Annotated in this window: 34 protein-coding genes; 21 read left to right on the forward strand and 13 right to left on the reverse strand. The window is 45.2% G+C overall.

Features of this window, described 5'->3' with window-relative positions; genetic code table 11:
* From GF401_17025 to bioD, 3 genes are all read right to left on the reverse strand, one after another.
* The coding region (locus GF401_17025; protein ID MBD3346761.1) for an aminotransferase class I/II-fold pyridoxal phosphate-dependent enzyme at positions 1 to 831 on the reverse strand (831 nt) is incomplete at its 3' end.
* Entirely contained in the window at positions 809 to 2,161 is a 1,353-nt protein-coding gene (gene bioA / locus GF401_17030; GenBank protein ID MBD3346762.1) for an adenosylmethionine--8-amino-7-oxononanoate transaminase, read from the reverse strand. The genes bioA and GF401_17025, both read right to left, overlap by 23 nt.
* Positions 2,145 to 2,891 carry a dethiobiotin synthase gene (bioD, locus tag GF401_17035; protein MBD3346763.1) on the reverse strand — a complete coding sequence of 249 codons (747 nt, stop codon included), beginning with the start codon at positions 2,889 to 2,891 and terminating at the stop codon, positions 2,145 to 2,147. The genes bioA and bioD overlap by 17 nt, the downstream gene beginning before the upstream one ends.
* A gap of 305 nt (positions 2,892 to 3,196) precedes the next feature.
* Here bioD and GF401_17040 point away from each other — a divergent pair, with 305 nt between their 5' ends.
* The 4 genes from GF401_17040 (at position 3,197) to GF401_17055 (ending at position 5,681) form a co-directional block, all read left to right on the forward strand.
* Positions 3,197 to 4,456, forward strand: a complete 1,260-nt coding sequence (locus tag GF401_17040; GenBank protein ID MBD3346764.1) for a hypothetical protein — start codon at positions 3,197 to 3,199, stop codon at positions 4,454 to 4,456.
* Between the two features lie 156 nt (positions 4,457 to 4,612).
* Positions 4,613 to 4,771, forward strand: coding sequence for a hypothetical protein (locus tag GF401_17045; GenBank protein MBD3346765.1), 159 nt, complete (start codon positions 4,613 to 4,615; stop codon positions 4,769 to 4,771).
* Between the two features lie 41 nt (positions 4,772 to 4,812).
* On the forward strand, positions 4,813 to 5,346 hold the full coding sequence (locus GF401_17050; GenBank protein MBD3346766.1) for a sigma-70 family RNA polymerase sigma factor: 534 nt from the start codon (positions 4,813 to 4,815) through the stop codon (positions 5,344 to 5,346).
* The gene (locus GF401_17055; protein MBD3346767.1) at positions 5,343 to 5,681 is read left to right on the forward strand and encodes a hypothetical protein; all 339 of its coding nucleotides are present in this window, start codon (positions 5,343 to 5,345) and stop codon (positions 5,679 to 5,681) included. Before GF401_17050 ends, GF401_17055 begins: the two co-directional genes overlap by 4 nt.
* A 25-nt stretch (positions 5,682 to 5,706) precedes the next feature.
* Here the strand turns inward: GF401_17055 and GF401_17060 are convergent, their stop codons facing one another.
* Positions 5,707 to 6,996, reverse strand: coding sequence for a citrate synthase (locus GF401_17060; protein ID MBD3346768.1), 1,290 nt, complete (start codon positions 6,994 to 6,996; stop codon positions 5,707 to 5,709).
* A 219-nt stretch (positions 6,997 to 7,215) separates the two neighbouring features.
* Between GF401_17060 and GF401_17065 the strand changes: the two genes are divergently transcribed.
* The 7 genes from GF401_17065 (at position 7,216) to GF401_17095 (ending at position 18,148) form a co-directional block, all read left to right on the forward strand.
* On the forward strand, positions 7,216 to 8,247 hold the full coding sequence (locus GF401_17065) for a hypothetical protein (GenBank protein MBD3346769.1): 1,032 nt from the start codon (positions 7,216 to 7,218) through the stop codon (positions 8,245 to 8,247).
* 21 nt (positions 8,248 to 8,268) lie between these two features.
* Positions 8,269 to 9,909 carry a hypothetical protein gene (locus tag GF401_17070; GenBank protein MBD3346770.1) on the forward strand — a complete coding sequence of 547 codons (1,641 nt, stop codon included), beginning with the start codon at positions 8,269 to 8,271 and terminating at the stop codon, positions 9,907 to 9,909.
* Between the two features lie 10 nt (positions 9,910 to 9,919).
* Positions 9,920 to 13,735 (forward strand): ATP-dependent RNA helicase HrpA, encoded by a 3,816-nt coding sequence (gene hrpA / locus GF401_17075; protein MBD3346771.1) that lies wholly within the window; start codon positions 9,920 to 9,922, stop codon positions 13,733 to 13,735.
* Positions 13,723 to 14,901: a glycosyltransferase gene (locus GF401_17080; protein MBD3346772.1), complete on the forward strand. Its 1,179-nt coding sequence runs from the start codon at positions 13,723 to 13,725 to the stop codon at positions 14,899 to 14,901. Before hrpA ends, GF401_17080 begins: the two co-directional genes overlap by 13 nt.
* Positions 14,902 to 14,912: 11 nt before the next feature.
* Entirely contained in the window at positions 14,913 to 15,974 is a 1,062-nt protein-coding gene (gene rlmN / locus GF401_17085; protein MBD3346773.1) for a 23S rRNA (adenine(2503)-C(2))-methyltransferase RlmN, read from the forward strand.
* A 178-nt stretch (positions 15,975 to 16,152) separates the two neighbouring features.
* Positions 16,153 to 17,004 carry a flagellin gene (locus GF401_17090; protein MBD3346774.1) on the forward strand — a complete coding sequence of 284 codons (852 nt, stop codon included), beginning with the start codon at positions 16,153 to 16,155 and terminating at the stop codon, positions 17,002 to 17,004.
* A gap of 280 nt (positions 17,005 to 17,284) precedes the next feature.
* The gene (locus GF401_17095) at positions 17,285 to 18,148 is read left to right on the forward strand and encodes a hypothetical protein (GenBank protein MBD3346775.1); all 864 of its coding nucleotides are present in this window, start codon (positions 17,285 to 17,287) and stop codon (positions 18,146 to 18,148) included.
* 41 nt (positions 18,149 to 18,189) lie between these two features.
* On the opposite strand, the gene GF401_17100 is transcribed toward GF401_17095, so the two are convergent.
* Positions 18,190 to 18,516 carry an anti-sigma factor antagonist gene (locus tag GF401_17100; protein MBD3346776.1) on the reverse strand — a complete coding sequence of 109 codons (327 nt, stop codon included), beginning with the start codon at positions 18,514 to 18,516 and terminating at the stop codon, positions 18,190 to 18,192.
* 34 nt (positions 18,517 to 18,550) lie between these two features.
* On the opposite strand from GF401_17100, the gene GF401_17105 reads away from it, so the two are divergent.
* The 4 genes from GF401_17105 (at position 18,551) to GF401_17120 (ending at position 24,101) form a co-directional block, all read left to right on the forward strand.
* The gene (locus tag GF401_17105; GenBank protein ID MBD3346777.1) at positions 18,551 to 20,098 is read left to right on the forward strand and encodes a hypothetical protein; all 1,548 of its coding nucleotides are present in this window, start codon (positions 18,551 to 18,553) and stop codon (positions 20,096 to 20,098) included.
* A gap of 293 nt (positions 20,099 to 20,391) precedes the next feature.
* Entirely contained in the window at positions 20,392 to 21,846 is a 1,455-nt protein-coding gene (locus GF401_17110; protein MBD3346778.1) for a hypothetical protein, read from the forward strand.
* Positions 21,847 to 21,877: 31 nt separating this feature from the next.
* A complete protein-coding gene (locus tag GF401_17115; GenBank protein MBD3346779.1) occupies positions 21,878 to 23,188 on the forward strand; it encodes a serpin family protein in 1,311 nt (436 codons plus the stop codon).
* A gap of 178 nt (positions 23,189 to 23,366) precedes the next feature.
* Positions 23,367 to 24,101, forward strand: a complete 735-nt coding sequence (locus GF401_17120; GenBank protein MBD3346780.1) for a hypothetical protein — start codon at positions 23,367 to 23,369, stop codon at positions 24,099 to 24,101.
* Positions 24,102 to 24,113: 12 nt separating this feature from the next.
* On the opposite strand, the gene GF401_17125 is transcribed toward GF401_17120, so the two are convergent.
* Positions 24,114 to 24,443, reverse strand: a complete 330-nt coding sequence (locus tag GF401_17125; protein ID MBD3346781.1) for a hypothetical protein — start codon at positions 24,441 to 24,443, stop codon at positions 24,114 to 24,116.
* A gap of 223 nt (positions 24,444 to 24,666) precedes the next feature.
* Between GF401_17125 and GF401_17130 the strand changes: the two genes are divergently transcribed.
* Positions 24,667 to 25,446 (forward strand): hypothetical protein, encoded by a 780-nt coding sequence (locus GF401_17130; protein ID MBD3346782.1) that lies wholly within the window; start codon positions 24,667 to 24,669, stop codon positions 25,444 to 25,446.
* 43 nt (positions 25,447 to 25,489) lie between these two features.
* On the opposite strand, the gene GF401_17135 is transcribed toward GF401_17130, so the two are convergent.
* Together GF401_17135 and GF401_17140 are read right to left on the reverse strand one after the other, a co-directional pair.
* Complete coding sequence (locus tag GF401_17135; protein MBD3346783.1) at positions 25,490 to 27,634, reverse strand: PAS domain S-box protein; 2,145 nt, start codon at positions 27,632 to 27,634, stop codon at positions 25,490 to 25,492.
* Positions 27,635 to 27,845: 211 nt separating this feature from the next.
* The gene (locus tag GF401_17140; GenBank protein MBD3346784.1) at positions 27,846 to 29,072 is read right to left on the reverse strand and encodes a penicillin-binding protein 4; all 1,227 of its coding nucleotides are present in this window, start codon (positions 29,070 to 29,072) and stop codon (positions 27,846 to 27,848) included.
* A gap of 400 nt (positions 29,073 to 29,472) precedes the next feature.
* Here GF401_17140 and GF401_17145 point away from each other — a divergent pair, with 400 nt between their 5' ends.
* Positions 29,473 to 29,958: a hypothetical protein gene (locus GF401_17145; protein ID MBD3346785.1), complete on the forward strand. Its 486-nt coding sequence runs from the start codon at positions 29,473 to 29,475 to the stop codon at positions 29,956 to 29,958.
* Between the two features lie 36 nt (positions 29,959 to 29,994).
* Positions 29,995 to 30,357 carry a phage holin family protein gene (locus GF401_17150; protein ID MBD3346786.1) on the forward strand — a complete coding sequence of 121 codons (363 nt, stop codon included), beginning with the start codon at positions 29,995 to 29,997 and terminating at the stop codon, positions 30,355 to 30,357.
* 56 nt (positions 30,358 to 30,413) lie between these two features.
* On the opposite strand, the gene GF401_17155 is transcribed toward GF401_17150, so the two are convergent.
* The 4 genes from GF401_17155 to GF401_17170 all read right to left on the reverse strand — a co-directional run bounded on the left by GF401_17155 (position 30,414) and on the right by GF401_17170 (position 34,418).
* Positions 30,414 to 31,409, reverse strand: a complete 996-nt coding sequence (locus GF401_17155) for a LacI family DNA-binding transcriptional regulator (GenBank protein MBD3346787.1) — start codon at positions 31,407 to 31,409, stop codon at positions 30,414 to 30,416.
* Positions 31,410 to 31,440: 31 nt separating this feature from the next.
* Positions 31,441 to 32,499, reverse strand: a complete 1,059-nt coding sequence (locus GF401_17160; protein ID MBD3346788.1) for a hypothetical protein — start codon at positions 32,497 to 32,499, stop codon at positions 31,441 to 31,443.
* Positions 32,500 to 32,717: 218 nt separating this feature from the next.
* On the reverse strand, positions 32,718 to 33,641 hold the full coding sequence (locus GF401_17165; GenBank protein MBD3346789.1) for a response regulator: 924 nt from the start codon (positions 33,639 to 33,641) through the stop codon (positions 32,718 to 32,720).
* A 168-nt stretch (positions 33,642 to 33,809) separates the two neighbouring features.
* Entirely contained in the window at positions 33,810 to 34,418 is a 609-nt protein-coding gene (locus GF401_17170; protein MBD3346790.1) for a hypothetical protein, read from the reverse strand.
* Positions 34,419 to 34,704: 286 nt separating this feature from the next.
* Between GF401_17170 and htpG the strand changes: the two genes are divergently transcribed.
* Entirely contained in the window at positions 34,705 to 36,606 is a 1,902-nt protein-coding gene (gene htpG / locus GF401_17175; GenBank protein ID MBD3346791.1) for a molecular chaperone HtpG, read from the forward strand.
* A gap of 21 nt (positions 36,607 to 36,627) precedes the next feature.
* A complete protein-coding gene (locus GF401_17180; GenBank protein MBD3346792.1) occupies positions 36,628 to 37,407 on the forward strand; it encodes a hypothetical protein in 780 nt (259 codons plus the stop codon).
* A 36-nt stretch (positions 37,408 to 37,443) separates the two neighbouring features.
* Here the strand turns inward: GF401_17180 and GF401_17185 are convergent, their stop codons facing one another.
* Complete coding sequence (locus GF401_17185) at positions 37,444 to 38,769, reverse strand: NCS2 family permease (GenBank protein ID MBD3346793.1); 1,326 nt, start codon at positions 38,767 to 38,769, stop codon at positions 37,444 to 37,446.
* Between the two features lie 230 nt (positions 38,770 to 38,999).
* Here GF401_17185 and GF401_17190 point away from each other — a divergent pair, with 230 nt between their 5' ends.
* Positions 39,000 to 40,031 carry a hypothetical protein gene (locus tag GF401_17190; GenBank protein MBD3346794.1) on the forward strand — a complete coding sequence of 344 codons (1,032 nt, stop codon included), beginning with the start codon at positions 39,000 to 39,002 and terminating at the stop codon, positions 40,029 to 40,031.
* Positions 40,032 to 41,753: the final 1,722 nt, after the last annotated feature.

The raw sequence follows: 41,753 nt of genomic DNA on the forward strand, positions 1-41,753 counted from the left end.
ATATCGTATGGCGGCAAGGTTGTGAGCCAGAATTGAGTGGGGAAGTGCCGTTGAATAAATCAGGCTCCGCGCATGATTTACAAAATAGTCTCGTAGAACCCGGGTGCCGGCAAAAAAACCTCCCAGACCGGCGACTGCTTTACTGAGCGTACCCATACGAATATCGACACCTTCATGTACACCGGTTTCTTCAACAAGCCCGCTGAGGGTTTTTCCAAACACGCCGGTGGCATGGGCTTCGTCCACCATGACTATCGCCGAATATTTCCGAGCAAGCTCGCATATTTGTTCGAGCGGCGCCCGGTCGCCATCCATACTGAATACGGTATCGGTAACAATGAGCTTTTCAGCACTGTCGGATTCTTTAAGTCTTCTGGTAAGGTCATCCATGTTGCAATGATGGTAGCGGTTAAGTTTTGCCCGGGAAAGAAGAATGCCGTCGATCAGTGATGCGTGATTAAGGCGGTCGCAGAAAACTTCCGTGTCGCGAGTGCAAAGGGCCTGGAGAATCCCCACATTGGCGGCATAGCCGGAATTAAAGACGAGTGCTGATTCCGTCTGTTTCCAGTCGGCGATCTCTTTTTCGAGTTCTTCATATAACACAGAACGGGTCGTTATAAGACGGGATGCGATATTACCGCTATAGCGATTGCTGCAGAGCAGTGATGCTTCTTTTGAAACTGTTGAATTCTCGTGCAGGTTAAGATAGCTGTTGGTTGATAAATCGATTAATGCCCTCTGACCGGGTGATGCAGTCATCCGGAAAAGTTCATTTTCCCGACGTCCTTTCAATGATGATTCGATACGTTTATAAAGAGGATTCATTCTCATTTAATACTGTTTTTATCGCTCTCTGAGCGCAATAGAACATATTATCGATTTCATCTTCATTAATGCAGTATGCCGGCATAAAATAGATTACATTTCCCAGGGGGCGAATCAATAGGCCGAATTCAAGAGCTTTTTTAGCGATACGAAAAGGAATTCGTTTTTCAGGATCAAGAGCTTCTTTTGTGTCACGGTTTTTTACAAGTTCCAGGGCGCCGATCATACCCAGAGACCTGATATCACCCACAATTTCAAATGTATCAAAATTCATCAATTGGTCGGAAAAATGCTCGATTTTTTTTCCGAGACTCCGGGGAATATCTTCTTCCCGAATAACTGTCAGCGCAGCACATGCGGCTGCAGCAGCAAGCGGGTTACCCGTAAAGGAGTGGCCATGATGAAATATTTTTCCGGAAAAGGCATCGCCACAGAATTCATCAAAAACACTTTCCTTTACAACGGTAGCCGAAAGGGGAAGGTAACCTCCGGTCAGCCCTTTTGCGAGGCACATAATATCAGGTACTTCCTTTACATGCTCACAGGCAAACAGCTTGCCGGTTCTTCCAAAACCAACCGCAACTTCATCGGCAATCGTAAGAACCGAATATTTTTTACACAGAGCGAAGATCTTTTTCAAAACCTTTACGGGATAGATTCGCATGCCCGCGGCGGCCTGGACCATGGGTTCGAAAATGCACGCCGCAGTGGTATCGGCTTTCTCCTTGAGAATGTCTTCTAAAGAATCCATGCATTCTGCTTTGCATGTTTCCTTTTCTTTTCCTAAGGGACAGCGGTAACAATAAGGCGAGAGTGCAAAGTCAGCGCGTTTATAGCGCTGGTGAAACAGTGAATGGTACTGGGGAATATTTCCAACAGACATGGCACCCAGGGTATCGCCGTGATATGCTCCGGAGAGGGCAATAAATCCGGTTTTCCGTTCTCCTTTGAGTGCCCAGTATTGAAGCGCTATTTTAAGTGCCGCTTCAACAGCAGTAGAACCGTCATCGGAATAAAATATCCGCGTTTTGCCTCCGGGAAGCAGCGATGAAAGCTTGTGTGACAACTCAGCAGCAGGACGGGAGATAAACCCGGCCATCAAAACATGCTCCAGCTTATCGACCTGTTCCTTGACCGCCTTTGAAATATCCGGATGATTATGGCCAAGTATATTTACCCACCATGATGAGATAGCGTCGACATATCCCTTCCCCTTTTCATCATAAAGATAAATTCCTCGTCCATGATCCATAACCACGGGGGGATAATCGATTGTATCCTGATAGCAGGTAAAGGGAAACCAGAGTTCGGGAAATGGATCATTTTTTGAGTTCATTGCATAGATCCTTGAGCTGTTGAGGAACATCGGTAGTGTAATCTATCTCCAGAAATGGCGCCGGTGCGATGCTTTTCTGAAGCGTTTCCAGATTGTTTTTATAAATGAAATCTTTTTCACGGTTGTGAGCATTGTTGAAGACGAGTGCTGCCAGTGAAAGACCATTTTGTTTTAACATCTCAAGGCTCATGAGCGTATGGTTGAGCGTGCCGAGTTTGGGTGATGTGACAAGCACAACCGGCAATGCAAGATGTTTCATGATATCGAGCATTGTCTGGTAATCATTCACCGGGACCAGTATCCCACCTGCACCTTCAACCAGCACAAAGGTAGTATCACGGGCGAGGTTTGCATAACTTTTTTGAATTTTTTGTATCGAAATCTCCTCTCCTGCCATTTTTGCGGCACAATGGGGCGAACATGCAGGCCGGAAACGATAGGGGACATGAGCTGCATAATCGACATGGCGAATCGTAAGAAAACCTTTCAGATACTCAAAATCGGGTGCCCATAGCTTTCCATTTTCATCGACTGTACATCCGGTTTGCACCGGTTTGAGGTAGGTGACCGGCATAATCCCGGCACATGCCCTTGCAAACAGACCTGCAACATAGGTCTTGCCGATTTCCGTATCGGTTCCTGTTATAAAAAGACCCTGGGAAATGCTCACTTGAATATCGCTCCTTATTAAAAGAAATAAAAATAGTCTTTCCCCATAAAAACCTTCAATCGCTTCCTGCGGGCTTCCTGGTAATCAGGTGGTTCCGGCTAAAAAATAAATGGACCAATCGTGCTCTTCAGATAATTTCTTTTGCTTTTAGATTGCATCAAAATGTCGCAAGAGCGATTTTTTTAATTGAAACGCTGTTTCCGGGACTGAATGGTAAAAAGGCGAAAACTAATCTAGATGGATATCGGTAACGACCGGAAACCCCGACGGTCACGACTTTTGCAGAATGAGAGTGCAGTGCGGTTTACCTGCCGCTTTCATGTTGCTGCGTGCTGTTCCCGGCCTGCTTAAAAGAAAGGATTATTATGAAAAGTCCTCTTATCCTCGTGTTTACAGTACTATCCTCCCTGGTACTGGCGAGATCCGAAAAAGTAGAAACCTATCATGATAACGGAAAAACCCGGGAATGCTACACTGTCAGAACCTCGCGCGAGAACCGATATGTTCGTCATGGAAAATATACCGTCTGGCACAGGAACGGACAAAAAGCGCAGGAAGGCGAATATAAGAAAGGAGAAAAAGAGGGGGGCTGGATAGAATGGCATGAGAACGGCAATAAAAAAGCGGAAGGCGAATACAGGAACGGCAAAAAAAACGGCCCCTGGACATATTGGGATGAGAATGGACAAAAAGATAAAATTGAAACGTATAAGGATGAAATACGAAATGGAGAAATGATTACTTTTCACGACAACGGAAAAATGAACATGAAAATGTTTTTTACCGATGATCTTCGAATAGGGCAGTGGACAACGTGGGATAAGAGTGGTACTATGCGTGAGGAAGGTGTCTATGTTGACGGAAGAAAAGACAGCCTGTGGACAACGTGGCATGATAATGGTCAAAAAGCGGTTGAAGGAACCTATAGGACCGGTAAAGAAGAAGGTGTATGGAACTGGTGGAACCGAAACGGCGGTAAATTTATCCAGGGTAATTTTGAAAAGGGCAAAGAGCACGGCAAATGGACCTACTGGTATGAGAGTGGAAAGAAGGAAAAAGAAGGCGTCTATAAAGATGGTGAGAAAAACGGGCGCTGGATTTTTTATTATCCCCGGGGAACCAGAAAACGTGAAGGTGATTATGTTAATGGTAAAGAAGACGGAATGTGGGTTGAGTATTATGAGAACGGAAAAGTGATGAGGGAAGATGAGTTTATTATGGGCATGATCAAAATGGAAGATCACTACCGGAATGGCCGTTTGCGTGAAGTTTACTATATACATAAGGATAGGAGAGGCAATAAAGAAAGGTCGGGTAAATATTCATTATGGCATGAAAACGGTGCGCAGGCTACCCGGGGTTCATATGAACATGATATGAAACAGGGGCGGTGGACAACGTGGTATCCCAATAAACAGCGCAGGGAAGAAGGTGAATATCGTAATGATAAACGTACCGGGTGGTGGCGATTCTGGTATGAAAATGGAAACCGGTCCGAACATGGTGAGTATAAGGATGACCGTAAATCCGGCGAATGGATTTTGTATGATAAAGAGGGCAACGAGATCAAAAAGATAATTTACAAAAGTGGTGCTATGGTCAAAGAAACCCCTCTGAATGGGTAATATTAAATAACATTTTCATTCTCAACCTCCCCCCTTAGCCTTAGTCCCCATTTTACAATTTTTGTAACATATTCCATTCTTGGTCCGTTTATTATTTGGAGTCTCTTCAAAAACCGGCCTGCGCAGGCTATAATGATAACCAAAAAGGAGGAAGCGATGACTTGGCGATTATCAGAAGACGCCTGCGCAGGCGGTTATTTTAATGAGAGTGACATTGATGAACTTCCGGGGCGACACCTGACGGATGTGCAGTATACCGCGGCATTGAATCGACTGTTAACGATTGCGGTTGTTCCCTTTGCGTTCACAATGTGATGGGAGTGGGATTATTTATTTTTTAGGTTCAAAAGGAAGAGATCGGTAACGTATCCGGGGCAAGTCCCCGGAGTTTTTCCTGTGGATATGTTTTGAACGAGACTGAATTTAAAAAAATTTATCATGACCTTTCGGGGAAGCTGTATAATTACCTTCTCTGGATGACCCGTAACAAGGACGCCAGTGATGATATACTTCAGACTGTCTTTGTAAAGGTGTGGAAAAATACGACCGTTCCGGAAAAATTTAATGAGATTGAACCATGGCTTTTCAGGGTTGCCCGGAATGCCTGTATGGATTATTTCAGGGCGCGGAGGCGGGTAACAAAGTTACGTATGCGTTATGCCGGCGAACATACACCTTCAGTTTACAATACCGCAGAGAAAAAATCTACCTGGGAACTCCTGGGGATGCTCTCCAAAGAAGAAAGAAGTATTATTTACTTGCACCTGAAAATGGGATATAATTATAAAGAAATTGCAGATATATTGCGAATAAAAGAAAATGCAGTAAGAGTAAAAGCATTCAGGGCATTGAAGCGGCTGAGGAAAAGATACATAAAGGAATTGTTATGAACAGTGCGTCGATGCAACATCCACCGGATAAAGTGCTGACCGAATATGCTCTCGGTGAAAAGCAGGAAACGACCAGGCTCCATATTCAAAAATGTCCGTCCTGTGCTCGATTTGTCAAAGAGATAGTAATGGTCAGAGAGAGGGTGGCAACTATCGAGGATGAAGAAATTCCCCCGACAGTGCAACACAAAATCCTTTCGATCCCTAAAAAAAAGTATTTCGTTTCCGCCTGTTGGCATTCTCTCTCTTCACATAAGTCGATTCCCTTTCTTATTGGAATCGGCGTTACTCTGGCGGTAATATTCTTTTACATATTTTTTGTTTTTGTGCTCTGATATTCCTGAAGAAAACGGATTCCGGCTACATCCTGTCATTTGTAGCGATAAACTCCATTTTTTCAGGACCGATATAGATCTGCCGTGGGCGAAATATTTTTCCGCATTTATTTTCATATGTTTCCTGCCAGTGGGCGATCCATCCGGGAAGACGGCCGATGGCAAACATAACGGTCAACATGGTGGTAGGGATACCGATTGCCCGGTAGATAATTCCAGTATAAAAATCGACATTGGGATAGAGGCTTCGTGATACAAAATAGTCGTCGGTAAGCGCCCGTTCTTCCAATGTCAGGGCGATATCCAGCAGCGGATCGGTATGACCGGTCTTTTTGAAGAGTTCATCACAGATTTGTTTGGCGATTCTGGCGCGGGGATCATAGGTTTTATAAACCGCATGCCCGAAACCCATCAGCCGGAATGGATCGTTTTTGTCCTTTGCCATATCGATATATTTTTGAAGGTTATTATTATCCTGATGGATTTTTTCCAGCATTTCGATAACTGCCTGGTTGGCTCCGCCATGAAGAGAGCCCCAGAGGGCATTAATTCCCGCAGATATCGCTGCGTACAAATTTCCCCGCGCGCTGGCAACGCTTCGAACCACAAGGGTTGAGCAGTTCTGTTCGTGATCCGCATGAAGGATTAGAAGTTTGTTGAGTGCACTGACAATAAGCGGGTCCACATGACATCGTTTGATAGGCGAATCAAACATCATGTTCAGAAAATTTGCACAATAGGGAAGGTCTTCCTGGGGGTAGACATAAGGTTCTCCCCTCGATTTTTTATATGAAAACGCCGCAATAGTGCGTACTTTGGATATTAGACGGGCCGCAGTTTCATCAAAATTGGGGTCGCCTTCCATAATATGAGGATAAAAACTCGAAAGGGAGTTTACCATTGCCGAAAGTATCGACATGGGGTGAGAGCTGGGGGGAAGTCCGGTAAAAAAAAGCTGCATGTCTTCATGAATCATAGAATGCAAATTGAGATAGATGCTGAATTCGTGCTGTTCACGGGCAGTGGGAAGTTTACCATGAACAAGCAGGTAAGCGACTTCGGTAAAGAGGCACTGTTCGGCAAGATCTTCTATGGAATAGCCCCGGTACCGGAGGATACCATTTTCACCGTCAATAAAGGTAATCGCACTCTGACACGCTGCAGTATTGGAAAAGCCGTTATCGAAATTATAATAGCCCGACAGGGCTCGAATCTTGGAAATGTCGATGCCGTGATATCCTGCCGTTGCCGACAAGAGTGGAAAAGTATACTCGTTATCCCCGTTTTTAAGTACTATTGATGTCTGATCATTCATAGTTTCCTCCAATGATGTTTAATCGTGAAACAAACCAGTATCGGAAAACCAGTTAATTTTTCTGCAGGACAACAATGATCGGTGGAAAGCAGTAATTACCTGAGAATGAGAGAATAGTAGAAATGAAAACGGTCCGTTTAATTATATTTCAATATATATTACTGCTGAAAATATCGCTGGTGAGGCCCGGAAACGGGCCGGGTAGATCTCTGGGTTGAAATGAAGACTGCACTTGTATACTCCCTTGTTTTTATTTGCCTGATTAATCTATGGGCTTACGAGCCCGGGGATGATGAACGTCTTGAAGCGGCGATAGATAAGATCACTTCCCAGAATTACAAAGAAGCGGATTCGTTGCTTCGGGCGATTGTACAGAAGGATTCTTCCAGAATCGATGCACTCTATCTCCGCCTGGCCAATCATCAGACCCGCATCCTCGATTATGAATCCTATGCTCTGGAAGAAAATTTCTTTATCAGTCTCTGCGACAGTATCCAAAGTGTGCTTTTCAAAATGCTCGAGGATAAACAGGGGAAGGACTCTCTGTGGTGTCTTTTTTATATCGGAAGTGCAAAGGGTGGAAAAAGCGTTATCTGGGGTAAAAACGGGAAATGGCTTATCGCTGCCAGGGAAGCGGTTACTTCAACCAGGATATTTGAAACTATAATCGAGCTGGATTCTTCCTTTTATGCCGCTTATCTTGGAACCGGTATTTTTAAATATTATCTCAGCCAGAGTTTCAAGTGGCTTCCTTTCGTGGGGACCGGCAAAGCGACGGAGGGGATCAATGAGATTGAACTGGCAACGAAAGCGCCACCACCTTACGATCTTGCTGCAAAAAATTCGCTCTGCTGGATATTGATTGAAAGAGGAAAGTTTAAGCAGGCCGAACGAATGGTTGATGCTATATTGAAAAGGATGCCAAACAACACAATATTCCTTCGGATTAAGGCGAATATTGCATATAACCGCAAAGAATGGATAGATCTGAACCGGGCAGCCGAAAAACTGATAGAGCTTTCCGAAAAACGGTCACCGGTCAACTGGTCGGATCTTGTACTCGGGTACGAATATCTTATCTATTATTACGATCACCATAAGAGACGCAGAAGGGTACTTTCTTTGTCCAGAAGGGCACTGAGTCTTGCAATTCCCGACACATCGCGCCAAATAATTTATGTCAAGGAGCACCTGAAGAAAATTGAGCAGGTTCGCCTTCGATATATCCGGGAAGGGAATGGTGAAGAGTGAAAAAAAGGCAGATATTACTTCATGAAAAGAATATTTCTATTACTGATTGCCTGTTATATTCCTGTTATTTGTGCATATGACGGCTATGCTCCCAATATCCGGTTAAATTCGGAGCTGGATGCTTTTCTTCTCCGGCTTTCATCGCGATATGACGTCTCCTTGCCGGCATCCTGGTTTTGCCGGCCCATACATACGGCCGACCTCTTTAGTTTTTTGTCGTCAATCGACTCGCTCGACTCCGCAGGAACGTTGTCGCCCCGGGAGTCTTTCAGGCTTAAGCGGGTGAAACAGCGATTTGGCCTGCAAAGCGGAATTTATCGCTGGAAGAATGAAGAAAAGGAGACTGCGACACTCATTCATCTATCGCTTACCGGGGATATACAACCCCGTTACAGTGACGGGAAAGGGGCCGCGGTTCTCAAAGGTATTATTAATCCGTCCTTTACCGGCTCAATCGGCAAACTCTCTTTCTTTTCCGGTGTCGATGTCTGGACAGTCTACTCATCTGACACTCTTTACAGGAAGTCAAGCTATCAACCCTACAATGGTATTCCCTATAATCTTTTCGGACGGGACACAAGGAAAAGCAAAACGCGGGCCTCGGATATTCTCCGGGGAGGGATCGGTTACCGATGGGACCGGATAGAAGTCCAGACCGCGGTCGATTATATCCGCCAGGGACCGGCGATTTTCTATCCTCTTACCTTTTCGGGATATACTCCGCCTCTTACCTATCTTCGGGCCCGTCTGGATTTATGGAAAGCCGATTATTTCCATACTTTCGGCCTGCTGAAAAGTCAGAAAGATAAGCGCAAATATTTTTATACCCACCGTCTTCAGATACCCCTTTTCCGAAACCGGCTGATTGCAGGTATTAACGAAACAGTCATTAACGGGAGCACGACCGATGAAGAGAACGATTCGTTGCAGCTCAATTATTATGGCGAGGAACGGGGTTTTGAATGGGTGTATATGATCCCCTTTATCCCCTATGCATTTGCCGAACATTATAACGGCGACCGGGACAATGCAACTATGTCATTCGATCTTTGTCTGAACTATCCTCGAAATTTCAGATGGTACGGAGAATTTTTTATTGATGATATTTCAGCACCCTGGACCCTTTTCAGTGATGATTTCGGCAATAAATGGGGGCTTACCGCCGGAGCGCAAATGTTTACAGTCCTCTTTCAAAAGGATATTACCGCTACGGTGGAATACTCACGAATCGAACCCTGGGTATACACTCATTTTTATGGCGGAAGTCATCGATATACTCATTTCGGCCAAAGTCTGGGTTCGCCTCTGGGGCCAAATTCGGCGGCACTGGTTGTGCAGATTGAATCGGAGATATCACCGCTGAATACTGTAGGAATCCGGTTTCGTAACAGAAGAAAAAACAGTAGCGCACGAGGCGGATCAATCAAGCATATTTTTCAGGATTCATCGTATACATTTAATGATACGACTCTATATCCGTCTCAACCGGATTCTGAAAGAAAAGAATTTTTGGGGTCCCAGACCGTCTCATCCAACCGGCTCGGTCTTGTCTGGAAATTTTCTCCCTTCGGCATATTTCATGTCAGCGCCGTGGTGGAGTATGATTTTTCCAGCCACAATGAAGGAGTATTTGCACACATAGACGGTGGATTTGTTTTTTGAATTTTTGCATATGCCGCAGAATAACTCAACTACTATCAGGCGCAAAGCGCTTTCACATAAGCCGGAACAGCCCTTCGTAAATAATTCCGTCCGGCTTCCCATATATGAAAAGCGGGATGAAATACTCGATGCTCTCGCAAAGAATCGGGTTATTATTGTCGCCGGTGAGACCGGTTCAGGCAAAACAACCCAGCTTCCCCTCATGTGCAGAGAAGCCGGACGGGGTCGGAGCGGGAAAATCGGTATCACTCAGCCCCGTCGTATCGCTGCCCTCTCTATCGCTCGTCATGTAGCATCATGCCTGAATACCCCGGTAGGAGAAACGGTCGGTTATAAAGTACGCTTTCATGAGCAGGTAAGTAAGAACACTGCTATACAATTCATGACCGATGGTATGCTTCTGGCCGAAATTGCCGAAAGTCCCGATTTAAAGCAGTATGATACTCTCATCATTGATGAAGCTCATGAGCGGAGCTGCAACATCGATTTTATTCTTGGATATCTCCGGATGTTGCTTCAACGGCGAGATGATCTGCAGGTGATAATATCATCGGCGACAATGGATACACAACTCTTTTCCCGTGCCTTCAACCATGCGCCGATAATAACCGTTTCGGGAAGACTTTATCCGGTGTCGATTACCTATAAACCGGCAATTGAAATGTGGGATGGCGAAGGGATGCGGACGTATGCCGATGTGGTTGTTTCGGCAATACGCGAGATAATCGACAGAAAAGAGGACGGTGATATACTTGCCTTTCTTCCCACGGCGCGGGACATCCTCGAGACGATTTCGGGATTGAAAGGTCCTGCGGCGGACGATAATGCTGCTGTGTTGCCCCTGTACAGTCGGTTGAGTCTTGCGCGGCAGAAGAAAATATTCCAGCCTCTGGGAAAGAGGAAAATAGTCGTGGCGACCAATATTGCGGAGACATCACTGACCGTTCCCGGAATCCGTTTCGTTGTCGATACCGGACTCGCCCGGAAACTCCGTTATGAACCCCACGCAGGTGCAAGCCGGATGCCGGTAGAACGGGTATCAAAAGCCTCTGCCGATCAGCGTACCGGACGATGTGGGAGGGTACGGGATGGTGAGTGTATCAGGCTCTATTCTTTTCATGATTATGATACCCGTCCAAAATACACCACACCGGAGATACGCCGTGCCAATCTCGCTTCGGTTATTCTCACCATGAGTTCTCTTCATTTAGGAGATGCTGAGAATTTCCCTTTCCTGCAGCGGCCATCCCGAAAAGCCCTCTCCGACGGATACTACCAGTTGCGGGAATTGGGGGCAATAACCCGGGAGCGAACAATCACTTCACTGGGAAGAAAAATGGCGGCATTCCCCCTTGATCCGCCAATCGCTCGAATGCTCCTTTATGCACAACACCATAGTGCACTGAGGGAAATGTGCATTATTGCGGCAGCGCTATCGGTGGTAGATCCACGAACTGAGGATGGTGATGGTTCTGATGGCCGAACATCGACCGAGCGGAGCTTCATTCACCCTGAATCGGATTTTATGACGCTTATTGCGCTCTGGAACAGTCATAAGAAAGCAGTAAAAGGAAAACCGGCGCAAAAGAAATTAATGGAGTTCTGCAAAAGAAAGGGACTTTCATATACCCGAATACGCGAATGGATTGATGTACACGATCAGATAGTTCGCATTCTCCATTCCATGCGGGGTTTCAAGATGAATTCGGCACCGGCTTCCTATGTAGATATTCATAAAAGTTTACTCTGCGGGCTTATGGCTAATGTTGCGGTCCGTCAGGAAAATAAACTGTATCAGGGTACAAAAGAGCATGATATCATGATATTCCCCGGTTCGACGCTCTTTGGAAAAGAACCGAAGTGGGTGTTGTTTCATGAACTGGTCGAAACCCGGCGTTTGTACGGACGAACTGCAGCGGTAATCAGGCCGCAATGGATTGAAGAGCTTTTTGCAAAACGGTGCACCTATTCCTATAAGGATCCGTTTTTCGATCATCGCAGCGGGATCATTCGGGCCAGGGAACAGGTGACCTGGAAAGGGTTGACTATTGTCCACAACCGCATGGTCAATTACAGCGTAAAAAAACCTGAACACGCATCGAAAATTTTTATTCAGCAGGCCCTGGTGGAAGAAAAGGCCGGGAACAAATACCGTTTTATCAGAAACAATCATGATGTGAAAGAGAAAATTCTCAGGGCTCAGGAAAAATTACGGACAAAAGCCTATTATGCCGGTGATGCGCTTCTTGCCGATTTTTACGAAGAACGGCTCAAAGGCGTGGCAGGACTTCGCGATTTAAATAAAGCAATCGCCAAAGAGGGGAGCGATAAATTTCTATGCATCGATGAGTCTGAGCTTCTTGCTGAAGAGCTTCCTGCACGCCTCGATCAATATCCCGATGAGATTGTTATCGGGACCGTGCCGGTAGAGGTATCCTATGCCTTTTCTCCCGACCTCGAAAATGATGGGGCGACCATTACGATTCCTTTGCATTTGTATAACGCCGTACCGATTTATTATTGGGACTGGCTTCTTCCGGTTTACTGGAAAGAGCGTATTGCCCTGTTTGCAAAGATCGTACGAAAGAATCTTCCACCGGGCGTTTTTTCGAGAGATATCGAGAATGAATTGCTGCACTCGTTACGCCCCAGTCCCTTACCCTTTATAACTGCATTGCGCTCTTGTGCAAAAGATAAATTCGGGTGTGACATCCCTGTCGAACGGATAAATTATTCATCCTTTCCGGATCATTGCTGGGTCAGGGTCAGAGTCGTGGATACCAAAGGCGTTATACGTGATACGTTCAGACTTCCGAAGACCACACCCTGTCTTCCCTATCCCGGTTTGATGAAACGTCCGCCTTTCTGGGCGCCACACTGCTCCACGTGGGAGCGGACAGATATCGTAGAATGGGATTTTGATACGACTCCCGAGACAGTCGCTCTGTCAAGCAAGGACCAAGCCGTCCCGCTTCCGGGATACATGGCGTTATGCCGGGAAGACGATTCTGCCGGATTACGGGTCTTCTTTTCGCGGGAAAGCGCCGATACGTCCCATGCTGAGGGAGTTCGTTTTCTTCTCGAGAAGGCGCTGGAAGAAGAACTTGCCTGGGCCTGCGGATCATTTTCTGTCCCTTTCGATCTGATCAGAATGTGTAGTGATTTTACCGATAAGAAGGAATTGAGAAAGACAATCAATCGCCTGGCTGCTGAACTGGCTCTGGAACTTCCCGAAACACTGCCCCGTGTAAGGTGTGAATTTGAAACGCTTGTCCGTAATGCATCGGTAAGAATTCCAACCGCCCATCGGGAAATCTACACCTGGTTTCTTTCCATTGCCCGGGAGTATGGGGAGTGTAAAGAAACTCTCGACCGGCTCGAAAGAAAACACAACGATAACGCCAGGTCCACCATTGCCGACGAACTGTATAATGAACTCGACAATTACCTGTCCCGGCTTTTTGTCGCTAATCCCGATATCCGTTTCATTGCAGAAATCAAACGGTATCTTAAAGCACTGAAATATCGGATCGAAACAGGGTTTCTGAAACCCCGTAAATATAAAGAGTCAATGCACATAGTTCGGGCGTTCAGAAAGGAGTTGCGGGGCTTCGAGGATTTGCCCCAGTCGAATTTTTTCTTTCTGAAGAAAGAATTGCGTACGCTCGGCTTTATGATCGAAGAAATCGCTGTTGCACTCTTTACTCCTCAGAATATGAAAACAAAATTTAAAATCTCCGGGAACCGGATCGAAAAAAAGATCTCCCACATTGAAGAAATGGTCCTGAAAAGCACGGTGGGACCGGGTGGGAAATGGGGGGAATAGGCATGAATCTGATATTTTTCAAGTCCCATACGTTTCTTGCCCGCGAAATTGAAAACGCTCTTGGCCGGCGGAAAGATGTTCAACCGGTTATACTCTCTGTACCGGAACGCATCGGGAAAGATGCTGTTGACACTGTCTATGAGCAGATCAAAAGCTACCTTCCTGCCATTGTGCTCTCTGTCAACAACGCCGGATATGATTTTGATGGCAGGTTGAGTGACCGGCTTGCCGCAGATGGCGCTTATCAGGTCAATTGGGATGTCGATGATCCTTTTTATAAAACGCACTACCATGGAGTCCGGCAGCCGAATATGCATAACCGGCTCGATTTCGTCACCGAAGCATCTTTCGTTCCCAGAATGAATGCCACCGGCTACCATGCCCATTTCCTTCCGCTGGGAGTTGACCCTTCTCTCTTTAATTCTCAGGGGGCCGTCGATTACACGCAGGATATCGCCTTTGTAGGGAATTCGAGTCTGGAGTTCCTCGATACACTTGTGGGCGGCGATATCGGGAGAGAAATGGAAAAGGCGGCGCCTCTGATTGGCCGCCTGAAACAGGTATATTATAAAAACCCCCGTCTCGATTTGCGAAAGTACCTCCTTGATAATAAAAAACAGTGGCAGGACATCACAAACCTTGAACAGGAAAAATTTCTTTTTGTCATTTTGTGGATCGTTGGATATTTTTACCGCCGGGATTTTATCATCGCCATATCAAACCACTACAAAAATCGCTTTACCTGCTATGGTGATGCATACTGGAGCAGGTTTCTTACTCAGTCACCCGTTTCAACTGATGCCTGTTATTACGATAACCTGTGCAGATATTACCGCTCCACAAAAATAAACCTGAACATTAACCGGATCCAGATAAGAACCTCATTTACAAACAGGATGTTCGACTGTAAGGCAAGCGGGGCCTTTTTGCTGACCGAAAAACGCGAACTGAATGAACGCTTCTTTACCACCGACGGTCCCGAGCAGGAAATTGTGGAATTCAACTCGCTGGAACAGTGCAAAGAACTGATCGATTATTATCTTGAACACGATGATGAACGGGAAAAAATTGCTGCAGCAGGACAGGAAAAAGTGTTGAGATTGCATACCTATGACTGCAGGATTGATCTGATGCTTCAGATTAGCAGAGAGACCTGGGGTGTATAGTGAGAAAAGATATGAAAAACCAACGGCCATCATTCACGAACCTTACATTATCCGAAGTACAGGAAGCATTTGCTTCCATGGGAGAACCGGCGTTTCGGTGGAAGCAGGTGGTGAAATGGGTATATCAGAAAAGAATTGCGTGCTTTGATGACATGACCAATGTCGCAAAAAAGAGCAGAAGGCTTCTTGATCAAAGGTTTTCCCTTTCTAAATTACCGGTTTCTAATCGTGTGGTCTCCAGGTACAAGGATGCAGTCAAGTTTGGATTTACTCTTTCCGACGGTGCGGTTATTGAAAGCGTCCTACTCTATGATAAGAATCGAAGAACTATATGCGTTTCTTCTCAGCTTGGATGCGGCTTAGGATGTACATTCTGCGAAACAGGGACAATGGGATTTATTCGCAATTTAAGTCAGGGAGAAATTCTGGGCCAGATAATTGGAACTAACGATTATCTGGATTCACAAGGCGATAAATCAATAACCAATATCGTATTCATGGGTATGGGGGAGGCGCTCTCCAATTATGCCAATTTCCGGTCGGCGGTTGAGATTATAATGAATGAAAATGGGTTTGGTCTTGGAGGACGGAAAATTACGGTTTCCACTGCCGGAGTGGTACCTTCAATAGAAAAACTGCTGAAAGAGGGTTTGAATCTGGGGCTGGCAATTTCGCTTAACAGCTATAATAATGAAAAAAGAAGCAGAATTATGCCTGTCAACACAACCTATCCCCTTGAATCGGTAATAAAAGCTGCCCAAAAATATTTTGATAGAACCGGGCGGCGGGTAACATTCGAGTATGTTGTTGTTGAAGGAGAAAATGACAGCAATGAAGCGGTTAATGCATTAGCCGAATTATTGAAAAATGTTACCTGCAAAATTAATCTTATTCCTGTTAATGCATGTTCATCCCGTTTTCTATCCGCCCCAACCGATAGAAAAATCAATGAATTAGCTCAAAAACTCCTTTCCCGTGGGCTTTTTGTTACAATCCGCAAAAGTAGAGGACAGGATATCAGCGGAGCCTGTGGCCAACTCAGTTCAACAAAGCTTAATCTCACAAAGTGCTAAAGTGCCGAATTTAATTTTCCGATATCTTTAATAAATCGAATCTATGAATCCGGGAAACCGAAAGGAGGCGCCTGGGGAACAAAATTACTTCTCTTTCTAATTTTTCAAGGTAGCTGTATTTCTGCAGCTCTATGGCACGGAAGCCAAAAGAATATTTCAAAAACAAGGAGGTTTAACCATGCGTATCAATCATAATATCCCTTCAATGGTCACTCAGGGTTCTCTTTCCAGTGTTAACCGGGAAATGGCCAAATCCCTGGAACGACTTTCAACCGGTTTAAGAATTAACAGAGCAAGTGATGACGCTGCCGGATTAGGTGTGTCTGAAAACCTGCGTACCCAGGTCCGTGGTACGGCCCAGGCAATGCGGAATGCACAGGATGGTATTGCTGCGATAACCATTGCTGAAGGTGCTGCAAATGAAATCTCGGCTATCCTTCAACGTATGCGTGAACTGGCTATCCAGACTGCCAATGACACGCTGACCAGCGTAGAACGTCAGTATACCGATTCTGAATTTCAGCACCTGGATGATGAAATCAACCGTATCGCAAGTGTCACTAACTATAACGGCATGGATCTGCTTTCCAGCGTTTCGACCAGATTCGGTTATTCTTCAGGAACCACCGACGGTTCTACACTCTGGGTCGACGCCAATAACACGTATGGCAATGACAGTGTAACTATAACAATCGATACATTGACTTCTGCAGGTATCAGCGTCGACAGCCTGTCACTCACCAGTCAGGCATCATCAGTAGAGGCTGTTTCCGGTCTCGATGATGCTATCGACAGCGTCAACAGGATGAGGACCAATATGGGTGCATATATCAACAGGCTTGAACACAGTATAAACAACCTGACCATATCCAATACCAACCAGCAGTCGGCTGAATCGAAGATTCGTGACGTCGATTTTGCTAATGAGTCGTCTCAGTACACACGGAATCAGATTTTGACACAGTCCGGCACCGCAATGTTGGCACAGGCAAATCTTGTTCCGCAGAGTGTTCTCCAATTGCTTGGATAAGTCTGAGCAGGAAAAAACTATGCCCTATCCAGGAGGCGGGATTATTCCCGCTTCCTTTTTTAATTCCCCCCAAATTATTCCTTTGTATTGTCTTTTCTCGTAAAGACCCTGCCCTGTAAGACAGTGTTTTTAAAATGAACAATAAAATAATGATATCAAATTAATAACAAATTAATAACAAAAAGTCAGAAAATTATGCAAATATGCTGGAAATATAGTAAATTATTAAAAAGTAGTGTAAATCGGTCAATATTTAATATCAAGCCTGTTTATAGTTCAAATGAAACTCCATTATAGCACATATCCGATCATGCTGGTAATTCTTCTCTGTCTGGCAACCGGAGGTATTGGTTACGTAATGGGGAACAGCAATTTACCCGATTCAAACAATGCTGCCGATAGGTACCTGCTTTCCAGTATCATTTCTGAGGCCGACCCCGATCATTATCAAATTGTTTCCCTGCATGCTCCTCATACCATGCAGGATACGGTAAATGGAGTGCAATTTTCACTTTCAACTCCAAAGATGTCCTATAAACCGGGTGAAAAAATTACTGTCAATTATGCTGTGAAAAATCTTTCTCCTCGAAAGGTCTCCTTTAATTTCTCGTTAGATTGCCCATTCGATATGGTGGCAGTGGCAGGGAATGATACCGTGAGCTGGTATTTGCAGGAGCATCCTTGCCTGTTACAGCCGGCAGAAATAACCCTCGAGGCTTTTGAAGAAAAGGGGATTGAATTTCCTGCGATTCCGATGACTTCCGGAAAAGGTCCTCTTACTGTTTGGGCCGGAATGCGAGGATACGATTATTCCAGACTTTCAATTCAGTTGGAGCCAGAAGGCATCAATTCTGAGGCTACAGACAGCAAGTGGGATATTGCTCCAAAAAATAAGGCGCCCAAAATTACGTTTGATCAAAAAGACCAGGTAATGAACCTGCATCTCGAAAAGGGACATAAGCTTTCCATATCTGTCTATATAGTGAACGGACAGAAAGTCAATCAATTATCAAGTGAGAAGTTTTTTCCTCCCGGCATTCATCAATTCAGTTTCAAAAATGCCAGATTCGGTGAAGGTGTTTTGATTGTCAAAATTGCAGGTAATGAATTTTCACAGACAAAAATTATTAACATCCTCAAATAGTGCCTGTAAATGCTGTAGTCATTTCTCAATCCATTATATTTTTAGATTGAATCGAGCGAATGAATTATCTTGAAACTCCTGTCGAGGTTGGAGTTGGTGAAAAGATCCAGGACAAATCCCGGCGGAATGCAGAAAATCAGTTCTTTGTTATTTTCCTGAAAAAGTCTCCACGAGTATACAAATACACCCAGCCAGTGGCTGTCGAGGTAATTGATTGAACTGAGGTCAATCACAAGCTGCTGAAACGGTTTTTTGGCCATATTCTCGAGTCTTTTGGATATTTTGATTGCATCCTCAGAAGAAATCTTTCCGGTAATCTCCAACACCGGAATATCCTTATGTTTCTTTGCTTTAATTTTAATTGCCATTACAGCAATTCCTCTGAAAGAAAATTGTATAGTGATGATTTTTCGTTCATTTAATCATTCATTGCCGACAAGAAAAATGATTTACCGTATATTGTCCGTTAAGCTTTTGCTTCTTGCTCTTTTTATCTGTACCTGTACACATAATCCTTCCGGGCCCGACCAGAAGGAAACATATGCGGGCACTTTCAATTATACCGTTTTTATTCCTTCAATGCCACAAGATTCATTGAGAATTGTAATCGAAATTACCGATCGTGCAATGATGGAGGATTCTCTCTGTTTCGCCCTTCCACCGGTGTATGCCGACAATCCACTTCTCGACGAAACAGGAAATAATGTTCACAATATTATAGTTTACGATTCGTCGGGAAACACAATCGGCCATACTATTGATAGTATGCAAATCGGGCCGAAGAAAAACGGCATTCTCACATTTGAAGATATCCATGCTCCCGTTACTGTTGAGTATACGGTAACATTCAATTATATCGATTCGGCATTTATGCCGCCACCATACATTGGTGAAAATACGGGATATTGTGCCGGACACTATCTTTTCGCGATTCCTCTGGCGAGCCGGGAGCTTGCTCATATCTGGCGGGACAGGCGTGATATTTCCCTCGATTATGTTCTTGGTAATGCAATTCACCTCCGGGGAGACGGTCCCGATAACGTTGAATATTCCAATGCATACGAACTACTCTTTTCCACCTTTGCCTTGGGGGGTGAAGAGCTAATTTGGGGGACCTGGGGCGGACAGGAATTCGGCATTGTTTCTCTTTCATCGGAGATTTCCCTCACAGCCTCTTTCGTGGTTTCGATTGAAAATACCGTCGCCACCCTGCTTTCTGATATCACCGGCTCCTTTATGCCTCTTAATCACCCGCTTACCGCGATGTTAGGTGTTGTTGAAGGCGGTGGCATTGAAGGGTATCATGCCTTTGCGGTTATGCGCCCCGACCCGGATGATACTCTCGGCGTTTTTAATATGGTCCTGACCCATGAAATTCTTCATAGCTGGATCGGGGTGCGCGTCGGTGATTGGGAAGATCCATGGTTTAAGGAAGGGATCACCAATTATCTGGGATTTTTGATAACAAAAAGAAATAATTATTGCTCCCGGGAATATCTGGAGAGTGTGCTCCTCAAAGATCTTAGTGATTCTCCTGATGTACAAGACTACGCTCTTTCCGATCCTTCAAACAGGATCTGGCTGTTTACGGGGCCGGATAGTCGGACCGAACTTGTGTATGTCAAAGGTGCGCAGGTTGCCATGCTTCTGGATCGAAGACTCCGGCGGGGACCTGCCGGGGTGTCGCTGGATGAGATTATCGGTGCTTTTGTCGCGGCCTGTGATGGAAGAGCATTTTACCGCTCTGAATGGGTTGAGTTCATGGAGAGCAGTGCCGGCTCAGCGGTCGATGATATTTTCGCGGAGTATGTAGACAAGCCTGGCGCCATTCCCGATTCGGTTCTTCAGGAAAATTACCTGTGGCTGGGCAATCATGGCGCCTTCGGAGATTTTGTTCTTGCAAAGAAGAGGCCCTGCGGGGATGCCTTAGCCGATATCGTGAAATGGTAATATTCCATTTATTGATTTAGTGTAAGTCTCACAAATGAGACCCCCGGTCCTGGATGTGGGACGGTGAGCTTCGATACCTGGCCTTTTTCGCTGAAAAATCCCTGATTAACCTGGTATGTCATTTGCAACGATGGCGGTTCTGGAGGGTACGGGCACCTTTTCAACGAATAGAGACGGAGAGATCGAGGACAGAATACAAGCAGGATCGCTTGTGTTGAGCATCGAACTTCTTACTGGTAGTGCCTCAAGCGAAAAATTTATTATCATTCGTCAAAAATTATAAGGAGGGAATAATGAATATCCGAGGAGCACTTCTGATTCTATATTTAGCGGCTGGGATATCCGCTCAAATAGTGTTGCCGATAAAGGACTCCTGTTTGCTTGAAGGTACTGTTATGGATGATCCTGCGGTGATTGGTTGGAGACGCATGAGCATGCCGGTTGCCGGGGCACAGGTGTATCTCAAAAAAAGTGTCGATATCGCTTATCCGATGGATAATAGCGGAAACGATCAATTGTATCCGGCGCCCTATCCCTACTATATGATTGTTGATTCGGCGAAAACCGATGCTGCCGGTGAATTCTCATTTGGAAAAAGGACGCCGGGGAATTATCGGTTAACAGTTGTGGCCGACGGTTATCATTCGAAAAACGAAGATCTGTATCTTAAAAAAGACGAAGATATCACTATCATTCTTGCGCCGGAAGGAGCGTATGGAAGTATCTCGGGTAATGTGACTGCCGCCGAGTGTCCCTCAAATCCAGATATTCTTGCTCCGTGCATAATCAGGCCGGTTTCAGGCTGCACGGTGACGGTAGTATTGGATACGTCTTTAATATATCCGGTTCCGGGGCCTGTTTTGATGGATGATTATTCGCAGAATATAATTGCCCCGGATGGTTATTACCGTGCTGTCACCGACAGCGACGGTAATTACAAAATCGACAGTATCCCGATTACCGAATCGGACCAGGCGGTCAGGGTAACAGCCCGCAAATCGGGGTATGCACCGGAAACCAAGACAACAACCCTGGATAATTTTTCGGTTTCCATAATCAATTTTTCTTTGACAGAAGCCTATGCCAATTCCGCAACCAATATTCTTCGAAACGTACATTTCACTGCCGCTACCGATAAGGCAGTATATACTCCCGGTAATGAAGTGCGGGTGATGTACAAGGTGAAAAATAATTCTCAACGTACCGTTACCTATGAGATGGGGGGCTGCCAGTATGGTCTTCTCGTTGAGCATGGTCAGGGCGATATTGTATACGAGTATCCGGGGACTATGTTCTGTCCTGCCTATGTTGTAACCCGGACACTGGACCCCGGCGATAGTCTGGTTTTTCATTTTCCCGCTTTCAACGCCCCCGATCAGGCCGGCACCTTCACGGCTACCGCATGGATATTGAATCATGACAGCACCAAAGTATCGGTCGATTTTTCTGTAGATACTGCTCTGCCGGCCCTGTCGGGAACCGGCCTTGGAAAGGGGAAAAGCCTTGAAGAATTATCCTTTGGAACAACCTCCGGGACCCTGGAATTCAGTATCGATAAGGCGCAGGTGATTTCGATTGAGGCGTTTCTGCTTAACGGCAAAACCATCCCCTTGATCTCACGCAGATATATGAACGCCGGCCGGCATGAAATTTCCCTGAATGAACGAGTATTGTCAAGCAAAGCGGCGGTTTTCCGAATGAGCGGAATGAACTTTTCCAGAGTTATACGAGCAGTAGTGGTGAAATAATATTGTATCTTTTTAAAAAATCGGGGACATAATGCAAAAAATGACATTGTTTGTTTGGGCTATTCTTTTTATAATGATGGCCGGTTGTTCCGAAGGGGATTCTCCCCTTACCACCGACACCGGTCAAACATCGGATATGCCTTTTGCCATGGCACAGGGAACATCCAGGCGAGAGGCTGCTCCAGAACAAAATATTATCACACAACAGGCTTCTTCGATTAACAGATTTGCCCTTGCGATGTACAAATATCTTGCCGAAAAAGAGGGTAATACTTTCTTTTCACCCTATAGCATTATTGCAGCCCTCGGGATGGCCGAGGCTGGTGCAGAGGGCGAAACAGAACGTCAGATCCGGGAAGCACTCTTTGTAACCCTGTCCGGCGATGACCTGCACGGTGCACTCAACGGTCTCGATTTGTCACTTGAGGAGTATGCACAGGCACAACAGGGTGTAACGCTTTGTATCGTTAACAGCATCTGGGCGCAAACAGGATGGAATTTATTACCCGAATATCTTAATCTGCTTTCCCGGTATTACGGCGCAGGGGTTAACCTTCTCGATTTTATTTCCGAGCCCGATTCGAGCAGGATTGTAATCAATACCTGGGTGGAAGAGCAGACAAACCAGCGGATCGAAGACCTTATTCCGCAGGGCGCCATCAGAAGTGATACGAGGCTTGTTTTGACCAATGCGATCCATTTCCTTGCCGATTGGCGTTATCAGTTCGATCCTGCACTGACCGGTGATGAATCTTTTACCCGCCTGGATAACAGTACGATCACCGTTCCCCTGATGCAGCTTGGTGAATCCGGCGAAAAAGTAACCATGGCCTATGCGCAAAGGGGGCATGTCCGGGCTGTGGATTTTCCGTACAGAGGCAATCGGCTGTGTATGACAGTCCTGTTGCCCGACAGCGGAGAATTCGATGAGTTTGAAAATTCCTGCACTGCAGACACGATTGACGAAATCCTTCAGCTGCTGGATTCAACTAAGCTTCCGCCCGTGCGTCTGCCCAAATACACCGTTACAACCGCTTCACTTTCTCTGGTCGAAGCGTTGAAATCGCTTGGAATGACTGATGCATTTGACGCATCTAAAGCCGATTTTTCGGGTATTGACGGTACGAAAGGCCTGTGTGTGTCGGATGTTATCCATAAAGCCTTTATTGCCGTTGATGAGAGCGGCACCGAGGCGGCGGCGGCCACTGCGGTAGTTATCTCTCGCTCATCGGTAGGTGATATGCCGAGCTTTGTTGCCGACAGGCCGTTTATCTATCTCATTCGTGACCGGCAAACGGGGGTGATCCTTTTTATGGGAAGGCTTGTAGATCCGGCAGAATAGAAATATTCCCCTGAAAATGTAAAAGCGTTCATCCTTTCGGCATTCATAGCTTTGCTTGTTTATCCCCAAAGAGCACCTTTCTCCCGTGACTTATTTCCCATTAAATTTGATCTTTCCCCTGCAGCAAAATTATTTAGAGGAGATTATTTATGTGCGATCAAATCGGGAAGGACTAAAAATGAGAATTGAATTACCGCTTAATGGAACCGGGCAGCTTTTAGGAATTCGGGCACCCTTTGACGGTGTTCTTGAGGCATTGCGACTTGAAGGTGCTGATGGACCGCTCTCTTTTGCAGAACTGGCGGCGGCGCGGATCAATGCAGGCGGAAAAAGCAAGCTCTGTACCATGGGAGCTTTTGTCAGAGAGGCTGTTGTGCATACAGAAACAGGGCCGACCTATTATGTTCGGAACTCACCGCTTCTTGATATAAGACTTACTCGTAAGGTAATGCACCTGCATAACATGCTCGAAGCTGTCCAAGGAACGGAACGGGACCATTCCGGTTTTGGGGAGATATATTTCGGAGATATCCTTGACAGCTCCATATTTGAGACTATCGTCAGCCAGGCACAGGAAGATGCCCGGAAGGCTCCTCATCAACGGCGTGTACTGATTGTGCCCGAAACAAAAAGCTTTCGGATACCCGCGGACCGTTTTGATAAGAGTGAGTTGGCATTATGGGTTTTCGGCGGCCCTGAGCAGGCGCGGGCTTATGGTGAGTTCCTTTCTCAATCCAAAATCAATGAATCACCAGTCTGGCTTGTGGAGTGGCTGATACCCGATCTTTCACGGAAACCTTTTATCCGTCAGCTCTTTTTCGGTGCTTTAGAGTTCGGTTCGAGCATTAACGGCGGACGGCGCCTGGGTTTTGATGATGGTTTGCAGGGTGGAGTATGGGGCGTGAAAGGATGAGCAGATTGGAAATTATGCATAATCGCATCTTTTTCTTGCATTAATTACATCAATATTCTCCCCAAGAAATTTTGTAATTTTTTCCCGCAGACCCTTTTCTGCGTTTTTAAGACTGTTAAACATCAACCAAAGCATTGGGTCTCGGTCATACCATCGACGGCGATTAATGTCGAGAGGGAAATTGAATGCGTTTTCCTCATCGAGGAGTTCCGGATTGCTTTTCCGAATAGTATCGATAACATCTCTAACCAATGGATTCCGGTATTTCGGCTCCATGGTCTTGAAACTGTCAAGATAAGCTCCTAGTCGGGTATACTGGTCGTACCATCGATTTCTTTTCATAGAACCACCTTGCTCCGTGAATGGTCAAATGCCCTCTCTTAATTGTACGGAAAAATCCGGTTAATTGCAAGGATTGGATAGCTAATAGAGGTCGAAAGTTGAAGGTAGAAGGGTAAGAACAGCGGATAAGAGATTTAATATTTTGGCCGATAATCAGTTATTCGGCAATGTTAAATCTTTCCTCCTCTTGTCCGGCAATGCACAGTTATAATATTTTGATTGCATGTCGTCACTTTTCGATGCCCACTGTCATCTTCAACATCCGCAATTTAAAAATAATATCGTCGAGGTACTTGGCCGGGCGCGGAGTACCGGCATTGAAGAATTTATGTGTTGCGGAATGGGAGAACAGGACTGGGAGGGTGTGGCCTGGCTTGCAGAAAATATCACCTCCATCTATCCAAGTTTCGGTCTTCATCCGAGGAAAATCGATATTCGTAATGAAATCTGGTCTGAGAAACTGATTAATTATCTTATCAGATTTCCTTCGGCGGGTATCGGTGAAATCGGCCTCGATTATTCCCTGGCATCATCAACACATAAAGAGCAGGAGCGTATCTTCACCAGTCAGCTTCAGATGGCCCAACAGCTCATGCGGCCGGTTACCGTATTTTGTCAGTATGCCTGGGAAAAACTTGTCGAGATTCTTAACAAAATCGGTCCCCTTCCTGCCGGGGGATTGATCAGAGCCTATGCCGGCCCCCCGGAGCTGATAGACAAAATGGAAAAGGCCGGTTTTTATATATCCTTTACTAATTGGATCTGTCCCGCTCGTGCCGATGAGCCTCGAAAAGCGATTGGTTCAGTTTCATGCGACCGGTTATGCATTGAAAGCGATACCCAGTATACGGTTCTTCCGGAACAGAAGGCCGAATTAAATCACCCATCGGTGCTCGGAGATATATGCAGTGCTATCGCCGGAATCCGGGATATGACTGGACAGGATGTTGCCGAATTGACATGCAAAAATGCGCGTCGACTGTTTTGTAGTAGAGCGGCATAGAGTCGCCAGGCAGCGGTAATGCCAGACACAGAACAGGCATCTGCTAATCGGGAGGGTTTATCAGGTCAGAAACTTTCTTTGACAATTCTGCGGCTTTAAACGGTTTTTTTAGAAAACCGGTCGATTTATTCTTTAGTAAATCGGTTAGAACCCCGTCTTCGCTGTATCCTGAAACAAAGAGTACTTTGGTATTATCGTTAATTTGAACAAACTTTTCGAATGCCTCTTTTCCACTCATTACCGGGAGTATCAGGTCAAGGACCACAAGATCGATTTTTTTCCATGAGGTTTGATAGTGAATAATTGCATCTTTGGCATTAGTGAATCCTTCAGCTGTGTAACCAAATCCTCCAAGCATATCCACGAATGCCTCTTTAACCGACTCTTCATCATCGACGACAAGGATCCGACCTCGCGCGCCAACCGGAAAGGGCACTTCATTTTCTTCATTGCTGTCCTGCGTCCGTGATGCTGAGGGGAATGCGATTGTAAAGATGGTTCCTTTACCTTTTTCGCTGGCAACATCGATAGTGCCGTTATGACTTTTTATTGTACCGTATACTGCGGCAAGTCCCATTCCGGTGCCGCGGCCGGGTTTTTTGGTTGTGAAGAATGGTTCGAAAATTCTTTTTTGCAGCGATGGATCGATTCCTGTTCCCGTGTCGCCGACTGAAATCTCTATGTATTCCCGTTGTACCGTTCGATTTTTCAAACGGACTGTTTTCATGGGCGATCGAGTGGAAAAGGTTATCACACCTCCTTCCGGCATTGCATCACGGGCGTTCAAACCAAGATTGAGAAGTGCATTTTGAATCTGACCGGAATCACCCGCAATAACTGAATTTACGGCATTGGTAGTAAACTTTATGCCGATAGTTTTATCTATACTGCGCTCGAGTATGGCAATTACCTCAGAGATAATCGCATGAATATCAGTTGGATTTCTTTCGTAATTTCCTCTCCGTGCAAAAGCAAGGAGCTTTTCGGTTAAAGCAGCCGCCCGGCGGGAAGGCTTGAGAATTGAATCAGCATAGGATACAATTTCAGGATCCTTTTTATAATCCTGACGAAGCATTTCGGCATTGGCCATTATGCCTACAAGCTGGTTGTTGAAATCGTGCGCTACGCCTCCGGCAAGCTGACCGATCGCCTGCATTTTTTCCGACTGCAAAAGCTTCTGTTCCAGTTCCTTTCGTTCTTCTTCGGCTCTAACTCGATGAGTAATATCACGAAGGGTTCCCTGTGAGCCTCGTAGATTCCCCTTTTCGTCTCGTAAAAACATGACTCTCAACTCTCCCCAGAATCGTGACCCGTCTTTGCGCACATATTCGCACCGCTGAAGGGGTATTTCGATATCCTGATCCTGTGCAAGATGGGTATACCGTTTGAAGCTCTCTGTTGCTTTGGCAAACGATTCGGGGGTCAGCAGGCGAGTGGCATGAATAGAAAGGATCTCTTCAACTGAATAACCAAACACTTTTTCCACAGAAGGACTCGTATAGGTTATATTGAAATTCATATCCTGAATAAAAAGCACATCCGGCATGTTTTCTGCTAAAAGACGGTATTCTTCCTCACTTTCTTTAAGTGCAGCGGATTGCCTGGTTACTTTGTGCAATGAATCCGATAATCGCCTCTGTATACTTCCAACCCCCGCAAGCATAACCGATGTATGAAAGGCATAACCCAAAAGTTGTGTTAACCAGGTTTGCGGTTCGTGCAAATAATTGCTTTCCAGGAAGGCGCCGGGAACCAGGTCGTAGTATTCTAAAACACCGATAATACCAATGGAAATGACACTGGCAATTAGAGTAAAAATACCGGTCAATATGCCGAATGATGCTCCGGCGATCACACAGCACATGCTGAGAATTACCCAGCTGACCGTTGCCAGTCCCAGAGAGATAAAACTGGAAACAGCACCCAGTCCGGCAAGCGAAAGAAGCAAAGCCATAACCAGGGATATGGGCATCTTTTTTCGCAAAAAAACAACCACTATCACCGCAATAAAAACGAGGAGATCGGAAAGAATGTCGATATGCCACCCCTGTGAAGTAATTCTGGACACGGACACAGCTGTGGCAACAGTACCGAATGTGATAATAAGTATGCCCAACTTGTCAATAATAATTCCCAGGGTTTCGCGCGCATCTTTATGAGAGTTATACTCATCACGAATAGCTGTCATTGTTAATTATCCGGGGTTGGTGTGAACAGGAATAAATATTGGTAATATATAATTATATCGTGAGGTTCATCGATGGGCAAACATGAAACAGTTTTTTTGCTCTTTTCTGTCTTTATAATTTTTGCAAGATAACTGTAATAGAGTATTTCTGCTTATCAAAGATACAGTTGAATGGCTCAAAAAGCGGAAGAGCAGTAAGACTTGATATCGCTTATTGGATTTTTGCCAGTAGTTGCAATATAGTATCCCGTGTATTTCTTTTCTGGTTGAGCATGATAACGAAAGGCCGAAGTCCCTGGGACGTTTTAATGTATCCGGCATAATTATATACACCGGAAAGAGTGCCGGATTTTACCAGGGCGCCTTTTTTTGAGGGGAGAAGGGAGGCGTATTCTTTGAATTGCTCGAGAATATTTATCATAATCAGGCCGGTAGTCTTATTTTTCCGTGAAATACCCGAGCCCTCAACTACAACCATATCGGATTGGTCTATATTCAGGTTTGTCCTGACAAAATTTTCAAAAACAATTTTTGCATTTGCAAAGGTTGCAGGATACCCTTTTTCTTCAGCTCCTATAGTAAGAAAAATCTGGTTGGCGATAAAATTGTTTGAGTATTTAAGTAAACCTTTGAGGATATCGGGCAGTTCCCGGGAGTTATAATGGGTATAATATTTATTCCAGGTTGCCTGTCTATCTGTTTTGGATATTGCCGTAGTGGCTATTGAAATGCTTTCTTTATTGAATATTGCAGCAAAAAGTTCGCCGGCATATTGGAGACAATCCTGCTTATTTACACTTAAATTAATTCGTTCCTTTGTTCCGGCTCCGATTATCGCTGCTCTGCTTCTGGCGAGGGGCGTTAAGGGGGTCTGTTCTTCGGCAGATAAAAGTCGGCCGTTGCGGTCTTTTCTCACATTTATCGTATTGAAATTAGTTACTAAAGCGCCATTGAGTGCATCATAGGGATTTGAGGTCTTTGAAACCCCGGGAATTGTGATAACAGGTTCGAAAGCGGAATGGTCCAGAAGAAGCCTGTTGATGTCCTGTATACCTTTTTGTTTCAGTTCCTTTGCAATCAGGGTGATTTCTTCGGATACGAGATAAGGGTCACCAAATCCTTTAATAATGCAATTATTGTTGTTGTCTTTATAAAACTCGGTTTTAAATCGATAGTCTTTTCCCAGCTTTTCCAGAGCAACATAGGCTGTCAGGATCTTGATAATCGATGCCGGAACAAAAAGTGTATTCGCATTATGCGAAAGAACGGGGGTACCGTCTTCATCGCAAAGAATTACCGCTCCGTTGTCAACTAAGGATACTACATCCTGTATGATTTTTTGGCTATTTTGAGCATGAATCAGCCCTGGTAGAAGTGCGGCGCAAAGACAAACGATCATTATGCGGGTCATCGTACCTCCAGTGTGGTTGGTAACCATTATTTTTCCTCCTTTAAACCAATGAAATAAAAATACTATTGGTGAATGGGAATGATAAGAATTTTGCGGTGATTTTTAAGACGGAAGTAAGGATATAATGAATTTTCCTTTAAAAGTACCAAGCATTTTCCTGAACCATGAATTCGAACCTCTTTTCAATTTCTCTCTGGATAGCACCCTGCGCCAAATTCTATTTTGTGAATGAACCTAGTATGTATTTTTCCGGATTGAGCAACAAATGAATTTCTTACTGTCGTTGGCATGTTGGTTTGCCCCCTTTGCGTTAATCCCCTTAAGCTATCTTTCGTTCCGCTTTGTGCCGAGAAGAAAAATTCGCTATCTAATTTATTTTTTAATCCTTACTGCTCTCTTTTTCTCCGATCTATTCTGGATATCATTTATGAATGATTTTCTCGATCGTGTGGTTATCTTTTTTGTTCTTTTCATGGCGGCGGAATTTTTCTGGCTTTTCAGTTATATTAAGCGGAAACTGGTATTTATCATCTTATTAGCTGGTATGGGGACCTTATATTTTGTGAAAAATATCGAATGGATAACAACGCCCCCCGGCCGGATACATCACTATTGGACATATTCCCTTGCTGATACGCACTCATATAAGGGGAAAACATATTTCATTAAGGAGCGAGACCGGGGGTTCAAAAAAATACCGCACCGGACATTTGAGTTGGGAAAATATCCAGGCGGAATACGATTTTTCGAAAAACATATCGATTATTATTCTACTTCCGAAGGATACTATAATACCGATTTTATTTTCCAGTGGAGACACACCCCTAAGGGAGTTCGGGTAGATATTATCGATGATACCACCGTTGTGTGGACATTGGGGGAGGGATTTAAGGAGACTGCGGGAGTCGACTAAGAGTGAATCATACGGATTACAATCAAGGAGAATTTAATGAAAGAATTTTTTACTCGTCTTGCAATAAGTGCTTTGAGCCTTGGGGTGGCGGCATACGTTGTGCCGGGGATATATGTTAACAATGTTTTAACACTGCTTATTGCTGCATTTTTACTCGGTATCGTCAATGCGATTATCCGCCCGATTCTCATCATACTGACATTGCCCGTTACACTTGTAACGTTGGGCTTTTTTCTCCTGGTGATTAACGCCGCAATGCTGGGGCTTGTTGCCTGGATTCTTCCTGGTTTCGGAGTAAGAAATTTTCTGTCTGCGCTGCTCGGATGGTTAATTCTGAGCATTACCAGTTGGACGGCATCCCACATCTTTTTCAGCAATAATTTAAAGAAGAATGAATAGATGCGGTTTTATCGCTGAAATGTCATTTTACTGCATTTGAAAAAGAAAAAAACATCTCAGGCTGATTCCCGCACAATAAACTTTGTGTGTAACTCTTTATGTTTTATACCGGATTCTCTTCCTTCCAGTTTGTCGACAATCATGTTGATTGCATAATCACCCATTTCGAGCTTGGGTTGACGAACAGTAGTAAGAGTCGGCTCAATGACTTCGGCGGCCGGAAGATCATCAAAACCGACGACAGCCAGTGAATCGGGTACAATTACATTCCGTTTTTTAGCTTCTTTAATAATTCCTATTGCGGTCATATCGCCGGCAGGCACAAAAACAGCGGTTGTTTCAGGCGCCTGTGTTCGAATACGATCGAATATTTCCATACCGTCTCCCACGAGGTCGTCGTTAACCTCGAAGACATAGTTTTCTTTGAATTCAATATCATGCTTCTTCAGGGCATCTTTGTAGCCGTTCAGACGGTCCTGGGTAGGGACATTGGGCTTGTTACAGGTAACACACGCGATATTACTGTGCCCTTTTTCGATAAGATATGATGTGGCATTGTGCGCTCCCTGGGTGTTATTCACAAAAACTGAATCCAGGATGTCACACTCGCGGGCAACCAGAATACATGGCACATTTTCATCTCTGAAAACATGGAGTTCTTCTTCGGGAACCAGCGCACTGATAAGAATGATCCCGTCAATTCTCCGTTCCCGGGCAAGTCGTTGAAAGAGTTGCGATTCGCTTTCCTTTTGTCCGATAGTATCGAAAAGCTGGACCGTATAGTCGATATCGCGGTTAGTACTCTTTATGCCCTGGAGAATACGGACAACAAAGGATGACGCCAAATTGGGCACAATCACGCCGATCGCATTCGATTTGCGTGTAGCAAGACCCCGGGCGATAACATTGGGATAATAATTTAATTCTCGTGCAATTTTCAGAACCTTTTTTCGCGTATTTTCGGAGATATTCGGCTTATTATTAATGACCATTGATACCGTCGCTGCAGTTACTCCGGCTTTTTCAGCGATGTCTTTCAGGGTAACAGCCATAATGACAACCTTTCTTATTAAGTTATAACTATCAAAAGGACAAGCTGAGATTAAACCCGACCGCTTCCGATGATATTGACAAATCGGGCTTCAATTGCATCCGGGCTTCCGTATCATGCAAATGTGCATCCACAACTGCATCAAAAATCCCATAGAAATAAAAAAGTATGGAATACCAGAGATAGGTATTTCGTTTCCTGAAAACTTCATCTCTCCGCGAATCCCAATCACGATGAAATGTATCTTCGAATTCATTTTTCGGGTTATTCGGATCACTCATCTCAAGGATCTTTTCTTCACAATCTCTCATGAGACTGTGATAATTATACGACATGAATCCCAGCGTGAACTGCACCATGGTAATCATTCCTGCCTTGGAAAGCGCTCCGTTATAAATCTGACCCATTCCCAGGCCGGGAACCGCAGAAAGCCATCCGGCAAGAGCCGGCTTTTTAGGCGAATTATCATAAAAATATCGTGAGCCTTGTACAGCATCCATGATATTGAAATAGGTGCATCCGGCAAGACCAAAGAGCATGTGATGATACATCGTTTTTGCTTCACGACGGTCATAGCGTTCCAGTTCATACTGCATTTGCGATGAGACAACAGTACCGGCAATTTCTGTTTTTAAGGTAGTGAGTTCCTCGAAACGGAGTGAATCCTCAATGAATGCGGAGTCGAAAAAGGTCGTGGTGTCGATTATTTGCCGGTAAAAATTAAGGGAGTCCTGCACGGAAGAAAGCTTCTGCTGTGCAGAGAAAACCGAATCTTTCCAATCGTTTACATCTTCTTTTTTGTTCCGGCTATAAAAAAGATATCGGTCCCGTGCCACTAATCCTAAAATGACCTCGGTCGTCAGGAAAAGCGAGCCCTTTATATAATTTCGTGTATATATTTGTCCAAGTCCGGGCATCAAGGTCGAAAGACCACCCGAAATTAATGGATTAAACCGGGGATTTTTTTCAGGCTCCGACATACCGGACCATTCTGTCGTTAAACTGTCGCTGCTCTGCGAACTCCCCCTTTCCGGGAATACATCGGAGTCCGAAACCGCAGATGTGTCTGCATAAAGAGTAATGCAGGCCATAAGAAGTATCCCTATAATTATTCCCATGATCGCCTGTGGGGTTAAATTCATTTAAGCGTTACAATATACATCATACTTATTGTAACTCGCAATTTAAACCCTTAACTAATATAGTATTATTGAATACCAAAACCAAAATTTAAAATTAAATGGCAAAAAAAGTAAACGCTTACTTGGCTGCAATAGAAAGAAGAATAGAAGGATGAGAATGAAGAGGTTTAAATTTCGTTGATAATGAGAGGCTTTGAACCCTTGTATTTTTCATCAAGATAATTGATAAAAATAACTTCGGTAGAAACATTCTTGTTAATATTAACTATCAATCTGTCAGCGTACATCCGGGACATATGAAGCCCCCGTCCATTTTCATCGAGAAGACCTTCTCCGTGAATATGGCGGTCGAGACGGAATAGAACCTGTTCTTTGGAAAGACGGCCGCTGGTATCGATTACCGATACACCGTATTTTTCCGAATCCTTGCCCAACGCTATTTTCACCTTTTCACTATTATCAAGAACAACATTCGAATGTTTCTGATATTTTGTCTTACCATCTTTATTAACCGGAGCATGATAGACCGCATTGGTGATAATTTCTTCCAAAAGTATCTGAACAAAGAGCTGAGGACGGTGGAATTCGGAAATGGAATCAATAACTTCTTGTTCTATCGTGTTGATCTCTGATGTTTGCCGGAGAGTAAATTCTTTGAGTATTGTATAGTCGGGAAGCATATATTTATCGAGGCCGAAGATATTTTCAGTCACCAGACCGTAGACAATCGAATTGAATTCATCAAAATTAAAGGGGGTTGATTTGGATATTATATTGGATATATTACTTTCTTTGGCCATTCGGACATAGTCGTCGACATTATACCCGGTGATTAATGCAACCTTGGTATGGGGATAATTTTCTTTAACGATTTTAATGAGTTCATACCCTTTCATTCCGGGCATGTTAATATCTGATATAACGAGGTCGATTGTGTCGTTTTTCAGAATCTCGAGGGCCTGATTGGCATTGCTCGCAGTATTTATATGGTACTGTTCTTCAAGTTCAATTTCCAGCATGTCGCGCATGATCGCTTCATCATCGACAATGAGCACTTTTCCAATTTTTTGGTCAGTCATAAATCGGTGCATTTTTAGCTAATGTGCCGGTATACAGGTTGAAAAGATCACTGATTTGTCCTGCGGTAGCCCATAAGGGCAGGACATGTTTGGTCTTTTAATAATGCCATGAAAAAGAGGGGATGTCAAGGTGAAAATGTATATGGAATTGCAATATTTATCAGGAAAAAATTAAAGATTTTATACGGTCAAATCGAAGAGAGGCGGGGAGAATGCCCTTTCTCCTGATTTCTGTGTTCCGGTGTTGGTATAGCCGGAGGCAGGATTATCCGGAGTTGAGGAAACGCTCTCCGGTATATCGTTGTTGTTGTGGGGGCCGGTACCTTTCTTTCCCTGCTGTTGCGCCAGTTCCTGCCGGGCTTTGGCTTCATTTTGGGTAGCCTGTGCGGCCACACTTCGATCCTGGCCGGATGGTTGTGCCGGCGCAAGGGCCGCTTTGCGTACAACCTGCATTTTCTGGATAGTTGCCTGAGGATTACCGGCTATCGGCGATGTATCAATACTCACTTCACCGCCCACCGCATATTGTTTGCCGTCCGGGCCTACCTGATATTCATAGGAGGCGCCGCCTCGTACATATTGCCCACCTGCCGCCACATGGGCTGCCTCATGCGCGCGTACCTCCCGGTCACGCGTCTGGAGCTCACGGACCTCCCGGCGTTCCTCATCGGAAAGAGCTTCGGCTCCTCCACTCTCGACAGCAGCTTTTTCGGCATCGCTGCCATCGCATGGAGCGCAGGGTGGCTGGTTTGGCGTAACTGATGAAGAATCAATGCCTTGAATCGCCATTGGTACTGTTTCTTTCTCAGAATCCTTTGCCCGCTACATTCATAGCCGACCTCTATAACCTCTCGTTCTGCCAGTAACTTCAGGGTGTAGTTACCCACTTCTTATATCGGTGTTTCAACAACCGCACTTTAGAAATTGTTTTAAAAATCTTGAAGTGAGATATAATTCGGGAAATCAGCTTGGGCAGTACTTTTCACACCAGGATATCGCATCACTTATTTTATGCAAAATTTTTGATGATAGTATATCCAATCGAATTAATCGAATTTTAAAGGAGGTATGTGCAATGGCGCCAAAGAGCGAAAAAAAACCTGAACATATGGAATTTCAAACTGAAGCAAAGCAACTCCTGCACCTTGTTATTCATTCGCTCTATACTCATAAAGAGATTTTTATCCGGGAGCTTATTTCCAATGCATCGGATGCTCTTGACAAATTGAGGTTCGAGTCGGTCACCAATCCTGATATACTTGGGAAGGATACCGAACTGTCAATTCATATCAAACTCGATAAAAAGGCCAAAACATTCACCATATCCGATAATGGTATCGGAATGACCAGGGAAGAGGTGGTTGAAAATATCGGTACTATCGCCCGGAGCGGTTCAAAAGCCTTTCTTGATAAAATGACAGGGGATCAGAAAGCGGATTCCAATCTTATCGGTCAGTTTGGTGTGGGGTTCTATTCTGTTTTCATGGTAGCATCAAAGGTTAAACTGGTAACCAGGCGTGCCGGTAGCGATGCGCCGGCGGTTGAATGGGAGTCGGACGGGACCAGTGAATATACTCTTAAAGAGACCTCTAAGCCCGGACGGGGCACCACAATTACGGTTTACCTCAATGAAAATGGAAGTGACTATGCTGAAGACTGGCAGGTCAGGACGGTCGTCAAAAAATATTCCGATTTCATCGCTTTCCCCATCTACATGCCGAATGAAAAAGGCAAAGAAGAGATAATCAATGAAACAAAACCGATCTGGAAGCATTCACCTTCGGAACTGAATGACGACCAATATGAAGCCTTCTATAAACATTCGCTTGGTGGATTCGATAAGCCGCTGTTTCATATCCATAAGAAGGCTGAAGGGATACTCGAATATTCTGCTTTACTCTTTGTTCCCGAAAAGGCCGCCTTTGAATCATTTAATTTCGAGCGTAAGCACGGAGTCAAACTTTATGTCAAACGGGTATTTATCATGGATGACTGCAAAGAGCTGATTCCCGAATATCTCCGATTTGTTAAAGGTGTTGTCGACTCGGAAGACCTTCCTCTCAACGTCTCCCGTGAAGTTCTTCAGAAAAACCCGATTATCGAAAAAATTAAAAAGAACCTGGTCAACTGGCTTCTTGCGAGATTCAAAGAGCTTTCGGAGGATGATCCTCAGAAATACAAACAGTTCTGGCTCCAATTCGGCGCCATTATCAAAGAGGGTATTCATACCGATCATGAAAACAAAGATAAACTTCTGGAGATTGTTCGCTTTCAGTCGTCGGTTGGAGAGAGCAGGGAAGATCTGACTTCACTCAAAGAGTATGTGAGTCGCATGCGGGAAGACCAGAAAGAGATTTACTATATCACCGGGGAGAGCAGGGAGGTTGTTGAGCGAAGTCCTCATCTTGAAGTATTCAAAGATAAAGGGATCGAGGTCCTCTATCTTGTCGATCCTATTGATGAATGGGTGGTGCAGGATGTCTACAATTACGATAACAAGCCCCTGAAGTCGGTTACCAAAGGCGATCTTGATCTGGGCGACCTGGGCAAAGAAGAAAAGGAAGAGAAAGAAAAAGAGCAGGGCAAATACAAGAAACTTACCGAGAGAATCAAGAACATTTTAAGCGATCAGGTTAAGGATGTTCGTCTTTCTACACGCCTTAAAGACAGTCCCTGCTGTCTTGTTGGTGATGAAGACGCTATGGGTGCGCACATGGAAAAGCTCATGGCGGCAATGGGCCAACAGGTACCGCCTTCAAAACGGATACTTGAAATCAACCCCGATCATCCCATTGCACAGAACCTTCATGCGATCTACGAGCAATCGCCGAAGGATCCGCAGCTCGAGGAGTGGGTAAAACTGCTTTATGATCAGGCGCTCATTGCCGAAGGAAATCTTCCGCAGGATTCACTTGCCTATACCAGGCGGGTCAATGAGCTACTGCTCAAGGCATCTTCAAACAAAAAAGAGGATTGATCACAGGAAGCGATTTGATGTATGTCAACCATTGCTTTGTTGACGGATTTTGGTTTGGATGATTGGTACGTGGGCGTCATGAAAGGCGTGGCGCTTCGTATCAATCCCTCTGCATCTCTGGTTGATGTCACCCATGCCGTTGCGCCGGGAAATGTCAGAGAAGGCGCTTTTGTACTTATGAACTCCTTTTCCTGGTTTCCCGAAGGAGCGGTATTCTGTGTTGTTGTTGATCCGGGGGTGGGGAGTGAAAGAAAAATTGTTGTTGCGCAAACATCACAGTACTCTTTTGTAGCCCCCGATAACGGTGTTCTTTCCTTTGTTCTTGATAAATATCCGGACAGCCGCATATATTCATTTGACAACAGACACTATGCACTCCCCCAGACCAGCGCTACATTCCACGGGAGAGATATTTTTGCCCCGGCTGCCGCACATTTGTCCAGAGGAATTCCTCCAGAGATGATGGGGGCCGTGCAGACCGGATATGTCCGGCTCGAACGATATTCTCCGGTATGTACCCGGAGCGGCGTTGAAGGAACTATCGAATATATCGATCGGTTCGGTAATGCGATAACATCAATCGAACCCGGACATATCGATACGCTTGAAAAGGACTCGTTGCCGGTGGTGAATGCGGGAAAGGGTAATGCTATACCCCTGTGTCGCTGGTACCGCCAGGTTCCCGCCGGTGCCCCGCTTGCCCTGATCGGCTCCTCGGGCTTTCTGGAAGTCTCGATCAATGGAGGCAATGCTGCCGATCGGTTGGAGCTGAAGGTCGGGGATCGTGTAACAGTCCAGTGAGTAATAAGCTGCTCATACATTACCGAACAACCGCTCTCAAACAAAAAAGGAGAGCACCGCCAGTATATCAATAACAATCAAGGTCGGGGTGATTTCCCGATACTTACCCATTGCAATTTTTATAATCGTCCAGCTCAAAAATCCCCAAATAATGCCCTGCGTAATCGAATAGGTAAGGGGAATCAGAACAAAACTGAGGAAGGACGGTATTGCATCATCAAGACTGTTCCAGTTAATCTTCATCACCGGTTTTATCATGAATACCCCCACAAGGACGAGTGCAGGTGCGGAGGCAATTGCAGGAACGATCGATAGAAGAGGTGAGAAAAACATAAAGGGGAGAAAGAGTATTCCCGCTGTAACCGCGGTAAGCCCTGTCCGTCCACCTTCCTTAATGCCGGTCGCCGATTCGATATAACTTGTCCCGGAGCTGGTTCCCGTCAAACCGGAAAATGCAGTCGAAAGAGCATCGACAATCATCGACTGCCTTATATTTTCCGGTTCACCTTTTTCATCAGTCAGACCCGAAGCTTCGGCGACACCCACGAAGGTGGAAAGGCTGTCGAATAAATCGGTGAAAAGGAAGGCAAAGATAACCGGCCAGAGGGCAAATTTAAGCGAACCAGCCAGGTCGAGGGCAAAGAGGAGACTGAAATCGGGAGCTGAAAAAAAATTATTCCATGTTACCAGTGTTGGAGTACCGCCGGTTACCGATGATGCATCGCCCCAGAGCCGGCCTATGGGAATCGATGCCAGTGTTGTTAAAAAAATACCGATTATCAACGCACCTTTTACTCCTCTGCTTACTAAAATCGATGTGACCAGTAGACCGGTCAGGAACGTGATTGTTACGGCATTAAGCGGGCCCATCCCGATAATAGTCGTTTCGTTGGAGATAATGAATCCGGCGTTACTGAAGCCTATCAGGGTAATAAAGAGACCGATTCCTCCGGCAACACCATAACGGATTTGTCTGGGAATGGCTTTGACAATGTGGGCTCGTATTCCAAAAAGCGAAAGCAAAAGAAATACAATTCCCGACCAGAAAACAACGCCAAGCGCGGTTTGCCAGGGTACTTCCATGCCGATCACGACCGAATAGGCGAAAAAAGCGTTAATTCCCATCCCCGGTGCCAGCACAATAGGATTTTTTGCATACAATCCCATCATGATACTGCTGAATGCACTTACCAATACCGTAGCGGTTACCACCGCCCCGAAAGGCATCCCGGCGGTACTGAGAATCGAAGGGTTTACAATAATGATATACATCGCTGCCAGGAACGTGGTCACTCCGGCTATAATTTCGGTCTGGAAATTTGTGCCTCGTCGTTCAAAATCAAAATAGTCCCGGATTTTCATGAGTACTCCCTGAGTATATGAGCTCAAAAAATAATCGATTGGAAATCATTGATTCAGAGGTGACAGAAGATATCCATTTTAATCCTGCATTCTTTATCTTCAATCCTCATCTGTGGTCGTTATCTCAGATCCTTCACTAATTTCTTTCATTGCAACTTTTATCCATTGATTATATTATTTGTATAAAGCATTGCACTTAATTCCTTATCCTTTCCTTCAAGGAGGCATTAATGAAAATCCGGAAGCAGATTATCTATGGCATTACTGCGCTCTGTCTCTTTTTTGTGTCATCATCTCATGCAATAATAGGTGTGGGTGTTCATTACGGACTCGACCTTTCAGTCAGCATGGAGGACCAGGAGAACATTCCCCTTTCCCTCAAGGAATATACAAATGTTTTTGATGTCGATTCCTTCTTTAACAGCGTTCCCATTCCGGTCGATTCTATCGACAACATGGATATTGCGGTATTTTTAGACAGCCTGCGTAATCAGGGGGTGCAGCCTTCTGATATTCCTCTGCTCAGCGGGGACCTCCCTTTCTATATCTCCCGGACCGGATTCGAACGGTATCCGCTCAACATAGGCGGCAAAGTGTTTGTTGATATTATTCCGGTTCTCGATGCTGTTGAAATTTCCATGAATTTCGGATTGTGGCAGTATGATGGAGAAATACTGTATCCAAAAAATATAAAAGCCGATCTTGATGCACAGGCTTTACTTGATGATCCCACCTCGGTTTCCTTTCAACAGCTCTTTGAAATGGAATCGATTCCGGTGACCCTCGAGCAGTTCGATCTTGCTTATTTTGGCTTGAATAAAACTCCCTATGCAAAATTGCATATCGATGCCACGGTCAGAAAAAATATTATCAGTGTTCCGAAAAGGATGAAAATCTTTCGTCTCTACGGCGGCGGTGGTCCCAGCGTGCATTTTGCAACACCGGTGCTCGATCAGGAGATGGTTGAGGATGTTCTTAAGGATATCATAGCAGAATCCGACGGCAATATCAATGATCTGGCCGCCATGCTCAACGGCGATCCCCAGGCATTGAAACCTATTGTCGAAAAAATCATCGAAGGCCTCGCTGTTCCGAAATTCGGTATGCACATAGTTGCCGGTGCGATGATTAAACTTCCGGTGGTGCCCCTGGGATTTTATGCCGACGGCAAATTTATGATACCCTTCGGTGATTTCAACGAGGATGCCGGATTAAAAGGCTATGGACTGCTGATAAATGCCGGATTAACTTTCGGGCTATAAGAGAAAGGGGGGAAGATCCTTCGGTTCTTCCTCCCGCTGAAACGGGATCGGTGCAGTGCACGCTCAGGCCTCGCCTTGGACCTTCAATTATCCTACTCCAACGCTTCAATCCGCTGTTTCAGCAGGGGGTCTGGAAGGACCAGCTCTGTAAGGACGGCGCCGATTGTCGAGAATATGGTGAAGAGAAAGACCCGCCATACGGCCGTGGAGATAATGGCGACCGGTTCGATTACCGTGCCGGGCAAATCAAAGTAGAGGCTGACACCGGTATAGAGCAATCCCAGAACTGCTCCGCCCGCTGCTGCCGCGATGATTCGGCGCCATAGGACGGCGGCGCCAGCAAAGGTGGTAATGGAGGCTCCGATAATGAAGGGAACCAACAGCACGAGAGGAGCAATCTGCCGGAGCGAAGGCAGCTCTCCCATACGGGTAAGAAACAAATAATCGGTCAATCCGAAAAGCCCGGCGCCCAGCGCAGGAATTGCTGCTGCATGCCAGTAGCGGGGAGTAAGTTCCTGAAGTTTAGTCATCCGGTTTTTAATTCGTCGCTGAATGGTAAGCGGCCAGTTATAAAAGAGGCCGAACACCCAATGTTCCAGTAATGCGCCACTTTCACCGAATACCGGTACAACATGGACTGCATCGGTAGCCCAGTGGGATGCCATAAACCGTGCGAGTACCGGATAGCGATAGGTCATCTGTATGGGAAAGGCAAGATAGCCCACATATTTGAAAAACCCTAAAAATACGGCAATATTATAATCTTTAAAATTCCGTTCACGAATAACAAGATATAACACATAGAGACCTCTGGTCAGCGATCCGGGAGAAATAGGGACAATCTGAAACGCCGCGATAATGGCTGCCGAGGCTGCAATCGCCTGCGTTCGCGACCATTCGGGATGCTGAAGCCAGACAATGAGCGCGGTCAGAATAGAAACAACCTGAGTTACCGGGAGTGTGCAGACGTGAACAGCAAGGCTCTTGAGGTATTTCTGTATAAAAGGCTCTTTAATTCGGGAATAGATAACTTCGGCATCTTCGTTATTGATGATATGTTTCTCTTGACCATCGGCAACCATGTCGCGGAGCCATTGTTCCCGCTCATCAGCATCGAAATAGAGCCGAATCGGTCGACGGACTATAAAATCGAGTTTTTCTTTGAAATAATCGAAATTAGTGAAAAACTTATGAATCCCTGGAGGAAGAATAGAGAAAGGAAGGTGGAAAATAAAGGTTTTTGCCGAAGATGCCACTTTCAGGGCATCCTGATCGGTAATTCGTCCTGCCCGGTGCCATGCAATAGATTTTTCGGCAAGCTTTGCCTGCAGTGCTCGCCGGAAATAATGACCGCTGGTGGTAAAGAGGGCCGCGTAATGGCGTCGCCATGAAGTATGAGCCCAGATTTTGCGTATAAAGGACCCTAAAAAGGGTATTATGCCGATGATAAAAAAGAAAAGAATCGACAGAGGAGATTTGCGCAATGACTGGTCATGTTTTTTGTCGATAATGTTGCGAACCGACCAGCCGGTGACTGCACTTGACAGTATGGTTTTCCACAGCCGGGGGCTATAAAGAAGCCGGATATGGTTGTGAGTAATGTCGGGAATCGAATTTCGATAGATCTCTTCTACTTTCTTAAGTTCGTCAACCAAGGGGAAAAGATCCTGGAATTCACCGCTGTGTTTATTGATAAATGCTTCAAGCCGGGCGATATTTCCC

This window comes from Chitinivibrionales bacterium (assembly GCA_014728215.1).
Lineage (GTDB): Bacteria > Fibrobacterota > Chitinivibrionia > Chitinivibrionales > WJKA01 > WJKA01.

Excerpts from the sequence above, each read along its gene's own strand:
- GF401_17110 (MBD3346778.1), top strand. The coding sequence starts at position 20,392 with ATGAATATCCGAGGAGCACTTCTGATTCTATATTTAGCGGCTGGGATA.
- GF401_17065 (MBD3346769.1), top strand. The coding sequence starts at position 7,216 with ATGAAGACTGCACTTGTATACTCCCTTGTTTTTATTTGCCTGATTAAT.
- GF401_17060 (MBD3346768.1), bottom strand. The coding sequence starts at position 6,996 with ATGAATGATCAGACATCAATAGTACTTAAAAACGGGGATAACGAGTAT.
- GF401_17055 (MBD3346767.1), top strand. The coding sequence starts at position 5,343 with ATGAACAGTGCGTCGATGCAACATCCACCGGATAAAGTGCTGACCGAA.
- GF401_17090 (MBD3346774.1), top strand. The coding sequence starts at position 16,153 with ATGCGTATCAATCATAATATCCCTTCAATGGTCACTCAGGGTTCTCTT.
- GF401_17125 (MBD3346781.1), bottom strand. The coding sequence starts at position 24,443 with ATGAAAAGAAATCGATGGTACGACCAGTATACCCGACTAGGAGCTTAT.
- GF401_17190 (MBD3346794.1), top strand. The coding sequence starts at position 39,000 with ATGAAAATCCGGAAGCAGATTATCTATGGCATTACTGCGCTCTGTCTC.
- hrpA (MBD3346771.1), top strand. The coding sequence starts at position 9,920 with ATGCCGCAGAATAACTCAACTACTATCAGGCGCAAAGCGCTTTCACAT.
- GF401_17160 (MBD3346788.1), bottom strand. The coding sequence starts at position 32,499 with ATGGCCTGCATTACTCTTTATGCAGACACATCTGCGGTTTCGGACTCC.
- GF401_17150 (MBD3346786.1), top strand. The coding sequence starts at position 29,995 with ATGAAAGAATTTTTTACTCGTCTTGCAATAAGTGCTTTGAGCCTTGGG.
- htpG (MBD3346791.1), top strand. The coding sequence starts at position 34,705 with ATGGCGCCAAAGAGCGAAAAAAAACCTGAACATATGGAATTTCAAACT.
- GF401_17165 (MBD3346789.1), bottom strand. The coding sequence starts at position 33,641 with ATGCACCGATTTATGACTGACCAAAAAATTGGAAAAGTGCTCATTGTC.
- GF401_17100 (MBD3346776.1), bottom strand. The coding sequence starts at position 18,516 with ATGGCAATTAAAATTAAAGCAAAGAAACATAAGGATATTCCGGTGTTG.
- GF401_17105 (MBD3346777.1), top strand. The coding sequence starts at position 18,551 with ATGATTTTTCGTTCATTTAATCATTCATTGCCGACAAGAAAAATGATT.
- GF401_17155 (MBD3346787.1), bottom strand. The coding sequence starts at position 31,409 with ATGGCTGTTACCCTGAAAGACATCGCTGAAAAAGCCGGAGTAACTGCA.
- GF401_17080 (MBD3346772.1), top strand. The coding sequence starts at position 13,723 with ATGGGGGGAATAGGCATGAATCTGATATTTTTCAAGTCCCATACGTTT.
- GF401_17140 (MBD3346784.1), bottom strand. The coding sequence starts at position 29,072 with ATGGTTACCAACCACACTGGAGGTACGATGACCCGCATAATGATCGTT.
- GF401_17045 (MBD3346765.1), top strand. The coding sequence starts at position 4,613 with ATGACTTGGCGATTATCAGAAGACGCCTGCGCAGGCGGTTATTTTAAT.
- GF401_17095 (MBD3346775.1), top strand. The coding sequence starts at position 17,285 with ATGAAACTCCATTATAGCACATATCCGATCATGCTGGTAATTCTTCTC.
- GF401_17130 (MBD3346782.1), top strand. The coding sequence starts at position 24,667 with ATGTCGTCACTTTTCGATGCCCACTGTCATCTTCAACATCCGCAATTT.
- GF401_17115 (MBD3346779.1), top strand. The coding sequence starts at position 21,878 with ATGCAAAAAATGACATTGTTTGTTTGGGCTATTCTTTTTATAATGATG.
- GF401_17040 (MBD3346764.1), top strand. The coding sequence starts at position 3,197 with ATGAAAAGTCCTCTTATCCTCGTGTTTACAGTACTATCCTCCCTGGTA.
- GF401_17170 (MBD3346790.1), bottom strand. The coding sequence starts at position 34,418 with ATGGCGATTCAAGGCATTGATTCTTCATCAGTTACGCCAAACCAGCCA.
- bioA (MBD3346762.1), bottom strand. The coding sequence starts at position 2,161 with ATGAACTCAAAAAATGATCCATTTCCCGAACTCTGGTTTCCCTTTACC.
- GF401_17135 (MBD3346783.1), bottom strand. The coding sequence starts at position 27,634 with ATGACAGCTATTCGTGATGAGTATAACTCTCATAAAGATGCGCGCGAA.
- GF401_17145 (MBD3346785.1), top strand. The coding sequence starts at position 29,473 with ATGAATGATTTTCTCGATCGTGTGGTTATCTTTTTTGTTCTTTTCATG.
- GF401_17185 (MBD3346793.1), bottom strand. The coding sequence starts at position 38,769 with ATGAAAATCCGGGACTATTTTGATTTTGAACGACGAGGCACAAATTTC.
- GF401_17070 (MBD3346770.1), top strand. The coding sequence starts at position 8,269 with ATGAAAAGAATATTTCTATTACTGATTGCCTGTTATATTCCTGTTATT.
- GF401_17180 (MBD3346792.1), top strand. The coding sequence starts at position 36,628 with ATGTCAACCATTGCTTTGTTGACGGATTTTGGTTTGGATGATTGGTAC.
- rlmN (MBD3346773.1), top strand. The coding sequence starts at position 14,913 with ATGAAAAACCAACGGCCATCATTCACGAACCTTACATTATCCGAAGTA.
- GF401_17120 (MBD3346780.1), top strand. The coding sequence starts at position 23,367 with ATGAGAATTGAATTACCGCTTAATGGAACCGGGCAGCTTTTAGGAATT.